Source organism: Spartinivicinus marinus (assembly GCF_026309355.1).
GTDB classification, from domain to species: domain Bacteria; phylum Pseudomonadota; class Gammaproteobacteria; order Pseudomonadales; family Zooshikellaceae; genus Spartinivicinus; species Spartinivicinus marinus.
Genome location: NZ_JAPJZK010000001.1, coordinates 2,692,230 through 2,747,484, shown reverse-complemented (window position 1 = coordinate 2,747,484; position 55,255 = coordinate 2,692,230). Strand labels below are relative to the sequence as shown.

Annotated in this window: 68 protein-coding genes, 3 tRNA genes and 3 rRNA genes (1 of these 74 running past the window's edge); 44 read left to right on the top strand and 30 right to left on the bottom strand. The window is 41.0% G+C overall.

Going from position 1 to position 55,255, the window contains the following annotated elements:
- Window positions 1-31: 31 nt before the first annotated feature.
- Window positions 32-328, bottom strand: a complete 297-nt coding sequence (locus OQE68_RS12415; protein WP_180569036.1) for a hypothetical protein — start codon at window positions 326-328, stop codon at window positions 32-34.
- 193 nt (window positions 329-521) lie between these two features.
- The gene (locus OQE68_RS12410; protein WP_180569035.1) at window positions 522-1,535 is read right to left on the bottom strand and encodes a hypothetical protein; all 1,014 of its coding nucleotides are present in this window, start codon (window positions 1,533-1,535) and stop codon (window positions 522-524) included.
- Window positions 1,536-1,798: 263 nt separating this feature from the next.
- Between OQE68_RS12410 and OQE68_RS12405 the strand changes: the two genes are divergently transcribed.
- Window positions 1,799-2,281, top strand: coding sequence for a MaoC family dehydratase (locus OQE68_RS12405; RefSeq protein WP_180569034.1), 483 nt, complete (start codon window positions 1,799-1,801; stop codon window positions 2,279-2,281).
- A gap of 17 nt (window positions 2,282-2,298) precedes the next feature.
- Here OQE68_RS12405 and phaZ read toward each other — a convergent pair whose 3' ends face one another.
- Window positions 2,299-3,387, bottom strand: coding sequence for a poly(3-hydroxyalkanoate) depolymerase (phaZ, locus tag OQE68_RS12400; protein ID WP_219340061.1), 1,089 nt, complete (start codon window positions 3,385-3,387; stop codon window positions 2,299-2,301).
- A 13-nt stretch (window positions 3,388-3,400) separates the two neighbouring features.
- The gene (locus OQE68_RS12395; RefSeq protein WP_219340060.1) at window positions 3,401-5,200 is read right to left on the bottom strand and encodes an alpha/beta fold hydrolase; all 1,800 of its coding nucleotides are present in this window, start codon (window positions 5,198-5,200) and stop codon (window positions 3,401-3,403) included.
- Between the two features lie 407 nt (window positions 5,201-5,607).
- Between OQE68_RS12395 and OQE68_RS12390 the strand changes: the two genes are divergently transcribed.
- On the top strand, window positions 5,608-6,036 hold the full coding sequence (locus OQE68_RS12390; protein WP_180569033.1) for a phasin family protein: 429 nt from the start codon (window positions 5,608-5,610) through the stop codon (window positions 6,034-6,036).
- Window positions 6,037-6,170: 134 nt separating this feature from the next.
- Here OQE68_RS12390 and OQE68_RS12385 read toward each other — a convergent pair whose 3' ends face one another.
- The 5 genes from OQE68_RS12385 to uvrD all read right to left on the bottom strand — a co-directional run bounded on the left by OQE68_RS12385 (window position 6,171) and on the right by uvrD (window position 11,282).
- Window positions 6,171-6,815 carry a TetR/AcrR family transcriptional regulator gene (locus tag OQE68_RS12385; protein WP_180569032.1) on the bottom strand — a complete coding sequence of 215 codons (645 nt, stop codon included), beginning with the start codon at window positions 6,813-6,815 and terminating at the stop codon, window positions 6,171-6,173.
- 70 nt (window positions 6,816-6,885) lie between these two features.
- Window positions 6,886-7,161 carry a polyhydroxyalkanoic acid system family protein gene (locus OQE68_RS12380; RefSeq protein ID WP_180569031.1) on the bottom strand — a complete coding sequence of 92 codons (276 nt, stop codon included), beginning with the start codon at window positions 7,159-7,161 and terminating at the stop codon, window positions 6,886-6,888.
- A 30-nt stretch (window positions 7,162-7,191) separates the two neighbouring features.
- Window positions 7,192-7,497: a hypothetical protein gene (locus OQE68_RS12375; protein WP_180569030.1), complete on the bottom strand. Its 306-nt coding sequence runs from the start codon at window positions 7,495-7,497 to the stop codon at window positions 7,192-7,194.
- A gap of 122 nt (window positions 7,498-7,619) precedes the next feature.
- On the bottom strand, window positions 7,620-8,738 hold the full coding sequence (locus OQE68_RS12370) for a TRAP transporter substrate-binding protein (protein WP_180569029.1): 1,119 nt from the start codon (window positions 8,736-8,738) through the stop codon (window positions 7,620-7,622).
- 339 nt (window positions 8,739-9,077) lie between these two features.
- Window positions 9,078-11,282, bottom strand: coding sequence for a DNA helicase II (uvrD, locus tag OQE68_RS12365; protein WP_180569028.1), 2,205 nt, complete (start codon window positions 11,280-11,282; stop codon window positions 9,078-9,080).
- Between the two features lie 241 nt (window positions 11,283-11,523).
- On the opposite strand from uvrD, the gene hexR reads away from it, so the two are divergent.
- A complete protein-coding gene (gene hexR / locus OQE68_RS12360; protein WP_180569027.1) occupies window positions 11,524-12,378 on the top strand; it encodes a transcriptional regulator HexR in 855 nt (284 codons plus the stop codon).
- Window positions 12,379-12,774: 396 nt separating this feature from the next.
- Complete coding sequence (locus OQE68_RS12355) at window positions 12,775-12,963, top strand: PA3496 family putative envelope integrity protein (protein WP_180569026.1); 189 nt, start codon at window positions 12,775-12,777, stop codon at window positions 12,961-12,963.
- A gap of 156 nt (window positions 12,964-13,119) precedes the next feature.
- On the opposite strand, the gene OQE68_RS12350 is transcribed toward OQE68_RS12355, so the two are convergent.
- Window positions 13,120-14,007 (bottom strand): DUF4123 domain-containing protein, encoded by an 888-nt coding sequence (locus OQE68_RS12350; RefSeq protein WP_180569025.1) that lies wholly within the window; start codon window positions 14,005-14,007, stop codon window positions 13,120-13,122.
- Window positions 14,008-14,446: 439 nt separating this feature from the next.
- On the opposite strand from OQE68_RS12350, the gene OQE68_RS12345 reads away from it, so the two are divergent.
- Window positions 14,447-16,159, top strand: a complete 1,713-nt coding sequence (locus OQE68_RS12345) for a SufS family cysteine desulfurase (protein ID WP_255490897.1) — start codon at window positions 14,447-14,449, stop codon at window positions 16,157-16,159.
- Here OQE68_RS12345 and tcdA read toward each other — a convergent pair.
- Together tcdA and OQE68_RS12335 are read right to left on the bottom strand one after the other, a co-directional pair.
- Entirely contained in the window at window positions 16,146-16,931 is a 786-nt protein-coding gene (gene tcdA / locus OQE68_RS12340) for a tRNA cyclic N6-threonylcarbamoyladenosine(37) synthase TcdA (RefSeq protein ID WP_180569024.1), read from the bottom strand. The genes OQE68_RS12345 and tcdA overlap by 14 nt on opposite strands.
- Window positions 16,932-17,090: 159 nt before the next feature.
- Window positions 17,091-17,840 (bottom strand): M48 family metallopeptidase, encoded by a 750-nt coding sequence (locus tag OQE68_RS12335; protein WP_255490896.1) that lies wholly within the window; start codon window positions 17,838-17,840, stop codon window positions 17,091-17,093.
- Window positions 17,841-18,681: 841 nt separating this feature from the next.
- Here OQE68_RS12335 and OQE68_RS12330 point away from each other — a divergent pair.
- The 3 genes from OQE68_RS12330 (at window position 18,682) to OQE68_RS12320 (ending at window position 21,311) form a co-directional block, all read left to right on the top strand.
- Window positions 18,682-19,101 (top strand): M67 family metallopeptidase, encoded by a 420-nt coding sequence (locus tag OQE68_RS12330; RefSeq protein WP_180569023.1) that lies wholly within the window; start codon window positions 18,682-18,684, stop codon window positions 19,099-19,101.
- Between the two features lie 154 nt (window positions 19,102-19,255).
- Window positions 19,256-20,425: a helix-turn-helix domain-containing protein gene (locus OQE68_RS12325; RefSeq protein WP_180569022.1), complete on the top strand. Its 1,170-nt coding sequence runs from the start codon at window positions 19,256-19,258 to the stop codon at window positions 20,423-20,425.
- 244 nt (window positions 20,426-20,669) lie between these two features.
- Entirely contained in the window at window positions 20,670-21,311 is a 642-nt protein-coding gene (locus OQE68_RS12320; RefSeq protein WP_180569021.1) for a DUF4360 domain-containing protein, read from the top strand.
- A 64-nt stretch (window positions 21,312-21,375) separates the two neighbouring features.
- Here the strand turns inward: OQE68_RS12320 and OQE68_RS12315 are convergent, their stop codons facing one another.
- On the bottom strand, window positions 21,376-21,729 hold the full coding sequence (locus OQE68_RS12315; protein ID WP_180569020.1) for a VOC family protein: 354 nt from the start codon (window positions 21,727-21,729) through the stop codon (window positions 21,376-21,378).
- Between the two features lie 255 nt (window positions 21,730-21,984).
- Here OQE68_RS12315 and OQE68_RS12310 point away from each other — a divergent pair, with 255 nt between their 5' ends.
- Window positions 21,985-22,686 (top strand): response regulator, encoded by a 702-nt coding sequence (locus OQE68_RS12310; RefSeq protein ID WP_180569019.1) that lies wholly within the window; start codon window positions 21,985-21,987, stop codon window positions 22,684-22,686.
- Window positions 22,687-22,700: 14 nt separating this feature from the next.
- Complete coding sequence (locus OQE68_RS12305; RefSeq protein ID WP_180569018.1) at window positions 22,701-24,026, top strand: sensor histidine kinase; 1,326 nt, start codon at window positions 22,701-22,703, stop codon at window positions 24,024-24,026.
- 40 nt (window positions 24,027-24,066) lie between these two features.
- Here OQE68_RS12305 and OQE68_RS12300 read toward each other — a convergent pair whose 3' ends face one another.
- The 7 genes from OQE68_RS12300 to OQE68_RS12270 all read right to left on the bottom strand — a co-directional run bounded on the left by OQE68_RS12300 (window position 24,067) and on the right by OQE68_RS12270 (window position 30,933).
- A complete protein-coding gene (locus tag OQE68_RS12300; protein WP_180569017.1) occupies window positions 24,067-24,558 on the bottom strand; it encodes a GNAT family N-acetyltransferase in 492 nt (163 codons plus the stop codon).
- Between the two features lie 274 nt (window positions 24,559-24,832).
- Window positions 24,833-24,948 (bottom strand): 5S ribosomal RNA (gene rrf, locus OQE68_RS12295).
- Window positions 24,949-25,117: 169 nt separating this feature from the next.
- A 23S ribosomal RNA gene (locus OQE68_RS12290) occupies window positions 25,118-28,009 on the bottom strand.
- A 223-nt stretch (window positions 28,010-28,232) separates the two neighbouring features.
- Window positions 28,233-28,308 (bottom strand) — tRNA-Ala (locus OQE68_RS12285).
- Between the two features lie 5 nt (window positions 28,309-28,313).
- Window positions 28,314-28,390, bottom strand: a tRNA-Ile gene (locus OQE68_RS12280).
- A gap of 88 nt (window positions 28,391-28,478) precedes the next feature.
- Window positions 28,479-30,019, bottom strand: a 16S ribosomal RNA gene (locus tag OQE68_RS12275).
- Together the 16S, 23S and 5S rRNA genes with 2 tRNA genes alongside form the textbook arrangement of a ribosomal RNA operon.
- A gap of 467 nt (window positions 30,020-30,486) precedes the next feature.
- Window positions 30,487-30,933, bottom strand: coding sequence for a c-type cytochrome (locus OQE68_RS12270; RefSeq protein ID WP_266195666.1), 447 nt, complete (start codon window positions 30,931-30,933; stop codon window positions 30,487-30,489).
- Between the two features lie 221 nt (window positions 30,934-31,154).
- On the opposite strand from OQE68_RS12270, the gene OQE68_RS12265 reads away from it, so the two are divergent.
- Window positions 31,155-31,231 (top strand) — tRNA-Arg (locus OQE68_RS12265).
- A 7-nt stretch (window positions 31,232-31,238) separates the two neighbouring features.
- On the opposite strand, the gene OQE68_RS12260 is transcribed toward OQE68_RS12265, so the two are convergent.
- The 10 genes from OQE68_RS12260 to OQE68_RS12215 all read right to left on the bottom strand — a co-directional run bounded on the left by OQE68_RS12260 (window position 31,239) and on the right by OQE68_RS12215 (window position 36,546).
- Entirely contained in the window at window positions 31,239-32,138 is a 900-nt protein-coding gene (locus OQE68_RS12260) for a tyrosine-type recombinase/integrase (protein WP_180571780.1), read from the bottom strand.
- 56 nt (window positions 32,139-32,194) lie between these two features.
- Window positions 32,195-32,599: a hypothetical protein gene (locus OQE68_RS12255; RefSeq protein ID WP_180571781.1), complete on the bottom strand. Its 405-nt coding sequence runs from the start codon at window positions 32,597-32,599 to the stop codon at window positions 32,195-32,197.
- 17 nt (window positions 32,600-32,616) lie between these two features.
- Window positions 32,617-32,940 carry a carbon storage regulator gene (locus OQE68_RS12250; RefSeq protein ID WP_180571782.1) on the bottom strand — a complete coding sequence of 108 codons (324 nt, stop codon included), beginning with the start codon at window positions 32,938-32,940 and terminating at the stop codon, window positions 32,617-32,619.
- On the bottom strand, window positions 32,940-33,326 hold the full coding sequence (locus OQE68_RS12245; protein WP_266195665.1) for a hypothetical protein: 387 nt from the start codon (window positions 33,324-33,326) through the stop codon (window positions 32,940-32,942). The genes OQE68_RS12250 and OQE68_RS12245 overlap by 1 nt, the downstream gene beginning before the upstream one ends.
- A 17-nt stretch (window positions 33,327-33,343) precedes the next feature.
- The gene (locus OQE68_RS12240; protein WP_266195664.1) at window positions 33,344-33,577 is read right to left on the bottom strand and encodes a hypothetical protein; all 234 of its coding nucleotides are present in this window, start codon (window positions 33,575-33,577) and stop codon (window positions 33,344-33,346) included.
- A gap of 31 nt (window positions 33,578-33,608) precedes the next feature.
- Window positions 33,609-34,394, bottom strand: a complete 786-nt coding sequence (locus OQE68_RS12235; RefSeq protein ID WP_180572071.1) for a hypothetical protein — start codon at window positions 34,392-34,394, stop codon at window positions 33,609-33,611.
- Between the two features lie 72 nt (window positions 34,395-34,466).
- Entirely contained in the window at window positions 34,467-34,676 is a 210-nt protein-coding gene (locus OQE68_RS12230; protein WP_266195663.1) for a hypothetical protein, read from the bottom strand.
- On the bottom strand, window positions 34,673-35,569 hold the full coding sequence (locus OQE68_RS12225; RefSeq protein WP_180571892.1) for a recombination-associated protein RdgC: 897 nt from the start codon (window positions 35,567-35,569) through the stop codon (window positions 34,673-34,675). Before OQE68_RS12225 ends, OQE68_RS12230 begins: the two co-directional genes overlap by 4 nt.
- The gene (locus tag OQE68_RS12220) at window positions 35,539-35,982 is read right to left on the bottom strand and encodes a helix-turn-helix transcriptional regulator (RefSeq protein WP_266195662.1); all 444 of its coding nucleotides are present in this window, start codon (window positions 35,980-35,982) and stop codon (window positions 35,539-35,541) included. The genes OQE68_RS12225 and OQE68_RS12220 overlap by 31 nt, the downstream gene beginning before the upstream one ends.
- 156 nt (window positions 35,983-36,138) lie before the next feature.
- Window positions 36,139-36,546 carry a helix-turn-helix domain-containing protein gene (locus OQE68_RS12215; RefSeq protein WP_180572132.1) on the bottom strand — a complete coding sequence of 136 codons (408 nt, stop codon included), beginning with the start codon at window positions 36,544-36,546 and terminating at the stop codon, window positions 36,139-36,141.
- A 571-nt stretch (window positions 36,547-37,117) separates the two neighbouring features.
- On the opposite strand from OQE68_RS12215, the gene OQE68_RS12210 reads away from it, so the two are divergent.
- The 33 genes from OQE68_RS12210 to OQE68_RS12050 all read left to right on the top strand — a co-directional run.
- Window positions 37,118-38,107 carry a replication protein gene (locus tag OQE68_RS12210; protein WP_266195661.1) on the top strand — a complete coding sequence of 330 codons (990 nt, stop codon included), beginning with the start codon at window positions 37,118-37,120 and terminating at the stop codon, window positions 38,105-38,107.
- A 1-nt stretch (window position 38,108) separates the two neighbouring features.
- Window positions 38,109-38,840 (top strand): replication protein P, encoded by a 732-nt coding sequence (locus OQE68_RS12205; protein WP_266195660.1) that lies wholly within the window; start codon window positions 38,109-38,111, stop codon window positions 38,838-38,840.
- Window positions 38,841-38,854: 14 nt separating this feature from the next.
- Window positions 38,855-39,463 carry a hypothetical protein gene (locus OQE68_RS12200; protein WP_180571820.1) on the top strand — a complete coding sequence of 203 codons (609 nt, stop codon included), beginning with the start codon at window positions 38,855-38,857 and terminating at the stop codon, window positions 39,461-39,463.
- Between the two features lie 34 nt (window positions 39,464-39,497).
- Window positions 39,498-40,112, top strand: coding sequence for a DUF1643 domain-containing protein (locus tag OQE68_RS12195; RefSeq protein ID WP_219340267.1), 615 nt, complete (start codon window positions 39,498-39,500; stop codon window positions 40,110-40,112).
- A 27-nt stretch (window positions 40,113-40,139) separates the two neighbouring features.
- On the top strand, window positions 40,140-40,355 hold the full coding sequence (locus OQE68_RS12190; RefSeq protein WP_180571819.1) for a hypothetical protein: 216 nt from the start codon (window positions 40,140-40,142) through the stop codon (window positions 40,353-40,355).
- Window positions 40,348-40,740 carry a hypothetical protein gene (locus OQE68_RS12185; protein ID WP_180571818.1) on the top strand — a complete coding sequence of 131 codons (393 nt, stop codon included), beginning with the start codon at window positions 40,348-40,350 and terminating at the stop codon, window positions 40,738-40,740. Before OQE68_RS12190 ends, OQE68_RS12185 begins: the two co-directional genes overlap by 8 nt.
- Window positions 40,741-41,100 (top strand): Ref family recombination enhancement nuclease, encoded by a 360-nt coding sequence (locus tag OQE68_RS12180; protein WP_180571817.1) that lies wholly within the window; start codon window positions 40,741-40,743, stop codon window positions 41,098-41,100.
- Complete coding sequence (locus OQE68_RS12175) at window positions 41,097-41,360, top strand: hypothetical protein (protein WP_266195659.1); 264 nt, start codon at window positions 41,097-41,099, stop codon at window positions 41,358-41,360. Before OQE68_RS12180 ends, OQE68_RS12175 begins: the two co-directional genes overlap by 4 nt.
- A 2-nt stretch (window positions 41,361-41,362) precedes the next feature.
- Entirely contained in the window at window positions 41,363-42,196 is an 834-nt protein-coding gene (locus OQE68_RS12170; RefSeq protein WP_266195658.1) for a deoxynucleotide monophosphate kinase family protein, read from the top strand.
- Complete coding sequence (locus OQE68_RS12165; protein ID WP_180571969.1) at window positions 42,189-42,578, top strand: plasmid protein; 390 nt, start codon at window positions 42,189-42,191, stop codon at window positions 42,576-42,578. Before OQE68_RS12170 ends, OQE68_RS12165 begins: the two co-directional genes overlap by 8 nt.
- Complete coding sequence (locus OQE68_RS12160; RefSeq protein WP_180571968.1) at window positions 42,575-42,895, top strand: hypothetical protein; 321 nt, start codon at window positions 42,575-42,577, stop codon at window positions 42,893-42,895. Before OQE68_RS12165 ends, OQE68_RS12160 begins: the two co-directional genes overlap by 4 nt.
- Window positions 42,896-43,136: 241 nt before the next feature.
- Window positions 43,137-43,454: a putative endonuclease domain-containing protein gene (locus OQE68_RS12155; RefSeq protein WP_266195657.1), complete on the top strand. Its 318-nt coding sequence runs from the start codon at window positions 43,137-43,139 to the stop codon at window positions 43,452-43,454.
- Window positions 43,455-43,660: 206 nt separating this feature from the next.
- The gene (locus tag OQE68_RS12150) at window positions 43,661-43,828 is read left to right on the top strand and encodes a hypothetical protein (protein ID WP_180572122.1); all 168 of its coding nucleotides are present in this window, start codon (window positions 43,661-43,663) and stop codon (window positions 43,826-43,828) included.
- 17 nt (window positions 43,829-43,845) lie between these two features.
- Window positions 43,846-44,022, top strand: coding sequence for a hypothetical protein (locus tag OQE68_RS12145; protein ID WP_180572123.1), 177 nt, complete (start codon window positions 43,846-43,848; stop codon window positions 44,020-44,022).
- A 91-nt stretch (window positions 44,023-44,113) separates the two neighbouring features.
- Window positions 44,114-44,686: a hypothetical protein gene (locus tag OQE68_RS12140; RefSeq protein ID WP_180572170.1), complete on the top strand. Its 573-nt coding sequence runs from the start codon at window positions 44,114-44,116 to the stop codon at window positions 44,684-44,686.
- Between the two features lie 45 nt (window positions 44,687-44,731).
- Window positions 44,732-45,013, top strand: a complete 282-nt coding sequence (locus OQE68_RS30830; protein WP_266195656.1) for a YodC family protein — start codon at window positions 44,732-44,734, stop codon at window positions 45,011-45,013.
- 2 nt (window positions 45,014-45,015) lie between these two features.
- Entirely contained in the window at window positions 45,016-45,438 is a 423-nt protein-coding gene (locus OQE68_RS12130; protein WP_266195655.1) for an N-acetylmuramoyl-L-alanine amidase, read from the top strand.
- Window positions 45,422-45,589 (top strand): hypothetical protein, encoded by a 168-nt coding sequence (locus OQE68_RS12125; protein ID WP_180572199.1) that lies wholly within the window; start codon window positions 45,422-45,424, stop codon window positions 45,587-45,589. The genes OQE68_RS12130 and OQE68_RS12125 overlap by 17 nt, the downstream gene beginning before the upstream one ends.
- Window positions 45,582-45,890, top strand: a complete 309-nt coding sequence (locus tag OQE68_RS12120; protein ID WP_180572200.1) for an Acb2/Tad1 domain-containing protein — start codon at window positions 45,582-45,584, stop codon at window positions 45,888-45,890. The genes OQE68_RS12125 and OQE68_RS12120 overlap by 8 nt, the downstream gene beginning before the upstream one ends.
- A gap of 6 nt (window positions 45,891-45,896) precedes the next feature.
- The gene (locus OQE68_RS12115; protein WP_266195654.1) at window positions 45,897-46,289 is read left to right on the top strand and encodes a hypothetical protein; all 393 of its coding nucleotides are present in this window, start codon (window positions 45,897-45,899) and stop codon (window positions 46,287-46,289) included.
- A 20-nt stretch (window positions 46,290-46,309) separates the two neighbouring features.
- A complete protein-coding gene (locus OQE68_RS12110; RefSeq protein WP_180572024.1) occupies window positions 46,310-46,528 on the top strand; it encodes an HP1 family phage holin in 219 nt (72 codons plus the stop codon).
- A 62-nt stretch (window positions 46,529-46,590) separates the two neighbouring features.
- Entirely contained in the window at window positions 46,591-47,325 is a 735-nt protein-coding gene (locus OQE68_RS12105) for a BRO family protein (protein WP_266195653.1), read from the top strand.
- A gap of 175 nt (window positions 47,326-47,500) precedes the next feature.
- Window positions 47,501-48,100 (top strand): ankyrin repeat domain-containing protein, encoded by a 600-nt coding sequence (locus tag OQE68_RS12100; protein WP_266195652.1) that lies wholly within the window; start codon window positions 47,501-47,503, stop codon window positions 48,098-48,100.
- A gap of 151 nt (window positions 48,101-48,251) precedes the next feature.
- Window positions 48,252-48,617, top strand: a complete 366-nt coding sequence (locus OQE68_RS12095; RefSeq protein ID WP_266195651.1) for an HNH endonuclease — start codon at window positions 48,252-48,254, stop codon at window positions 48,615-48,617.
- A 161-nt stretch (window positions 48,618-48,778) separates the two neighbouring features.
- Window positions 48,779-49,231, top strand: a complete 453-nt coding sequence (locus OQE68_RS12090; RefSeq protein WP_266195468.1) for a phage terminase small subunit P27 family — start codon at window positions 48,779-48,781, stop codon at window positions 49,229-49,231.
- Window positions 49,228-50,925, top strand: a complete 1,698-nt coding sequence (locus OQE68_RS12085) for a terminase large subunit (protein WP_180571515.1) — start codon at window positions 49,228-49,230, stop codon at window positions 50,923-50,925. Before OQE68_RS12090 ends, OQE68_RS12085 begins: the two co-directional genes overlap by 4 nt.
- The gene (locus tag OQE68_RS12080) at window positions 50,922-52,130 is read left to right on the top strand and encodes a phage portal protein (RefSeq protein WP_266195467.1); all 1,209 of its coding nucleotides are present in this window, start codon (window positions 50,922-50,924) and stop codon (window positions 52,128-52,130) included. Before OQE68_RS12085 ends, OQE68_RS12080 begins: the two co-directional genes overlap by 4 nt.
- Entirely contained in the window at window positions 52,117-52,767 is a 651-nt protein-coding gene (locus tag OQE68_RS12075; RefSeq protein ID WP_180571513.1) for an HK97 family phage prohead protease, read from the top strand. The genes OQE68_RS12080 and OQE68_RS12075 overlap by 14 nt, the downstream gene beginning before the upstream one ends.
- A gap of 4 nt (window positions 52,768-52,771) precedes the next feature.
- Complete coding sequence (locus tag OQE68_RS12070; protein WP_266195650.1) at window positions 52,772-53,983, top strand: phage major capsid protein; 1,212 nt, start codon at window positions 52,772-52,774, stop codon at window positions 53,981-53,983.
- A gap of 32 nt (window positions 53,984-54,015) precedes the next feature.
- Window positions 54,016-54,324 (top strand): head-tail connector protein, encoded by a 309-nt coding sequence (locus OQE68_RS12065; RefSeq protein ID WP_266195465.1) that lies wholly within the window; start codon window positions 54,016-54,018, stop codon window positions 54,322-54,324.
- Window positions 54,321-54,641, top strand: a complete 321-nt coding sequence (locus OQE68_RS12060) for a phage head closure protein (RefSeq protein WP_180571509.1) — start codon at window positions 54,321-54,323, stop codon at window positions 54,639-54,641. Before OQE68_RS12065 ends, OQE68_RS12060 begins: the two co-directional genes overlap by 4 nt.
- Window positions 54,631-55,041: an HK97-gp10 family putative phage morphogenesis protein gene (locus OQE68_RS12055; protein ID WP_180571508.1), complete on the top strand. Its 411-nt coding sequence runs from the start codon at window positions 54,631-54,633 to the stop codon at window positions 55,039-55,041. The genes OQE68_RS12060 and OQE68_RS12055 overlap by 11 nt, the downstream gene beginning before the upstream one ends.
- Window positions 55,034-55,255 carry the beginning of a hypothetical protein gene (locus OQE68_RS12050; RefSeq protein WP_266195649.1) on the top strand. The gene runs 642 nt beyond the window's last position, so only the first 222 of its 864 coding nucleotides appear in the window; its start codon is at window positions 55,034-55,036; its stop codon lies beyond the right edge, outside the window. Before OQE68_RS12055 ends, OQE68_RS12050 begins: the two co-directional genes overlap by 8 nt.

Here is a 55,255-nt window from a genome sequence, read left to right as displayed (position 1 = left end):
CCAGTAGATTATTAACTACTGGGTATTCATTTTAAACGATCATTTCTGTCTTACTAAACATACTCAGCGAAGACCTATCCATTGACTTCAGGCTTAACAATAGAACCTCCTCAAAATGTTCTGCCGGAAGGTTATAGAAAGTCAATAAACGAATAGCTGACCTCACTGCAAAAGATGCCCAATTGAAGTAATCAACCTGCTCATTTAAAGCATATAGTGGATAGCTTTCTTTCAGTAAAGGCTCATATTGTACGATATATTGCAGCGTTTTATCAGTTTCGTTACTACAACACTCCTTTATACAAAGGCAAAAATCATTACTATTCACTCAGCAACTCCTTAAACTACTACTGATGCCATATTGAATTTATATAAGCAAAGATTCAGCCATAACTGATCACCACATTATCAGCTAGCCCCCCTACCAACTAATTAATTTAATTAGTGCCATTTTCACTAGTATTTGTATATTTATTAGACACGACATAAATAGCATATTAAAATTTTTTAATAGTTATACTTCATTTAGCTGAACTATATTTGTCAAACAATGCTAGTTCAGTTATAACCGAGTTTATCCAGATTGCTATTTCAGTGGTTTGATCCAGCATAAAGTAATCTGCTTCTGTTTCATGCCAACAGCCTGCGTTACTTTGGTTTTCAATAATGTAATCTAAAATTGATAGTGCAAACTCTGAATAAACAAGATCTCCCGTTAAACGGGTAGCTTTTGCTGCTGCCCAAGCCACTTTATGGCTAAATAAACTTTCTTGAATACCATGACAACCACAGGCAAAGCCTAATAAATCAAGTGCAAAATCAAGATAATGTTCTTCAGCAGTTGCTTGATAAATATCCAACAAAAACGCAGCTGGATAACCTAGTAAAAAATACAGTTGTTTTTTTTCTGCTTTATTAACGCAATAAAAAGATGACTCATCTTCGTTAAAGCTACTAATTAAATGACCATCAGTATCCATTTTAAATAACAAGCGGTCAGAATATGGCTGCATTTTTAAACCATGAACAATACAGTCTGCCGCTTTAATTGCCATGTCAATACCACCAATACACAAACTAACACGACCTAAGTGAGCGGTAGTAAATAGGTCTACTTGTAGGCTTCCCTTGGTTTTTTTGCAACCGTTACTATAGCCTCCTAGTTTAGGGTTTAAAAAGTTATGCAAAAATTCATAGGCATGAATACTGATATCAAATCGTTCTAGTTTGTGGGCAGCTATAGCTAACCAACCATTCATATAAGGTTGATAGCTATCTAAGATTGTGTTTACAGACTTCAGCTCTGGATAAGTAAGAAAGTCTCCATCTTCTTTAAAGTAATACTGCTTAATTGCTTCAATAAAATGCTCGCACTGTGGCTGCTTTCCTGCCAATAGAAGTAACGTGGGGTACTTATAAATAGATGATAAATCTACTTCTCCTGCATGAATCATCTCAGGAGAAAGCCGGTTAGTTAAATAGTCATAAGACTTTTTAATGGCCGCTTGGTATTGATCAATTCTGGTTGTTAGCACGGTGGCCTCCATGCCGCCCTCAACATAAGGTTAAAATAAACTGCATATTGTATATGTAACAAATGACTTTTAGTTGCTGTATATGTAAGATATATTTCTCTCAATATAACCTGTTGTACTTAGCAATCTAGTTGTACCAAGTATTCTAAAAGTCAAAGCAGTATAGTAAAAATAAGTAAAACAACACAATGGAAGTTACCAGCAGTATAGCCAACAGTTTTTATATTAACATGTGTTTTATTCAAAACTAAGGACTCACTTATATGGCTAGCAATGCCGAACTCGCGTTAGAAATATTTAAAGCAAATGAAGGAATAGAAGATGGTGTTGGCGATTGGTTATTAATCGACCAAGAACGTATTAATAAGTTTGCTGATGCCACTTTAGACCACCAGTTTATTCATGTAGATACTGAAAAGTCGGCGAAACACTCTCCTTTTAAAAAGACCATTGCTCACGGTTTCCTTACCCTATCATTAGTCACTCACTTATCTCAAACCGTAAAAAGCAAGATACCTGAAGCATTTAATAACCTTGCTTTAATGGTTAATTATGGGCTGGATAAAGTACGTTTCACTGCCCCAGTATTAGTTGATTCAAAAGTCAGAGCTAATCGACAGTTGATCTCTGCCGAGTTAAAAGACCCTAAAACAATTCAATTAAAGCAAAAGATTACAGTTGAAGTAGAAGGCCAAGATAAGCCAGCCTGTGTTGCAGAAGTTGTATTCAGGCTTATTTATTTATAAAAGTCTATTCTGTTAAACTAGTCAGGAGGCTTATTTTCTGCTGCTGTACCTCCTGGTTCGACTTTTTGCACTTTAGTCATTTGCTCTTTGATAGGGCTAGGGCTATCAGTATTCGCACCATTTACATCATTTTTATTGACTACCTCTGCCTGTTTAGAATCTTTAATTGAGCTTTCTTTCAGCTCAGTTATGTTAGTATTTTCGATAGACATTTCAGGTGCAGTAATGGTAGTCGCTACTTTAGTTCGCTCTGGATTAGTCAGGCGATTCTTATTATCATTTAAAAAGTCAATTACTATTGGTGCAATTTCTTTTGTTCTTGTTAATAAAAACAAATGGCCACATCTTATTACCCTAAGCTCTGAGTTTGAAATTAAGCGAGCCATTAATTTTGCATTAGCTAATGGAATAATTGGGTCATCATCTCCGGCAAGAATTAAGGTAGGCTGCTTAATTTGGTGTAACCAATGAAAACTGGTCCAGCCAGCACCCGCCAGAATCTGATAATAATAACCTATACCACTGGGCGAACGTATCTTTAAGGAATGGTTTGTTATTAGTCGTGAGTTGCGACGAAATGCCCCGCCATAAATGCTAGCCGCTATTTTTTCCATATAACTAGACTGCACATAACGGCGGGGACTGGCCATTTTAAGTAAAACGGTTAATTTCGCTGGAATGGCTACACTTCCCATCGATGTAGCGGCTAACACTAATCGATTACAACGATAAGGGTGATCATAAGCAAATTGCTGAGCAAGTGCTCCTCCCCAGGATACTCCCAATATATTCACCTGGCCGTAATTTAATTCATCCAGCATTTTGCTGACCAACCTAACTAGCCCAGGAAATCGATAAGGCAACTTTGGAGTAGAAGAGCCACCAGTACCTGGTGCATCAAATGCTATCACTTCAATCCCTTCCAACTCATCTGCAAAGGGTTTGATTAACTCCAGGTTTGCTCCAATACCATTAAATACTAATAATGGTAAAATATCCGAGCTACCAGGACGAATAGCAACCCGTAAAATCTGCCCATCAATATCCAGGGTTTTAAAGCGAACCCGCATGGGTTCGCGAATATTAGTTGAGAATGTAGTTTCCAACGATTACCCCTACTTAGTCATGGACATAAAGCCCTGGTGCAGCCTCCATTGGCGGATGCTGTTTACTACCAAGTTCTTTTGCAGCTGGTTTTTGCTCACCAGAGCGACTGCATAACCATTTTTGCCAATGAGACCACCAGCTACCTTTATTAAAGGTCGCTCCTTTTTTCCACAGCTGGGGATCAGCTGATAATTCACTATTAGTATAAAAATTTGCCTTTAGATTAGATGGTGGGTTCAAAATACTTTGAATATGGCCACTATTACTTAAAATAAACTCTCGTTTCCCCCCCATTAATTGACTTGAGCGATAACATGCCTCCCAAAGGGTGATATGGTCATTAATGCCTGCTACCGCATAGCTATCACACACCACTTGTTTTAAATTGATCGCTTGTCCACCAATTTTTAACACACCAGGCAAAGTCAATGGGTTTTGCTTATAGAGGTCAATAAAGTCACTGTGCAGCTTTGCAGGTAAACGCGTAGTATCATTATTCCAGTAAAGCACATCAAAAGCGGGTGGCTCTTTACCTAGTAGATAATTATTAACCCAATAATTCCAAATTAAATCATTTGGCCTTAGCCAAGCAAACGCTTTGGCCATATCTTTACCTTCTAAAACACCTTGCTTTTCTGATATTTTTCTTACTAATTCCAGTGCTTTATCCGTAGCAAATAAAGTAATGTCTGAATCGATATTGGTATCTAATACACTCACCAACTGGGTAATAGTATTAACAGGGCTATCGCCTTTAGCTGCTAGATAGCCTGCCAACGTAGCCGAAGTGATACCACCAGAACAAGTACCAACCAGATTAATTTTGTCGCTTGCTGTTATCTCCTGCACAGCATTTACAGCTTCGTTAGTGGCCAGTATATATTGCTCTAACCCCCAATGGCGATGCTCTGGCAAAGGGTTACGCCAACTGATGATAAACGTTTGCAAGCCTGATTTAACACAAAACTGTACAAAGCTTTTATCTGGTGTCAAATCAAACACAAAAAACTTATTGATTTGCGGTGGAATGATTAGTACAGGCGTCGTTAATGCTTTTTCTGTTGCTGGTTTGTATTGAATCAGCTCTAAAATTTCATTACGAAAAACTACCGAACCTTCAGACAAACCTAAGTTATCACCTACTTTAAATACCCCTTGTTTTACTTGTGAGGGCATCCCTCCATTGGTTTTTATATCTTCCAGCAAGTGCACTAGGCCTTTTTCTAAACTCGTGCCACCAGTTTCAAATACTCGTTTAATCACTTCAGGGTTAAGTAGAGTATTAGAAGGTGATAACGCATCTGTAAGCAGGGAAATAATAAACTTTGCTCGCCGACTATCTTCCTTGCTCATATCTGTTTCATCAACCCAGTCTTGCAAGCGTTGCTGCCATATGTAATATGCTTGCAAATAACGCCGATAAAGTGGATTTTCTTTCCAAGTAGGATCTTTAAAGCGGCGGTCACCTTTAGTATTGGGCTCTTCAAACTTTCCTAATACCACTTGAGAGATATCTTTACTAAAGCCAACGGCCTGTTTCAAACTCGCAGCGGGATTCACTACCGCGTGCTTAACGATAGTTCCAGCTGTAGACCATAAATCTTTTCGATTAAAGCCCATGGCAGGATTTGCTACTGATGATGTTTCGGCCCCCGATTTTTCTCCTTTTTCTCGATTAGTAACCTCTAAGCCCTGTGATAAGATATGCCGTAATTGCTCTGCAACAGCTTGATCACTGTTATCCAACTTCTTGATTGTTTCACTGAGCTTGGCGATCCGCTCATTAATATCTTTTATTATGGCTTCACTCATTGACGCAAAATTCCTTATATACTGTAAATACACACCAACCTTGGTTACATCTCAATTCTTACCAGCCTATTCATCTTCAATGAATAGTTTGCTAAGAGTTTTGAGTTTGTGCTAAAGCAAATAGTCATTACTACAAAATCTGGCTAATAACAAAATGCTTCAACAAAAATTGCTTTTCGCAATAAAAATGTTGTAGGTGGGTTATATAAGCCTGCATTAATTAGAATATTTTTTACTTAAAAATAAACACCACCTCAAGGTCATTTTAAACAGCAAAGTTAGTATGTTCATTCTAATTTTCACTGCTAGGCTTGAATCATGTTAACGGGCGTGTTGGGAACAGGTATGTTCCAAAGGGGAGTTGTCTCGCTCGCTTCCTGTAATGCCATACTAAGAGGAATAGCAATATGTCAGATGTAAAAACGGTTGATAAATCTGAAGAGAAGGAAAAAAGCTTATTATCTAACATCCGGGGATCTGCTCATAAAATCTGGCTCGCGGGCTTGGGAGCTTATGCTCAGTATGAAAAGCTTGGGCAGGAAGGAATTAGATTTTTTGAAACGCTTGTAAAAGATGGTGAAGAGGTACAAGCGCGCACCCAGCATCGCATGGACGAGATGAAAGATAAACTAAAGTCTAAAACAACCGATAGGCTGGAAAACCGAATAAACCAACTGAGAGATATTTTTCCAACCACCACTAAAGACGAGTTGAAAGAATTATCTCATCAGATTGAAGAGCTTAGTGAAGCAGTAAAAGCACTGGCATCCGACAAAAAGCCGGCTACCAGTGCTAGCCGCAGTAGTAGTACCACTAAGAAGGCTGTTTCAGCCTAGTTACACACCTATCCTGGTAAACGCACATCATTTTGCAGGGGTTTATCCCCTGCCTTTTTTATTTTTAATAGCGGCTATAAACAAGATACTGCAACAAGGTGTCTATTTAATGACAATGTTTTATAAGTTGCTTTTTAATCTCGTAAAAGATACCCTTTATCTTTATACATTCTACAGATAGTCTGCACATGCACTTTTTGCTCAGCAACTAGATAGGGAGCAATTAATGTTATCACTTGATAGATACCTTGACTTATATAACTACTGTCGTATGCATTTTTATGGCGCATAACCTGATAATTTAACCAAAAGGTTGCAATCACCACCGCATTATCTGCCAGAGCTTCTATTTCCTCCTCAGTTGCCATTAAAAAATCTGCTTTTTTTAATTTTTGGCATATATCAATAAACATTTGTTTTTTACGACTTATCAGTCGATTAAACCTAGCTTGAATTTTTTTATACTTAGCCAGTAAATTTGACAGATCTCTATAAAGAAAACGATAGTTTTGGATGGTTTCGAAAATAATATGTAAATACAACCAGTAGTCATCTACGGCCAGCTCATTTCGTGAAGGAGACTCTAATAACTCTATCAGGTCATGTTCAAAGCGCAGATAAAGCTCAAGAATAATGGCATCCTTACCCTGGAAGTGATAGTAAAGATTACCAGGACTGATTTCCATTTCATTAGAAATGTCTATCGTGGTGATATTTGGCTCACCAAAATCATTAAATAATTGCAGACTCGTTGAGAGAATCCTTTCTCGTGTTTTCATATAACAATTTTATGCTACCTAACACCCTCTCCCTCTGGGAGAGGGCTGGGGTGAGGGTGTAAATACCGACCTAACCGATTAATTTATCCAATCGTTGACTAATCTGTTGCTCAATGGTGCCTTTTAATGGCTTCATCAACAAGCCTAATTCAATACTAATATCGACTTTTTGGTCATCGACTACAATTTTGCCTTTAGCACCTGTTTGCTTGAATAACAGCGTATCCTGTTGCCATTCATAAGTAGCACCCATGCTTTGCTGTAACTCTTCAGCAATTTTTTGCACGGCATCTTTCGCCTTGTCTTTTGAAGTACCGTGATCTCTTTGAATATTAATCTTCGACATATTACCTATCAAAACTCATCTCAAAATTTTTTACGATTGCTGCTTTAACACTTGAAGTGCAGATAACACTTCTTTGATACCCGCCAAAGTAACAGCTTGCATAGTAGCAAACCCTTCCGCATTTTGTTGCTGGACTTGCTGAGTTAACAGTACCCGCTGCCTGGCTTCCGCTTCTTTTTGTTCCTGGGTTTGATAGTAGCGGACGTGGCCAATGGTTGAACTAAGCAAATGAATGAGTTGAATCAACTCTTGCTGAGAGCTCGCAGCCAACGTTTCCTCTAATAATTGATGGTAACGCTGAAGATCTTCCAGGCTTCTATCATTCTGGTCAGTCAAAAGGGATTCCCTCATTGATAAAGTCAAATTAGCAGAATGTATACCAGGAGTTCACTATAAAAGGCAAACCTGTAGCTTCCGCTACAGGTTTTAATATAGAAGACAGTTTGATAGGAAAGTTTTTATAAAGTGCGAGTTTCGTAGAAGGCTTGCTCAGAAATCATATGATAAGCCCGAGACTGTTCAGCAAATTTAGTGAAAGAGTCATACACTTTTTTAGTCATTTCACTGGTATTGGCCACTTCCTGAACAACCTCATTCGAGACTGCATGTAACTGTTTCAATACATCTTCAGGTAGCTTCAAGAGCTCAACTTTATGTTCATTAACCAAGGTATTAAGCGCCTGATTATTACGTGCCGTGTACTCGTCCAGCATATCTTGGTTAGATGCTCTTATTGCTTGCTCGACAATAGCTTGTAAATCTTCCGGCAGCTCTTGAAGTGCTTTTTTATTAATAATCACTTCAAGAGTTGTACCTGGCTCGTGCCAACCTGGATAATAGTAATATTTTGCTGCTTTATAGAGCCCAAATGCCAGGTCATTGTATGGTCCTACCCATTCAGTAGCATCAATCGTACCTGTTTGTAGGGCTGTAAATAATTCTCCTCCTGGAATATTTACTGGAACACCGCCCAGCTTTTTCAGGACTTCTCCACCTAAACCTGGGATACGCATTTTTAACCCTTTTAAATCTTCCAAAGAGTTAATCTTTTTACGGAACCAACCTGCCATTTGCACCCCGGTGTTACCCCCAGCAAAAGGCTTCAGGTTAAATTGCTCATAGGCTTCATCCCATAGTTGCTGGCCACCCCCATAGTGAATCCAACTATTCATTTCCTGGGCATTTAGACCAAAGGGAACAGCAGCAAAAAACTGTGCAGCAGGTTCTTTGCCTTTCCAATAATAAGCAGCACCATGGCCTATTTGTGCTGTGCCAGCTGATACCGCACTAAATGCTTCCAAGGCAGGAACCAGCTCACCCGCACCATGTACTTTTATTTGCAGCCGCCCATTACTCATTTTCGCGACATTTTTAGCAAAGCGCTCTGGGGCTGTACCTAGTCCAGGAAAGTTTTTTGGCCATGTAGTTACCATTTTCCAATGGATAACATCTTTGCTGGCTGCCTGCTCGCCTATGCCTTGTTGGGCGCAATCTTCAGATTCTTTTTTACCACAGGCAGATAGTGCAGCAGCACCAGCCCCAATACCTAATGCAGTTACAAAGTCGCGTCGTTTCATATGAATGACTCCCTATCTATTCGTGAAACCTTTAACTAAACAATATTTGTTATTTTTCTCTAAATATACCGTGCGCGAATGCTTTTTTATTGGTTGTTAGTACCAGCCTACATATATGTGTTGACCTGCCCTATACCTCATCCGCTTTGGTTATATTTTTTGAACCGTCAAAGGTTATAAGGCACTTGCTCACCCGCTTTCGCCTATAAACGTCTAAAGTTTAACAACTCTTCAGCTGTTTAGTTTTAGAGCTTTTTACTTTAGGCCATTAAGGGTAAGTATTGTGCCTTTGTTGTTCTATTTTATGTTGTTTATTTTGTTAGCAGTTATTTTTATCGATTAATCAATAACTTCTAGCTTAGCATAAGCGACTACCAGCCACTTAGCGCCTTCATTGGCAAAATTCACTTGAACTCTAGCCTGAGCGCCCTGCCCTTCGTAATTTATAATAGTGCCTTCGCCAAAGATACTATGCAACACTCGCTGACCAACCTGCAAGTCTGTTTCGGGTATTGGGCTTTTGTCCGCTATTACCTGCACTGCACGAGGGGCTATACGGGTATACGTTGGCCTGGTAATAGACGCATTTATTCGTATTTCATTAACTAACTCAGTAGGGATTTCTTTTATAAATCGCGAGGGTCTATTTATATTTTCCTGGCCATGTAACCGTCTGGATTCAGCATAGGTTAAGTACAACTGCTGCATTGCACGGGTAATGCCTACATAACATAAGCGTCGCTCTTCTTCTAAGCCATCAGGGTCTTCCAGGGATATTTTGTGAGGAAAGAGACCTTGCTCCATACCCGTTAAAAATACCAAAGGAAACTCAAGCCCCTTGGCGGAGTGCAACGTCATTAGCTGTACACAATCTTCAAATTGATCAGCTTGAGTGTCACCTGCTTCCAGTGCTGCATGGTCTAAGAAGGCAGCTAATGGGCTGGGCTGTTGTTCTGCTCCTTCAATAAAGTAGTCATCCGGGTCAAATGTTTTACAAGCAGACACTAATTCTTCTAAGTTTTCTACCCGAGCACGACCTTTTTCTCCTTTTTCTTTTTGATGAAACTCAATCAAGCCACTCATGGTAATTACTTGATCAGCTAATGCTGCCAAGTCCATTTCATCAGTGGCTGAATCTATATTATTAATGAGCTGTAAAAATCCTGACAACGCGTTTGCTGCTCGTGCTGATATCTGCCGTTGATTAATCACTTGTTCAGCTGCCTGCCATAAGCTAGCGTCATTGGTTTTCGCCGTATTTCGAACAAACTCCAGGGTTTTGTTACCAATACCGCGTGTTGGTAAATTCACTACCCGCTCAAAAGCACCATCATCATTGCGATTTACCAAAAGCCGCAAGTAAGCTAATGCATTTTTTATTTCAGCACGTTCAAAAAATCGTAAGCCACCATATATGCGATAAGGAATACTGCCTCTTAATAAGGCTTCTTCCAAAATACGCGACTGAGCATTTGAGCGATACAATAAAGCAATATCACTATATTTACCCTTGTGGCTTTCTAAATAATTGGAAATACGTTGAGCTATAAAGCGGGCCTCATCAACTTCATTAAACCCAGCATACAGCTGAATTTCATTGCCTTTATCACCTTCTGTCCATAATTCTTTACCCAGTCGACTGGGGTTATGGGCAATTAAAGCATTAGCTGCCTGCAAGATAGTTTTGGTCGATCGATAGTTTTGCTCCAAACGAATAGTCTGGCTATCAGAAAAATCTTTACCAAACTGTCGGATATTTTCGATTTTTGCACCGCGCCAGCCGTATATAGACTGATCATCATCACCCACCACCATCACGGGAATTTGATTCCCAGACAACACCCTTAACCAGGCGTATTGAATAGTATTAGTGTCTTGAAACTCATCTACCAATAAATAGCGGAATCGCTGCTGGTAGTGCTTTAAAATTTCTGGTTTATGCAGCCATATCTCATGGGCTCTCAGTAGCAACTCAGCAAAATCCACCATCCCAGATAAACGACAAGCCTCTTCATAGGCTTGATAAACCTTTAGCATTGTCACTTCAAACGGGTCACCATATGGCTCTATATTTTGTGGCCGGCGTCCTTCATCTTTTTGGTTATTAATGTACCACTGAGCTTGTTTGGGTGGCCACTTGGCTTCATCTAAGTTTAAGCCCTTCATAAGGCGCTTAATTAAACGCAGTTGGTCATCAGCATCTAATATTTGAAAGTTCGCTGGCAGCCCAGCATCTCGCCAGTGCAGCCTCAATAAACGGTGAGCCAAACCATGAAAAGTGCCCACCCACATTCCGCGGGTACTCACCCCCAATAGGGATTCAATTCGACTACGCATTTCTGCTGCCGCTTTATTGGTAAAGGTCACGGCCATAATAGCATGTGGCGAAATACCTTCAGTTTGGATCAGCCAAGCAATACGGTGTACTAATACTCGTGTTTTACCACTACCTGCACCAGCCAACACCAGGCAATTTCCAATAGGTGAAGCAACTACCTCACGCTGAGCAGTATTTAATGAGTCTAAAGTTTGGGATACATCCATAGTGATTTGTAGCCAGGAGTAGTGTGGGCAGAAATTAAACAGCAGCTATCTTGTTTAAGATCATCTAGTTTAGCGGCGAGCAGCCTTAGCTTGCAATGCTGAGCCAGATATTTCAATCAGCCACAGTGTTTTGGGTAGCCATAAAATATTCAGGTTAGACCTACTTAACCTTATTTCCATATAGTTTGTATGCATTTTTTGTAGTATAACTACAAACAGGCCCAGCAAAGATTCACCTCACATGGTTTCTATTCAGCTGTTACAACAAATCCAGCAATGCTACAGTCAACTTCGCCGATCTGAGCAGAAAGTGGCAGATTTTGTACTTCATAACCCTACTCGTGTTATGCATATCAGCATTGCAGACCTAGCAACAGAAGCCGAGATAAGTGAACCTACGGTACTCAGGTTTTGTCGTGCAGTCGGCTGTAGTGGCTTTCAGGATTTCAAATTACAACTGGCACAATGCTTAGCTTCTGGCAGTAGCTTTGGCCAATTTGCCATTAGTCCCGATGACTCTCCTGCTGACTACAAGTCAAAAATAATCGACTCCACCATCAGCACGCTATCAAGTGTTCGCGATAGTTTAGATAACTTAGTTTTAGAACAAGCAATCAATGCTTTATCTGTAGCCAAGCGGGTAGAATTCTATGGGTTTGGCGCCTCTGGTGCTGTAGCCATTGATGCACAACACAAGTTCTTTCGCCTACAGCTATCTGCCGCTGCCTATTCTGATCCCCATATGCAGTCGATGTCTGCTGCAACATTAACCCCTGAAGACTGCGTTATTGCTATATCTCAAACAGGGCGTACTCGGGAGCTAATTCATACAATCCAGCTAGTTAAAAAGCAACAGGCTAAAGTAATTGCCATATGTCCCAAAGAAAGCCCGCTAGCATCACTATGTGACTTTGCATTACACATAGAAGCAATAGAAGATACGGATGTTTACACCCCATTAACCTCAAGAATTGCTCATTTGGTAGTAATTGATATTTTGGCAATGGGTGTTGCTATGTCTCGTGGGCCAGAATTAGCTGCACATTTAAAAACAGTTAAGAATAACTTACGCACACTACGCATCTCCTCAACATAAGCTTGGTATATACAGCCTACCCCGTAGCACACAATAAATAATAACTAGTAAAATATTTTCATTTTAACTGAGTTGGTAATTTGAAAATGTTATTAAAAAGTTGTTAACGGCGGGCTGCTCTGCTGTTACATTGGCCTTAGGAAAAGTTGCTGGATAACAATCCGCATTTTGTGAATAACGGCTCTTTTCTGGGTAGGCGGCAAGTTGCTAAGTTTAAGCGCTTTAAGCTCAAGTCGCTTTTAAACTGTTACACATAAATTTGAAGGCAGTTGGAGTTTAAACTACACCGTTCGATATTTAAATCACGCTAACAATACAAATATAAAAACTTAATAATATTGTCATAAAGCTATTGCATCTTAACCAATTACTAACACCAGAAAGGGATGCGGCACTATGCAAGTACAAGTACCCAACCAAACTAACCAGCCCATTTTCATCTCTTCTACAAACAGCTCAACCAGTAGCAGCAACCGAGAAAAGCCTTCTCAGCGCTCTCTGGAAGCAAGACGCGCCATTGAGGATTACTTTGAGAATAAACGCTTAAACCATTTAATTGGCGATGATTACTGGGAGGATGACTAGTCGACTAAACCAGGGATATATTAGCCTAGCATGAATAATAAAATAAAAGGAGCAACAACCTTCCTCATACAACTTATAGCTACATTGCCCTAAAGCTATGCCACTGGATGGGGAAGGCTATTTTTCTTGAAGAACTCATTAAACACGTTACCTAACTCAGGCACAGATTTTTTGAGCCCGGTAGTGTTGTAACAAATTGGTCATTTCCCCTGCTGATATATAGGTTGCCATTTGCGCTTTATCCAGTGCTGACTCAATGATCGAATATTCTTGAGTAACAGGAGACAATAACCTACATAAGTTGCCCAATACAGGCTGCTTTTCCTTAGCTACAATACCTGACAACTCTTTATGCTGTTTCAGATTTTGTTTTGCAAATAATAAAAGTTCTGCATACACATCTGATGTTATCAACTCTGCATGCTGAAGCCGTAAATAATCCACCACAGCAAAAGGCATACTCAGTTCTACCAACCGTTCCAACTGACATGCTGTTAATGTAAACGTTAACTTTTTATTTTCATAGTGATAACAGCTAGATTGCTCGTTTTCGATGTGACACACTTGTCGACTGCACAAGTCAACGTAAATACAGCCACTAGCAGGCCCCAATAAGCTTGCAAATGCTTGCTTATTGCAAACAGCATTTAGCCCTGCAATCACTCTAGGATCATACAATTTAAAATGCGCCCAGTGGTGATTTGGTAAATTTATTTCTAACGCTGCTTTAAAGTGGCTATAGAGTTGTACATGCTCACAATGACTAATAATAAAGATACCTATAGGTAACTCTGCAGACTGCTGTAACAACCAGTCAAAAAGCCGAGTATTGATGCTCACTTTTATCAAGTACGGCGCCACATCACATAGTTCTTCTTCTGGTGTCCCCCTGAATAACGAATCACATTGAGGGTTGTCTTCTAGCTCCCAAATTCGCTCCGGTAATTCTGGCAAACTGGCTGAGTCTATTATGAAATACAGCCCTGCATGGTTGTGCTTTTCGAGTGCAACCTTGATTTGCTGTCTATACTCGTCAAGCAACATACTCCCTCCTTTGATAGCAGCCTAAGTTCTAATTCACTTAAACCACTTTATCGCCCCGATTATTGTAAAAAGCCATTGCTAGTGGCTAAGTCATAACCTGTTATTGCTCTAGTTATCAAACGCGTTCGTTGACATAAAGTACTCAAGTTCTTGCGACTTGCTACTGATTTAAGTCTTCACAAAATAGATTACAAGAATAATACTACCAGATCATTATCATTAATATTTATAGTATGATCTAAATTTATCCACTTCACAGCTTCAAACAGCAACATCCTAAAAGCCATATAGCTGCTCTAACCCTATATAACAAAAAGTTATTAGTTTTTTTCCAGTACACCTATTTACTTAAAAATGAAGACGACACTAAATGACAATATCAAAACCACTATGACTAAAATAGTTTTTCAGTCATGATATTAAGCAATATTTTTTATGAATGCCGGTCAAATCCGTTGATAACAAAGCTGTAATGACAACTACATTTAACGTAAAAGCAGTACGCAAACTGTTTCCTATTTTACAAACACCAGCCAATTGTCAGCCTTTGGTATACCTTGATAATGCCGCTACTACTCAAAAGCCACTATCTGTCATTCAAGCCATTAGCGATTACTACCAAAACTGTAACGCTAATGTTCATAGGGCATCTCACCACCTCAGTACCAAAGCTACCCTAGGTTTTGAGAAAGCTCGTCAAACAGTCCAACAGTTTATTAATGCATCAACCTCTGACGAAATTATCTGGACTCGTGGAGCTACAGAAGCTATTAATCTAGTTGCTTATAGCTATGGTTATCATTTTATTAAGGCGGGTGATGAAATATTAGTCACTATTCTAGAGCATCACGCTAATATAGTTCCTTGGCAACAATTAGCTAAGGCTACTGGTGCTAAGTTAAAGGTGGTGTCAATTAATACTGCTGGCGAACTAGATCAACAGGACTTTCACAATAAACTGAATAAAAAAACTAAACTGGTTTGTCTTAGCCACATATCCAACGCTATTGGGACAATTAATCCTATTCGCCAGCTTATTAAAGAAGCGCATGATGTGGGTGCATTAGTATTAATTGATGCCGCACAATCAGCTGCTCATACCAAACTTGATGTACAAGCTCTAGACTGTGATTTCTTAGTATTTTCAGGCCATAAACTATACGGCCCGACAGGTATTGGTGTGTTATATGCCAAAAGGGCTTTATTAGACATGATGCCACCCTGGCAAATGGGTGGTGAAATGATTGAGCTGGTTACATTAGAAGACACTCGCTTTAATCGTGTACCCTTCAAATTTGAAGCAGGCACTCCCAATATTGCTGGTGCATTTGGTCTTGCTAGCGCAATAGAGTTTATTAATCAGTTCGACTTACACCAAGTAACACAGCATGAAATCGCATTGGCAAGTTATGCTGAATCACTAATTCAGCACTTACCTGGCATTCGCTTTTATAGCAAGGCAAGCAATAGAATAGGTATTGTTTCCTTTCTTATCGAAGGTCATCATCCCCAGGATATTGGCTTATTACTTGACCAACAGGGTATTGCAGTGAGAGTTGGCCACCACTGCACCATGCCATTAATGCAGCATTTCAATATTAACGGCACTATTCGTGCTTCATTTGCTTTATACAACACGACTCAAGAAGTAGAGTTATTTGCCAGCGCATTAGCTGATATTTGTCAGCCAGCAACGATGGTTCCCAGGCATGTAGAACTAGCAGACAATGAACATAAAAATGTTGAAAACAAGCTGACTAAAAAACTTCTGAGTTTTAACAACTGGGATCAACGCTATCGCCATTTAATGCAGTTGGGTAAACAGCTGCCACCATGGACAGACCAACAGAAAACTGATGACAAGCTGATACCTGGATGTGAAAGCCGAGTTTGGCTGAAGATAACTTACCAAGCTGAGACCAACCAGTTCAACATTACTGCTGACAGTGATGCACGAGTAATGAAGGGCTTGTTAGCTCTATTAATCAATTTTTATGATGGACAGTCCCCCGATTTTATTGAAAGCTATGATATCACCACTGAGTTTTCTCGTATTGGTTTGGATAAGCACCTAAGCCCTTCCCGCAGTAATGGCTTAATCGCAATTATTAATCGAATTAAGCAAGAGGCTAGAGTCATTAATTCGCCTTAATAATCTTACGTAATGCACAGGCTGTTGCAGCAAAACCAAACGAAGCGGTAACCATGGTTGCCGCACCAAACCCGCCACTACAATCTAACCGTACTCCACCTTCCATTACAGATTTTTGTTGGCATACAGAACCATCCGGCTTTGGATAAGTAAGCTGCTCTGTAGAGTAAACACACTCCACACTAAAACGCCGTTTAGGATTTGTCGAAAATCGATACTCTCTGCGTAACAAATTACGCACTTTAGCTAACAGTGGATCATTATAAGTTCTACTCAAATCACCTGTTGTGATTAAGGTTGGGTCAATTTGACCACCTGCCCCTCCAGTCACCACAATGGGTATTTTATGGCGCTTACAATAAGCAATCATGGCTGTTTTAGAACGAACGCTATCTATTGCATCAATAACACAGTCGATATCATCCGTCAGGTAGTCTGCTAAGGTATCTGTGGTAATAAAGTCATCAATAATATTTACCTTACTATGTGGATTGATAGCCTTAATCCGCTCAGCCATCACCTCAACTTTGGGCAAACCAACCGTATTTTGTAAAGCATGTATTTGACGATTGGTATTAGTGATACAAATATCATCCAAGTCAATCAGGGTGATGGTACCTATAGCAGATCTGGCAAGTGCTTCTGCAGCCCAAGACCCCACACCGCCGATACCAACAACAGCAACATGGCTTTTCTTAAAAGCCTCAATTGCATCGCTACCGTATAGCCGGCGCAAACCACCAAAACGCTGCTCAAACTCAGCTTCAGCCATAACAACCTACACTCTACTCACATCTAGATTAGAGCCGCATTATAGAGCTAAACAACTATAAGTGTAGTGGGTGGAATTAGAGAGAATAGTATCTGGGAGGAAGAATAAGGTTGGGGCTACAAATGACTATAAGCAGCCCCATTCAGGATATAAGCTTAACTATTTAGCGATTTCTGCTTTGATTTTATTAATTCGCTCAGAAGTGGCAGGGTGAGAAGAAAGTAAACCACCACCTTCACCAGAGTAGCGTTTCAGCTTCTGGAATGCACTCACAGCTGCATTTGGGTTCAAGCCCCGCTGTTTCATAAAGGCGACGCCATAAACATCAGCTTCTAGCTCATCTGACTGAGAAAACTGAGCATTCACAAACTGCAGCGCAATCTCACCTAGCTGTGATTGTGCTAAATCAGCCACTGTACCACCCGCAGCAGTTATTCCTTCTCTTGCAGAGGCTGCCAGCAATGTTTGCTTGTACTGGTTAAAGGAGTGCTTCAACTTTACATGACCAATTTCGTGACCAATAACTGAAAGTAATTCCTGATCACTCAGAATATCCATCAATCCAGAATAAACCCTCACCGTGCCATCAGGCATTGCAAATGCGTTCATTTCTTTCGACAGATAAACTTTATAGTTTAATTTCAAACCATCGACTTGTTGATACTTACTTACTAAACGATCAAGGCGTTTCGTATACAAACTATTAGCAGGAGCTACTTTAGACTTTTTGTCCATTTCTTGAGCGGAGAGTTTGGCGCTGTTTATGACTTCATTTTCAGAGACTGTTGCAGCGGTCAATACCCCGCCCAGCGCACTCATTCCTGCTTCATTTTCTAATAAATCTGATTTACAGCCAACTAAAGCCAGTGCAATAGCAACAGAAGCTGTCATTGATTTCAGCTTATTCATGCCTCTAACCTCCATCTCAAATCCATATACTGCAAATTTTCCAGTTATAATTTTGTCAAACTATGCTGTTTTCGGTAATGCCCAACATGTCTTATTTGATAAAAATAAAGCAAAACTGCACCCTAATTAAACAGTTTGCTCCAGAAGTCAAATCAGTTTGATACAGTCAACTACCAACAGTATAAGTTTTCCAGTAAATAATAAAGCCGCGAAGTATAGCATAAAGTCTTATATTACTTTAGTGAATTTCTGTGATATGGTTTTATAATCCTCTAATGTATAACTCTTAGACGGCTTAAAATAGGCCACTGCAGCGAACTTATAGTCATTCGCAAATGCTAACAAGTGCTACCGTAGCATTATATTCTTCATAAAAAATCATCAAATAGTGAGCCTTTTGTTTCATCGCATTTAACTAAGTCACTATAAGAATGTGTAACCTTTAAGACAGCTAACTGACTATTAGGTAAGGTTAGTCGATTATAGGCTATTAGCTAAATTACATTACTACTGACATTTCATTCTGGCTTTAATAATATTAATAAGCGTTTGTCAAGATGGTCATTTTTTATAATTTTGCAAGGGATTTAGTATAAAAAATTGACTTGGAATAGTGTTAAATATTGGCTTATATATAATGGGTAACTGAAAGCTTTTTCATACATCTATAAGCGGGAAGTATCGTAGCTAGTTATTGTTTATTAGCGGGAGAATATCTTTACCAACACAGATCATGCTTAATATATTACTGGTGACAGCCTGAATCAGCATGAGCTTAACCAATAAGCTTTGTATTAACTTATAACTTTTTCAATTAATTGTCAGTTTAGGGAAAGCAACCATGAGTATTAAACTGACCCGTCAAATTATGTCGGCTATTTTAACCCAAGCAGAACGCACCTATCCAGCCAAATGCTTTGGGTTCATAGTTGGAAAAAAAGAAGGAGGGATTGCTACAGGAAGCTACTACATTGCATGTGATGAGATGGATTATATAAAAAAATATCCAGTGTCACTAACTGACTCTCATACCTATAATTCAATTAAAAACAAAGCAGGGGCAGAAGGGCTAACCATTGTGAGTATGGTTCATACACACCCAGATTTTACTGATGAGCCCTCACAACTAGACTGTTTATATGATTGCCCAGGAATAACTCATATTATTATTTCACTGTCTCATGGTAAAACTGTTAGCTGTCATGCCTGGCAATTAACAACTGATAAACAAAATTTCATACAAGAACAAATTGTTCAATAGTTAAGCCAAACTATCTACTTATAGTTGCTCAGAAGTTATTTTCTTAGTCTTTAGCGAATATCTAAAAGCTTTTTTAAACTGTCAATAACTCAGAAACACTCAAGAAATACCTGTAACATTTTTGAGTGTTACTTATATTTAGGTTTATATAAAAATGACTTCTGTCAATCATATTAATGGCAACAACTTACGAAGCGCAAGACTGATCAATCAGCTTAATTTATATGAGCTATCAGAGCTATTAGGCATTTCAGTATCTACTTTGGTTAAAATGGAAGCAGGTATTAGCCAACCCAACAACATACTAATTAAACAGTTGTGTTGTCGACTAGGTATTTTGCCTCCATTTTTAACCGGTTCCAGTCGCTATACTATCCATGAAGATGCTATATTTTATGTCCCTATCACTACACCAAAAAGTCAGGCTACATCAAATAACTCAACCTTGTTTCAAGCAACTGCCTACTTGAGTTTATATTATGAACTTATTCGAGTTTTAAAAACCCAATTCAGGTTTCCTAATAACTTCCCTAAAATATATGACGCTGATATAGCTTCAGATACAAATATTGAACAATTAGCAGATTCTTGCCGATTCCATTGGGGGCTGGGCTTTTCTCCTATTGAAAATATAACTACTCTCATCGAAAGATCAGGAGGTATCGTCACTTCCTTTCCTAATCTTTACTCCAGCATTGACTCCATGTCTATTACCTATCCTCACCCGATCATTATCATCAACCATAAAAAAACGGCTTATCAAGTTCGATTTGATATTGCAATGCATTGCGGTGCAATTGTTAGCAACTTTTTTTTCACCAGCAAAAATATATCTGCGACTAAGCAAGATTTAGAAAATTTCGCACTTGCTTTACTTATGCCTGCGTGTAGTTTTCGTAATGAATTTGTACGTAGTAAACCAATTATTTACTGGCCTGAAATTGAATCATTGCAACAACGCTGGGGAGTGAGTAAGGAAGCCGTTATCTATAGAGCATTTCAACTTAAATTAATTAGCATTAAACAACTTAAGTTCAGTTTAGCTAAATTGAGAACCAATGCATCTATTCATTTTAATAATTGCAAAACAAAAAAAGAGCAGCCCCATTTTATTTCTAATCAAATCCAACAGTTGAACAAAACCCAAGCTCTTAGCACTGAAGTTATTGCTCAGCACCTGGCCGTTAAAAAGTTGTTACTTACAAATCTTTTTATTGAGTTTAAAAACGCCCTCAATAAATCAGCAGCTTCCTCGCCTAAAAAACATAATGTATTTTCTATTAATTACACACGCAAAAGCACTGACCTACCCTCCCGATTATAAGTTAAAGGTTTTACAGATAAACAATCATACAATATCTCTGATAACAACATAAAATATATACCGTACCTATTGATTTATCTATCAATTTGCTTTCTTATAGTCTTGTTTTTATAGCAAAACTATCATAGCACCAATACGCAACTGGCCAGCTCAATACGTCCCTTATTGCTAACATAGCTTTATCTTAAAACATGTTTGGGTAGAACCAGGGACATATTAACAAAATACATGGAGAGTTCTAATTGTGACTAATTTCTTACAGCGTCGTTTATTACTGTATCAACTAACATTGCTTATAGCACCAGCGGCTTATACTGCAAGTTCTGATACTGTCATTTATCCTGGAGAAGCCTATATTCAATCTGCCAACTACAGTGGTACTGGTTGTCCAGTCGGTTCAACTAATTTTATTTTTCATGAGGAAGCAAACGAATTTAGTGTAAATTTTAAGCACTTCAAGGTAAGTAGTGATGCTAATTATAATACCAGTTATTGTCAGTTAAAACTTACCATTGTCGCACCTCCTGGAGTTGCTTATCGGCTGAACTCATTAACATATAAAGGTCGTGCTAGATTAGACCAGTCCGGCATGGCAACTATAGCTAACAACAGTCGTTTACAAGGCATAACTCCTGCCAATAAATCCACCCAATATGTATATGGCTCTGTAAATAAAACAGCTGAGCAATATTTCCAGCAAACTGCACTAGCAGGCCAACCTCAAAACTGGTCAACATGCAGCAGACATACTCCTTTAGAAATTAAAACTGAAGTAAACCTTAGTAGTAAAGACCTGCAAAGCGCAATTACCATAAGCTCAATCAACGTGAAAATTTTATTTTCTCGTAAAAAATGCACTAATAGACTAAGCGCTAAGAGTATATAAGAACTTGCTACACTGCCCCCTATTTGCCTTAGGTGTAAAAAAACAGATGAGCGAAGGGTAATATTCACTTACAAATAAACTTTATTATATGTTGGTCTAAGTCTTCTACAAAGGCACCATAATAAGTTTGCTCATATATCAGTCGCTTTCCAGGCTCAGCCTGAGAAAAACCTCCATTAGCCATCGCAAGTTGATAACACTGATCAACCAGTTGCCTGTTGTTAAGTTGAAATGCCAACTGAACGGCAGGTATTGTTTTTGCTCCTCCCATTAACCACAGTCTGGGTTTATTATCTCCAATGGCCACCCACCCTTGTACCTCTGCAACCACCTTATATCCAAGAGGGGCTAAAATAGTTTTATAGAACTCTTTACTGGCCATGTAGTCCGTTACATAAATACCAATATGATCAAGCATGTTTGTAGTCTATAGTGATAAATATTGTTTTCATCTTGTCATTTAATTATGTCAAGTATTTTTAACCTATCCAAGAAGTCTTGGTAAGACTAAATAGAAGTAGCTTGATTTGAACTTTTATCATTAAAGAATTTACATTTCATCTAATGTCAAAGCTTATGGATACACTAGACCTATGTAAATAAAACGTAAAGATCGCTAACCACTGTTTAGGCTATGGTAAAATGACAACAGAATGACTATAGAGAAATATTCATGTCATATCGTTTGTTACTTGTTGAAGACGATCAAGAGCTTGCAGAACTGCTTATTGACTACCTTGAACTGGAGTCTTTTACCATTACTTGGGAGACTCGAGGTGATAAAGGCCTTAATGTCGCACTCACTGAAAACTTTGATGTTATTATTCTTGATATCATGTTACCAGGCATTAATGGCGTTGAGTTTTTAAAAGAATTTCGTCAACAACGTCTTACTCCTGTAATAATGCTTACAGCCCGAGGAGAAGAGTTAGATCGAATCCTCGGCTTTGAGCTAGGTGCAGATGACTATCTTCCCAAACCCTGCAGTCCAAGAGAGTTAGTAGCCAGAATTAAAGCGGTTATTCGACGTGTAGTGATGGATCAACAAACCACAAAGTCTATTCGCTCTAGCAATGTGGTAATGGTTGGACCACTATATCTTAACCTTTCTAGTCATGAGGCTACTGTATCAGGTCAACCGCTGAACTTAACAGGTACAGAGTTTGAGGTTCTCTCACTACTAATGCAACATACTGGCGAAGTAGTGAGTAAAGAAACATTATCCCTACAGGCGCTGGGTAAACAGCTCTCGCTATATGACCGTAGCATTGATATGCATGTCAGCAATCTCCGTAAGAAAATCGCTGATGTATATGACAATCCAAGCTTAATTAAAACAATCAGGGGAAAAGGCTACCTGCTTAAACAGTTTTAGTTTAGCCTTAGTGTATGTTTAAGCAAATTTTCTGGAAAGTTCTACTTGTTTTTTGGGCTGCTTTAATAATTATTGCAGTATTGTCTTCATGGATTACAAGAGAAATTGTTGAAAGTGAACTAGGACTACACGAAAAATATATACAAGATAAAAAGAACTCAGCAGAAGCCGTTACTGTTTTCGAAGCCCACGGAAGAAAAGCTTTAGCTAATTGGGTAAAACAACTCAATGAAGAAACAGGACTCAGAGCCTTTTTAATCACACCATCAGGTACATCGGCTACAACAACGCCTCTACCAAGATCTATAAAGCGCTTTCTACATAAACGATATTATTTACCTCCATGGGCAGAACCAACAGAGGTGTCTACTAAACAAGGAGATTATTTATATTTCAGTCTTGGGCCAAGCTTTCCTCCCCCTCCTAAACATCGACAGGATATTCTTTGGTGGAGCAGAGCCATTACCAGTTTATTTGTCTTATTTATTGTTTCCATATTCTTTTCCAAACACCTGGTAAACCCACTTAAAGAATTAACTAATATTTCTCAAAGCCTAGCAAAAGGTGATCTTGCCAAAAGAGTTAATCCTAAAATAGAACATAGGCTTGATGAAATAGGTATCTTGGCTCGGGAGTTCAATCATATGGCTGAAAAAATTCAGCAAAATCATGACAACCTACAACAGCTATTTCATAGTATTTCCCATGAGTTGAAAACTCCTTTAGCTAGGCAGCGGGTTGCTATTGAGTTAATAGCCAAAAAAGGTGCTGAACCCAGGTTGCTTGAAAAAATGAATCGACAAATCAAGTTATTAGATAGCTTAATTGATGAACTAATAACAATTACTAAATTACAAGAACCAACTGTAGAGCTATTAAAAGAAGAAATAAAACTACCCGCAATTATTCAAGAAGTAATCGAAGACAATACTTTAGAAGCAGACTTGAAGAGTATCAAGTTAAACCTGGCAAATGACATTAATAATAGCACTAAAGGTGATAGAAGACTGCTGTATCGATCTATTGATAATATCGTACGCAATGCTATTAAATATTCTCCTGAAAACACTACAGTTTGTATTAGTTGTAACGAAAAAGATAACTACTACAATATTAACATTATTGATCAAGGCCCAGGAGTACCTGACATGACACTAAGCAAACTGGTTGACCCATTTTACCGAGTAGATAGCGCCCGAGCTAGAAACACTGGTGGACATGGCCTGGGTCTCGCTATTGCCAACAGCATTATTCAAGCACATCAAGGTGAGCTACAATTTCAAAATATTACTAACGGCGGCTTAAAAGCTTCTATCAAGCTGCCATTGACTCACCCTTAAGTGAAAGTATTCCTATTTGTTTTCCTAGCTATAATTACAACTACGTTTTTATTCTTGCCATATAATAAACATCCACATATTCGCCATTACGAAAAGCAAAGGCCTTAGCGACGCCTTCTTTTGCAAAACCATATTTTTCATATAAAGCAACTGCAGCTTTATTATCAGTGTAAACTGTTAACTCAAGGCGCTTTAGTGCTAGCCAGTTCTCGGCTAAATCGATTGCAGCGCCAAGCAGTTTGGAACCAACACCTTTACTTTGATAACTTTCATCAACGGCCATTCCCAAACTCGCTACGTGCTTTCTTCGAATATTATCAGCAATCGCTAAGTGCATGTGTGCAACCACTTTTTCTTCAACAGCAGCTACGAGACAATACACATTATCAGGTGTTTGTGATAATCGTTTAAGCCAACGATCAAGTGATGGGTAGGGTAACTGTAAGGTACCTGAGTAATTTGACAGCTGCTCCATAAAAGCTTTAATAGCCGGAATATCACTACTTTCTCTATGTCTTATTAAAATATCCATTACTTTATTTCTATATTTATTAGAATGATATTAACAATCTCCAATCTACCGTCAATTGATGAGTTTTTATAGTACGCACTTTCACCTACCCTTTATACTAATAAGGTGTCAACAGTTTTCTAAAGCCATGGGCCAAAATAATCATCATGAAAACAACATTTCTTAACATGCTTTATAAAAAGGGTATCTTTATTTGCTTTTAAAGATAAATCCGGAATTTTTCCAAACACAAAAAACCCCCAACACATTGTGCTGAGGGTTTTTAAAATAAGGCGCTTGACGATGACCTACTCTCACATGGGGAGACCCCACACTACCATCGGCGCGGAGCGGTTTCACTACTGAGTTCGGGATGGATTCAGGTGGTTCACACTCGCTATAGTCGTCAAGCAAAACTGGAATTTGGAACTGTTTTGCGTTGGTTTTCGTAATTTGAATTCTGCGTTGTACTTTTTTGGTGATACTCTTTAGCTTATTTTTAAGCTTTGCGTTCGATGTATTATTTCGTTGTGCTTGTCTATTTCGCTTTGGATTTGTACTCAAATCACTTTGGCGTTATATGGTCAAGCCTCACGAGCAATTAGTACGGGTTAGCTCAATGCCTCACAGCACTTACACACCCCGCCTATCAACGTCTTAGTCTTAAACGGCTCTTTAGAAGGCTCAAGGCCTAAGGGAAGTCTCATCTTGAAGGGGGCTTCCCGCTTAGATGCTTTCAGCGGTTATCCCGTCCGAACTTAGCTACCGGGCAATGCGTCTGGCGACACAACCCGAACACCAGTGGTTCGTCCACTCCGGTCCTCTCGTACTAGGAGCAGCTCTCCTCAAACTTCCAACGTCCACGGCAGATAGGGACCGAACTGTCTCACGACGTTCTAAACCCAGCTCGCGTACCACTTTAAATGGCGAACAGCCATACCCTTGGGACCGGCTTCAGCCCCAGGATGTGATGAGCCGACATCGAGGTGCCAAACACCGCCGTCGATGTGAACTCTTGGGCGGTATCAGCCTGTTATCCCCGGAGTACCTTTTATCCGTTGAGCGATGGCCCTTCCATACAGAACCACCGGATCACTAAGACCTACTTTCGTACCTGCTCGACATGTACGTCTCGCAGTCAAGCGCGCTTATACCTTTACACTAACCGCATGATGTCCGACCATGCTTAGCGCACCTTCGTGCTCCTCCGTTACTCTTTGGGAGGAGACCGCCCCAGTCAAACTACCCACCACACACTGTCCTCGATCCCGATCAGGGACCAGAGTTAGAACCTCAAACATACCAGGCTGGTATTTCAAGATTGGCTCCACGATAACTAGCGTTACCGCTTCAAAGCCTCCCAGCTATCCTACACAAGTAGGCTCAAAGTCCAGTGTGAAGCTGTAGTAAAGGTTCACGGGGTCTTTCCGTCTAGCCGCGGATACACTGCATCTTCACAGCGATTTCAATTTCACTGAGTCTCGGGTGGAGACAGCGTGGCCATCGTTACGCCATTCGTGCAGGTCGGAACTTACCCGACAAGGAATTTCGCTACCTTAGGACCGTTATAGTTACGGCCGCCGTTTACCGGGGCTTCGATCAAGAGCTTCGCCGAAGCTAACCCCATCAATTAACCTTCCGGCACCGGGCAGGCGTCACACCCTATACGTCCACTTACGTGTTTGCAGAGTGCTGTGTTTTTAATAAACAGTCGCAGCCACCTGGTATCTTCGACCGGCTCCAGCTCCATTCGCAAGGAATTTCACCAGCTCCGGCGCACCTTCTCCCGAAGTTACGGTGCCATTTTGCCTAGTTCCTTCACCCGAGTTCTCTCAAGCGCCTTGGTATTCTCTACCTGACCACCTGTGTCGGTTTGGGGTACGGTTAATAATGACCTGAAGCTTAGAAGCTTTTCCTGGAAGCATGGCATCAATTACTTCCTCATCCGAAGATGAGTTCGATATCGGCTCTCAGTATTAGCACCCCGGATTTGCCTAAGATGCCTACCTACAACCTTAAACCTGGACAACCATCGCCAGGCCAACCTAGCCTTCTCCGTCCCTTCATCGCAGTCATTATTAGTACAGGAATATTAACCTGTTTCCCATCGACTACCACTTTCGTGCTCGCCTTAGGGGCCGACTCACCCTGCGCCGATTAGCGTTGCGCAGGAAACCTTGGTCTTCCGGCGAGGGAGCTTCTCACTCCCTTTATCGTTACTCATGTCAGCATTCGCACTTCTGATACCTCCAGCAGACCTCCCGATCTACCTTCGCAGGCGTACAGAACGCTCCTCTACCACCCTAACCTAAGTTAGGATCCGTAGCTTCGGTGTCTAGTTTGAGCCCCGTTACATCTTCCGCGCGAGCCGACTCGACCAGTGAGCTATTACGCTTTCTTTAAAGGGTGGCTGCTTCTAAGCCAACCTCCTGGCTGTCTGGGCCTTCTCACATCGTTTCCCACTTAACTAGAACTTTGGGACCTTAGCTGACGGTCTGGGTTGTTTCCCTTTCCACGACGGACGTTAGCACCCGCCGTGTGTCTCCCGTGATTGCACTCATGGGTATTCGGAGTTTGCATCGGGTTGGTAAGTCGGGATGACCCCCTAGCCGAAACAGTGCTCTACCCCCCATGGTGAGACACGAGGCGCTACCTAAATAGCTTTCGAGGAGAACCAGCTATCTCCGGGCTTGATTAGCCTTTCACTCCGATCCACAAGTCATCCCCTGGCTTTTCAACGACAGTGGGTTCGGGCCTCCAGTCAGTGTTACCTAACCTTCACCCTGCTCATGGATAGATCGCCCGGTTTCGGGTCTATTCCCAGCGACTGTTCGCCCTATTAAGACTCGGTTTCCCTACGCCTCCCCTATTCGGTTAAGCTTGCCACTGAAAATAAGTCGCTGACCCATTATACAAAAGGTACGCAGTCACATGCCGAAGCATGCTCCCACTGCTTGTACGCATACGGTTTCAGGTTCTATTTCACTCCCCTCAACGGGGTTCTTTTCGCCTTTCCCTCACGGTACTGGTTCACTATCGGTCAGCTGGGAGTATTTAGCCTTGGAGGATGGTCCCCCCATTTTCAGTCAAGATATCACGTGTCCCGACCTACTCGATTTCACTTAAAATGGCCTTTCGTGTACGGGGCTATCACCCTGTATCGCGGAACTTTCCAGATCCTTCCACTAAACCATAACAAGCTTAAGGGCTAGTCCGCTTTCGATCGCCTCTACTCACGGAATCTCGGTTGATTTCTTTTCCTCCGGGTACTTAGATGTTTCAGTTCCCCGGGTTCGCCTCATACACCTATGAATTCAGTGCATGATAACCACCTAAGTGGTTGGGTTTCCCCATTCGGACATCGACGGATCACAGTTCGTTTGCCAACTCCCCGTCGCTTTTCGCAGGCTCCTACGTCCTTCATCGCCTCCAGCTGCCAAGGCATCCACCGTATGCGCTTAATCACTTGACCATATAACCCAAAATAATCTGAGTCACACTTACAAACAATTACAACGATATTTTACGCCGAACGCTTGAGTATCACATTTCTGTATACTCAGCAGTTATTTTCAAATTACTACAGTTCCAAATTGTTAAAGAGCAAGTGGCTTAAAAAAAGCCATGGATAAAAAGTAACTTCCTAACCTTTTATCGATGACTTCTTGTTCCCTATCGTATTCCCAGTCGCTTGTTGGTGGAGCCATGCGGGATCGAACCGCAGACCTCCTGCGTGCAAAGCAGGCGCTCTCCCAGCTGAGCTATGGCCCCATACTTGGTGGGTCTGGCTGGACTTGAACCAGCGACCTCACCCTTATCAGGGGTGCGCTCTAACCAGCTGAGCTACAGACCCAAATCTTCCGGGTCAGCGACCCAATAGGGTTTTAACCTTTCAATCAGACAATTCATGTGGACTCTTAACTGCAATGACGAGCTTCGTTTAAGGAGGTGATCCAACCCCAGGTTCCCCTAGGGTTACCTTGTTACGACTTCACCCCAGTCATGAATCACACCGTGGTAACCGTCCTCCCGAAGGTTAGACTAGCTACTTCTGGTGCAACCCACTCCCATGGTGTGACGGGCGGTGTGTACAAGGCCCGGGAACGTATTCACCGTGACATTCTGATTCACGATTACTAGCGATTCCGACTTCATGGAGTCGAGTTGCAGACTCCAATCCGGACTACGAGACGTTTTATGAGATTAGCTCCACCTCGCGGCTTGGCAACCCTCTGTACGCCCCATTGTAGCACGTGTGTAGCCCTGGCCGTAAGGGCCATGATGACTTGACGTCGTCCCCACCTTCCTCCGGTTTGTCACCGGCAGTCTCCTTAGAGTGCCCACCATCACGTGCTGGTAACTAAGGACAAGGGTTGCGCTCGTTACGGGACTTAACCCAACATCTCACGACACGAGCTGACGACAGCCATGCAGCACCTGTCTCTGCGTTCCCGAAGGCACCAATCTATCTCTAGAAAGTTCGCAGGATGTCAAGGCCAGGTAAGGTTCTTCGCGTTGCTTCGAATTAAACCACATGCTCCACCGCTTGTGCGGGCCCCCGTCAATTCATTTGAGTTTTAACCTTGCGGCCGTACTCCCCAGGCGGAACACTTATCGCGTTAGCTTCGCCACCAAGCGATCAAGTCGCCCAACGGCTAGTGTTCATCGTTTACGGCGTGGACTACCAGGGTATCTAATCCTGTTTGCTCCCCACGCTTTCGTGCCTCAGTGTCAGTATCAGTCCAGGCAGTCGCCTTCGCCACTGGTGTTCCTTCCTATATCTACGCATTTCACCGCTACACAGGAAATTCCACTACCCTCTACCGTACTCTAGCCTAACAGTTCCAGATGCAATTCCCAGGTTGAGCCCGGGGCTTTCACATCTGGCTTATCAAGCCACCTACGCACGCTTTACGCCCAGTAATTCCGATTAACGCTCGCACCCTCCGTATTACCGCGGCTGCTGGCACGGAGTTAGCCGGTGCTTCTTCTGCGAGTAACGTCACAGATGCAAGGTATTAACTTACACCCTTTCCTCCTCGCTGAAAGTGCTTTACAACCCTAGAGCCTTCTTCACACACGCGGCATGGCTGCATCAGGCTTGCGCCCATTGTGCAATATTCCCCACTGCTGCCTCCCGTAGGAGTCTGGGCCGTGTCTCAGTCCCAGTGTGGCTGATCATCCTCTCAGACCAGCTACGGATCGTCGCCTTGGTAAGCCTTTACCTTACCAACTAGCTAATCCGACGCAGGCTCATCTGATAGCAAGAGCTTATAAATAGAGGCCCTCTTTCCCCCTTAAGGCGTATGCGGTATTAATCCGGATTTCTCCGGGCTATCCCCCACTACCAGGTAGATTCCTACGCGTTACGCACCCGTCCGCCGCTCGACAGCGGGAGCAAGCTCCCCTGTTTCCGCTCGACTTGCATGTGTTAGGCCTGCCGCCAGCGTTCAATCTGAGCCATGATCAAACTCTTCAGTTTAAATCAGGTTGTCTTGCTTAAAGTGCAAAACGAAACTTGGCTCATCGCGTTATCTAAATCTCAAATATATTGACTTTTAGCGCAATGATAATTTTTGTCTCATCATTACAGCTAAAGCCCACATGAATTGTCTGATTAATTTGTTAAAGAACTTGTTAGCTGCGCTTGGCTCGCTAACTGAGGGCGCTCATTCTATCGTTTAACCTTTTAAAGTCAAGCGATTTTTTTCGCCCTTCCTGAAGATGTTTTTGAAAAGTTTTTTCAGCGTTACCTCGGTTCGAAAACCTCCGGCAGCTGCTGTCTTTTCTGCTCATCTCCAGTCAGTGGCGGCGCATTCTACGCACTTTAAATTTTAAGTCAATACTTTTTCGAAACAAAACAAATATCGACTATTTTATAAACAAAAAGCCGTTTATCTAATATAAATAAACGGCTTTTGATTGCTAATTTGTATACTTCTTACCCTATCAAGGTTTTAGACCACTCATGTGTTCTATTGCCAAACTGATTTCTTCATCAGAACAATCCGCACAATTACCTTTAGGCGGCATACTACCTTTTCCATTAATAGCACTCTTTACTAGCTCTTCAAATGAACCGAGACCATCCAATCTTGCCTGCCATGTACCCGTATCACCTACTTTAGGCGCATCCAATAACCCCGTACCATGACAAGTATTACAGAACAACCCTACGACATCTTCACCTGAGCGAGGACCAGAGCTTGAGCTTGCCACAGCACCAGCATTTTTCGCACACTCTTCACCTTCTATACATACCTTGCCAATTGGCTTGATTCGTTCTGCAATTTGTTCATCTTTGGTCGCAGCATGGGATGATGTAATCGCCAGCAGGCTCATTAAAACAGTAGAGTATATTGCTTTGGCAGTTCTTTTATTGCGTTGGTGAGCCACTTAGTTGTCCTCATAATTCAGCCATCACACAGCCCGGCTAGTACTGTTTTTTAGGTCCGGGGTCAAATGCTGGACGATTATAGACCAAAACCCACTAAGCCTAAACAGTCGTGTCTTGATTTCACTGATATAGATCAGCAGCAAGATAGTTACAAACCTGAGATTCGGGCTAGACTAAGCTATCAATGGCAGGTAATATAGCCGCCGCATTTCAAAGTAACGCGCCCTTAGCTCAGCTGGATAGAGCGTTGCCCTCCGGAGGCAAAGGCCAGAGGTTCGAATCCTCTAGGGCGCGCCATTAAAAATCAAGTACTTATCCCTTTATACAGCTTCATGAAATTATCGAGTGTCACGCTAGTGTCACGCAATTTCTCAAAGTACCTATCAATAGCAGTGACACAAGCCGTTAAATAATTGGGGTCATAAGGCGCATACACTTCAGTTGTCGAGTACTGTTCCATTCTATGTCCAAGCTGAGCTGCAACTTCCCATGGCGGTACAGACTGAGACCGTAACCAACGGCTCATTGTATGCCTAAACGAGTAACCAGTAACCTTCCCTTCTAAACCCGAATGTTTAACTGCCGTAGTAAATGATGATTTTAAGCTCTTAAACTGCTCTTTTTTGCCTGTAACAACATTGCATTGTTTCATGTGCCTTGTAGCTTCATGAATAAACTCGGGCATTTTTACTGTTGGCCGATACTTAGTTGTCTGCTGTCTTCCTTTTGGATTTAATTGAATTAGCCTGTAATCATGATCAATCTGAGAACTATGAAGCTCTAGAACTGCTGCAGGTCTTGCAAGCGTTCCCATTAATAGCATGCAGTACCTGATAAGGTAATCTACATCCATCACATCAAATAACTGGGCAACTTCTGCAATACTTAAAGGCCGCCCCATTTCAACATTACTGTGAATAGGAACAGATATTGTCAGCATATTAACAGGATGCTCGATATACTCATTTTTATAACAAAAATTAACTGCAGCCCGCAGGGTATTAAAAATACGTTTAATGTAACCTATCGAACATCCTTGCTCTTCTAAAAAATCTTTAAATTTTCTTTGTTCCCTAATACTCATATCTGACAACACAGAGTCTTTCCAGTAGCTTAATATTTTCTCACAATGAGTCTTGGCTGCCTTATGACTAGCAACCTTTTTCCCATGCTCTGTGTAGTACAGTGTTAATGCCTTAGCCAATGTAATGGATTCTTTTGGTACTTTTACAGGAGTTTGCTCTTGAACAAAAAACTCCGCTAATCGTCGCTTTGCTTCTTGAAGATCGCTAGTGCGGAGTGATACTCGTTCTGTCTGATGTGTTCTTTTGTTATACCCGCATCGGTACCATGTATTCCACCCTTCTCGTTGCGCAAGAAACCACTTTCCAACTTGGTATCTTTTCCTTGGTTCTCTCCAGGGCATACTGTTTGCCTCACTAAAAATTCACAAAGTTGCCATCCCCAGAAACGATGCCTACCTCTTTCTGAGATTTTGACATAACCTATTTGACCAGTGTTTTTTAACGCTTCAAGCGTATTTCGAGGAATATTTAATTTTTTAATAACTTGCGGTGCAGAGTAATGTCCAAACAGTTCAATACCCAAAGCTTTTGCAATACTTTCATAGTTATTAGCGTCTTTAAAATTTGGGTCGTTCTCCATAAAAACACCTTCATTTATTAAGTCATGACTCCAATATATGATTGATTTCTATGAAACCTTGTTTCAACCTCATCACGCTCGATTTTCATGTGTTTAGGGGCGCTTATACTAAGCTTTGCCTGGCCCATAGATTTAGATAAACTCTCCCTATTACTAGGGTATGAATAAACAGTTATTTCATGATCAAGTTTAAGGGGGTGTCCAAACTCAACCTCTTTGATACTAATATGCCTACGGTGAATAGTGGTGAGCGTAACACCACCCACCGTCCTTGCTCGCAGTATCAGTCGATAATCACCAATCTTTAGCGACTCACCGACTCGGCGCATTAACGTCAACATTACCTTACCTCTATATGAATTAAATACGGTACACCTTTAAACTGGCCGGGCAGGGATTGATTACTAGCATTAAATCCAGCTTTTAAGCATTGGTATTGCTTCTCGCTTATCCTTATATAAGCGGGTGGCTCACCCTTGCCAGTTTCAAAATAATCAATAAATTTATATATTTGTTTAACTAGCTTCTGAGTCTTTGAATTTAGTAGCTCAATATTGAATCCATCATCTACCATCATATTAATAATTATTTGGTTGGCTATACCTGCCGATTGATCGAGTACAAACTCAGCAATTGCTATATCAATTTCATCGGCATCTTTAGGGTGATGTTTGAATACCCTGGCTCTTGGCTTCCATGGTTGCAAATCTTGCCGATCATTTATCATGTGAATATCCATATTATTTATTTTTCAGCTTTTAACCTTGCTAATCGATGCTGCAAAATCACTTCAATAACAGCAGCCACCTCGCTTGCTTCGCCACTATCAACCTGTATAGAGCCGTAGTTCGTTTGAATGGAAAACCCTTGTTTCATATCAGGTACTTGATTTGCTAAAGAATATCCAACTCTATTTACTTCACTTTTCTTATCGGCTTTCTGCTTAGCTTTCATTGCTAGTTGTTGAATAATGCTCATAAATAAATCCTTTATTTATTGTCTAAATCTATTAGGCGGCTTTACTTTGATTCTCTTCCAGCCATTTGGTTGCAGCCCACTGGGCACAAGATGTAACCCATGAAACACGCCTGGCTGCAATCAAAAATCCTCCATCAAACCACTCAGGGTCTATGGCATCCCAGTTCGTATCACGAATAATTTGGTAAAGTTCATGCTCATCTGGCGTATAATCGTGATCTCTTAAATGATCAATCATGTTATAGATAATTTCTAAGTTTTCTTCGCTAATTTCTATTTGATTTAACCACTCGGGATACTCTTCGTTTTCAATGTATTCATCAGGCAAGTAAAGTTTTTCTACGACATCTAACCATAGAAATTCGATAGCTAGCTGTAGCTTTTCTGGTTTGCTTTCATCAATTTCTGAAGGAGGTATAAGCTCTTCAGGAAAATCTTTGCTATTAATTTTTTCTAGCTCTAATAGGTCGTAAATCAGATTATACATATGCTCTGCTAATGCGTAATTATTTACCTCTTTTTGGTTTCTATATGCATCATCTAGTTTTTCAAACCCATAGTTCGAACAACCGTAACCCGCTAAGAAGTTTAGCCCTCGACCAACTGTATACAAAACTTCTCCAATATCGCCACTAACAGTAATGCAGGTTGGAGCTAATATAATGTCAAAGCCGTTGATCCATGTGTTAGGTTGTTGGCATCGGTAAATCTGGGCATGCTCAGTATTAACAAGTTTAGTAACTTGATGCTTCGAAAAATCACGCTTTATCTGCTTTTCAATTTCATTAGTGCGCACTGCAGGTGGTTGAAGCCTCATAATATCCCCTTTTTTAAACAATAAGATGCCGTGGCTCAAAATTGAGCATTAGAAAAATATTTATTAATTAGCTTAAAAAGTTGCTGGTTCTACAAATAACTTATGCAAGGTTTTATCAAGCAAGTACCTCATACGACAACGTAAACTATCATGGACTGCTAATTTAGCTTGATACTCCTCTGTTATTTTATCCCACATCAAATCGGCTTCTGTTTTTCTTCTCCTTAGTTGCTGACTATGAATTATTTCATTCTGAGATAATCGGGTAACCATAGATTTCATGCTGCCACCTTTGAATTGTTTTCGATCCCGCCACATGCTGTTATTGCATGATTAACTATTTCACTGATTGTTTGTCGAATAATATAAGTGTCAACAATTATCTGATGTGTTTGGTCATTGATTTCAGCAGGTGTATGCTCTGTAATAAACTGATCCTTATGTTGAATCTTCTTTACTCTCAACTGATTATCCAGCACAAAGCTATAGTTTTCGTTATACAGAGATATTTCCTTTACAACTCTATCTTCACTGAGCTTGATAATATCGGCGTCATACAAATCTTGTTTACGACAAGTAATCGAGCCAAACTCATCTTTTAATACACAGTAGTTACACGTTTCATAAGAGGTATCTGTGCTATGACCTTCAAATAACCAAGTTTTCATTACATCACTTAATGGGTGTTTAACAGTAATCAGCGATGAACTAAGGCCAATAACCTCTCTTAAAAGCCCAATAATTGATTCACAATGTGACGGCTTAACACTATCAATAACCAGCCAATTATTTTCAGCATCAACATATACGTCAGTGTAGGTAGTTGTCGAAAATGCCTGTGGCATTAATTCCGATCTAATCCGCTCTTTAATCTGGAAAATCTCTTTTTTGGAAGGCGTCTTGTCTTGTTGTGCTTCAAATTCTTCTTTAGCTTCATATACCAGTTGACTAATCGTTGAAGCCGGTATTTTCTTTTCATCATGTCGAACACGAAATAAAGCAAAGCGATCACCAGGAATAACTAAACTATCCCCATCAATAGCCACAAACCCTAAACTAAACTCTTGCAGTTTACCGCAAGGTTTAAACTCAGCATCACGCAAACCACCAATTAACTGCTCTACAATATAATCAGCATTAGTTTTTAGGCGATATACAGTTGCGTTTTTAAACATAGCTCGTCTCCTTTTATATTATTGTCTAACGGCAAATACTCTGGTCGTCTTCCAGTCCGTTGTACTATGCGGACTTGTCTGGGTTTATCAGGGTTATCATTCACTACCAAAGGCACGCTATTCACAACAAATACAGCCATTAACATCATCACCATGGGTGAAACATTAAGTGTGATGATTTTTAGCCGTATTAACTCGGCTACCAGGTGCGCTCGATTAGCAGTTTTAAGCTTGTAATGTACGTTTTTTATTCTGTTGCTAACGGTGCCAGGCTCTACACCTTGTTCGCGGGCTATAACTTTGTCCGTCTTGCCAGACAATAAGCCTAAGCAATATTTGGTTTCACGCGGTGCAAGGTGCGGATTGTCTAAATACGCTTGCCAGTGTCCATCTGTAGTTATTGTGCTGTCCATAGCCTTTCCTCATTCTTTACACTATTAGTATCAAACTAACAAAGATTAGTGTCAAGCGAAAAACTAACAAAGTTAAATTTAAGTTTGGAGACAGTTTCTTTAGACTTAAAATAGGGGTCGGTTTGTGGAGGTGGACTAGATGGGTAAGGTTAGTTATCAGCGTAATTGAGCGTTACGTACTAATGCTTCAAGGATTTGAATATCCTCTTTGGTAAGTTTCCCCATTAGAGATAAGTTATTTAATTCTAATATGACTTGTACACTTCGCTCTTCAGCATCAGCCTCTTTTTTTGATACTTGATACTCATCCTCTTCTATATCAGAGATTACTTTACTAACACTTGAAAGTTCAACACTCTCGTCATGGAACCAGTTTATAGGTACTTCAAGTATCTCAGCTAATCTGGCAAGTTTGTCCCGTCTTGGAGCGGCTCTGTTCTCTGGCTTTTTTGCTTCCCATTGGGCAACAGATCCTTTACTAACACTACAGAAGTCAGCAACTTGCTGTTGAGTAATATCCAGCTCTCTTCTTCGTGATCTTAGCTTTTGCCAAAGTTCAGCCATAATTTAACAATTCCCACTTGATACTGTTAAAGTTTAGATATAGGATTGCTTTAATAACAAAAAAGCCGGACACCCTTTCGGATACCCGGCTAATCATAATAAACCCTTATCAACACTAACACTAGTGCTTGAGAGGCACCCTTACGCCTAAAGTACGGGTTTGAGTGTTAAAGGAGACGGAAACACCCAGCTCTCTAAGTAATAGCGCTCATGTTGTGTAAAAACTATACCGAGTTTCTGTTTAGCTGTCATTGAAACTAACTGAACTGGCTACTTATACAGTATCCAAAAGGAGAGCTGATATGGAAGTAGTGAAAATGAATCCACAGTGTATCTATCCAAAATCTCAATCTGGGTAATTTAGCCGTAATTAATTAACTGGGCTTAGGCTCAATAAAATTTATTAAATCCTAATTTAGTAGCTAGCAATTAATTGGTTTTTGCTGGCAGGGTATTTTTACGTGCTGAATTTTCTAGCAGTAGTTTAGCAAAGGTTTATTTCGGGCATAAAAAAACTGCTTTACCGGTCAAAGCGAAGCAGTTTTTTTAACAACCAAAGGATGTAGATATTATGCATGTAAATGCCGAAGAAAGCAAAATTATTACCTTTCCAGGCACAAAAGACACTGAAAAATTAGAGTCTCAACAGTCAGAGCCACCAAAAAAAGTAAAAGGATTTATTTCAATAGACAACTCGTTGTACGAGCAGCTTTATACAGTGGACATTACACGACGCCAGAATAGAGTTTTGCTTGTGATTATTCGTAAAACGATAGGCTTTCACAAGGAGCTAGACTGGGTTGCTGCTGAGCAAATTAAAGAAGCCATACAATACAAAGGCAGTATTACTCATATTCACAGCGATATCCGTGAGCTAAAAGAACGCAAAATAATTGTCCAACAAGGTAAACAAATTGGCCCTAATTTATCTCTTCATGAATGGGTATCCAGAAAGCCGAAAGTGACCGAAAACGGTTCCAAAACAAACCGAAAACGGTCACTACCAGAAGAGGAAAACAAACCAAAAATGGTCACAAAAGAAACCGAAAACGGTTTGTCTAGTGACCGAAAACGGTTTCAAAACAAACCGAAAACGGTCACCACAAAAGACACTAATACAAAAAACAATATAACTACTACGAGTAGTAGCTCGGAGTCGTGCAAAATGAATTCATCATCCGATCATCCAGTGTTTAATCAAAAACCACCGGCAACAAGAAAAAATACTGGCACTCCAATGACACCCGATTGGGAACCGGACTGGAAAATAATAACCGGCATGCTCATTCGAGCAGGGATTCCACCAGAGTTTGCAAAGCAAAGCCTTGATGAATTCAGACTGTACTGGATTGACTCCGGTGAACATCATCCATCCTGGCAAGCCAAGTTTTTTCAGAGTGTTAAATCACAGTGGCCCATTTATCAAACCAAACAGCGTAGGCGACAAGAATTAAATCAGGCTTTGGATCAAAAAACCGAGCAGCAAGTAAAACAAATCCAGAAGCAGTGCGAAAACATGCAGCCAAGCGAAGGCTGGTCAGGTGATTTAGGGGATTTTTAGCATGGAACAAGCAACTCAAATCGTATCAAAATTAAGTTTTAATCCAGGTCAGCAAGATATTCACAATAACCAAAATCAAGCACTCAACCAACAACAAACTGAGAAAATTATTAACCGAGTGTTTGAACAACTGCAAGCGATCAGACCTGCTTGGAAACTATCGTTACCAGACGGGCGAGCAGAAGCCATGGCCAAAAAAGAATGGACCAAGGCATTCATCAAAAACGGTATTTTAAGTTTTGAACAGCTACGCCTGGGTTTTGATAAAGCCAGATCAATTGATGATAAATATTTTCCTGACCCTGGCACATTCATCAAGTGGTGTACACCTCAGCCCGAAGACTTGGGCCTACCTGAGCCTGCAACCGCGTATCACGAAGCTTGCAAACACGCTCATGAATTAACCCCAAGCAAAGCCAAATGGTCACACCAAGCCGTATACGAAGCAGCAAAGCAAACCGGTTTCTTTGAGTTAAAGTCAATGGCAGAAAAACACATACTGCCGGTATTCACCAGAAACTACGACATTATCACTAAAAAAATACTGAAGGGTGAGCCCATCAGCGATATACCCAAAGCCCTACCTGGCCAAGTACAACAAACCATCGCTGAACGTAACAAGGCTTACCACGATGAACAGCAGAAAAAGCAGTTACAAGAAAAAGGGTTGGACCAATTAAATAACCCAAAGGCTGCAATGAACGAAATATATCGGATGTTAGGCAGACAATAATCGGAGGGATTCTCATGGATGCAAAATCATTATTTACTGAGACAGGTGAAAAGGTATCTGTTAGTTATTGTGGAAAATGCAAAAAAATATGGTATTCGGAAGCAGGTGCAGAACAGTGTTGTCAGCCCTCTTATTGTAAATGTGGCAATGAGCTGAAGGGTTATCGTCATGACTGTAGAAGCTGTCAAGATAAAGCTTCACTGCTTAAAGAAAAACAAAGGGTGATGAAAGCCCAGCGAGTTACTCAACCGTCCAATAATGATGATTATGTCTATTGTGATGGTTTTGGTAACGAAGGTTATCTCCACTGGGGTGATATTGAAGACGAATGCGACAGTGAAGATAAAGAAATACCTGTATTTGTCTACGACTGCAAGGAAAGTAAATGGAAAGGCCTTAGTGCTGGTGATATCGATGACCTAATTAGAAACCACTTTGAAGATTCTGATTGGTTTGATGGCGCCATAGACCAAGTTCAAGCAATAGATGAGCTCGAAGCGTTTGTAAATGAATGGAATAAAAAACAAACCTTAATCGGTTTTTGGCCTGATTACGAAAAAATTATTGTACTCAACGAACAACGTTTTAATGACTGGCTAAAAGAAGAACCCAGCGTAATGTAAAAAAGCACTGCTTCGTCAACGCTGTTTAGGGGTAGTGAGTAAAACGAAGCAATGCACACGGGGGCTACCGTGTAATCAATATGACCCTAGCCAATTAAATAAGTTCACCGCTAACGACGTCTTTACAAATAAATCATTAAGCGTACAGGGAGATAAGCTAATGGGAGCATTAATCAGTGATTGTCAGCAATATCGATACTGGCTAACAAGAACATGCGACACAGTTCATCCAGAAAAGTCATCTGTTTTATTTGTCATGCTTAACCCATCCACTGCAGATGCTGAGGTTGACGACCCAACAATAAGAAGATGTAAAGGTTTTGCAAAGAAATGGAATTTTAAAGGCTTAACCGTTGCAAACCTATATGCGCTTCGCTCCACAAGCCCTAAGCACTTGTGGCAACACACTGACCCTGTGGGCAGTGACAATGATTATTGGCTTAAAAAATTAGCTGTTGAACACACTGAAGTAGTTTGTGCCTGGGGTGCAAATGCTAAACCGGAGCGTGTTAATCAATTTATAAAAATGATGACCAACGCAGATATCAGGCTCTGGTGTTTAGGTGCTACCAAAACAGGAGCACCACGTCACCCGTTATATGTAAAAGCTGATCAGCCATTAGTTGAGTTTAATGAAGTTCACCTCTAACGACATACAACAAAAGCTGAGAACTGTATGAAACTGCAATATAAACCTATTTCAAATGCTAAAGCGGGAGATCAGGTTTTATATAAGATTGGTCATCGCTTTAAAGAAGACAATATGGCGCCTTGCACCTTAGTCAACTCAAATAAAAAGAAAACCACAGTTTATTTTTATGGTGACCCAAAGTGCGATATGGCAGCTAAAACCACACACTTTTTTACCAAGGTAGGTGAATTGCATGAATAACAACACAATAGAATCACCAAAAGAAGACAAATGCATTAACTGCGGTATGAGAAAAATACACAATGAAATTGCCAGTGTTCATACAGGCGTTATGGCAATTACCTATGCATGCGGTACCAAGGTAGTAGGTCAACTGTTAGAAACCTCAGAAGTATGTGACGAAATTACCTTGTTAAAAGAACAAATATCAAGCTGGAATAAATTAGCTGATACCAGTTTTTCAAAAGCTGTCTATGAACTAAAAAAATCACTTAGTTTTTTAGCCAAGCTAAGCGAGAAAAACCATAAAAGAGTAAAAGGTGGTCACGAAGCATTAAACGCCATTATTCAACACGAAGGCCGCCTAAGACACCACGCTGACGTAAATAACAGGCAGGTATTTTAAATGCTAGGCCGTAGCGTAACCAAACCACAAAAACAATTTCATGATGCCCTGGCGGAACACGTCGGCTGCATTGCTTGTAGAAAAGCAGGCAGCCACAACAACTGGGTATCAATCCACCACATAGACGGCAGAACAAAAAGCCATGCCCATTGGTACGTATTACCCCTATGCGCTGGCCACCACCAGGATGGAACTGGAAACAAGCAATTAAAAGGCTGGGCAATCCACCCATACAAGGCACGATTTGAAAAACGCTACGGCACCCAACACCAGCTGTACATCGAATGCTTACACCTACTTGCTAGACATAACTATCGCTTACCAGAAGAACTTAAAACTTGGATAAGGGAAACAAAATGATAGAAATCAACAAACAACTCATCAAGCAAGTATTCCCCGGCTCAATGTTCAAACAGTTAGCCAGACCCACCGTCAGCCAAACTGCAATAAACGTAAAGCCTGGCCAATGGGTATGGGAAGACGGACAAGGTAATACGTACAGCCTAGATGGCATAGTCGAATGGCACGCTAATGACAGCCCATTCAACTATGAATACCGCGATGACGTGATGTACCAAGTGTATTTAAGACTAAGCCAATTACACGGATATGAGGTGTAGAGATGCTAATAGGAATAACCGGCAAAGCCCGAGCAGGCAAAGACACCTTTGCTAACTACCTGCAAGAACAACTGCCCGAGTACAACAAATACGCTATAGCTGATCCAATAAAACAGTTTATTAATGATTTATTCTGGAAAGGGTTAAATACCGAGCCATTAAAAGAGCTGGAAATACTAAGCCTGCCTATTCATTTTCTGGTGCTAGAAGATTTTTTAGAACCAATTCTTAAAGCACTCAATATAGATATGAAGCTTAGGGATATGGTTTTACACTTCATCAATGCATTCGGTGCCTACGAAGTAGATGAACAAGAAAGGAGAAGCATCAAAGAGGGATTGCATTACGACTCTGTTATTTACCAAGTTTCTCCAAGAAAAGCCTACCAACTATTCGGCACTGAAGTCTGTCGCCACTTCGACCAAGACTTCTGGTTAAAACCATTAAACCAAACGCAAAACACCATAATCACCGACGTAAGACTAAACCGCGAAGCTGAATACATTAAAAACCGTGGGGGTGTAATCATAGAAGTAGTCAGAAACAACACCCCAAAAGTCGAAAACCACATAACCGAACAAGGCATATCAAAAAACCTCATTGATTTAAACGTGTCAAACACATCACTAGAAGCCTTACAGGATCAAGCCAAAGAAATTGCTTTCATGTTGTCAGCCCGTGAATGGCGCCATGACTGTGGATATCTAAACGGCTTAGATCAAAAAGGCTTGTGCAAAAAGAGCTGTAAAAAAAGACAAAGACTACCCAAGCGAAGAATAAGCATGCAGCCAAAACTAGACAAACTAAAGCGCGCGGGGGTGAAGATCGATGGATAAAGATAAAGCGTTTGAAAAGGTTCTGCAGTTAAACAAAGGGCGAGGCATGATTAATCTTTCTGACCACCCCAAGAAAGGCCAGTTTGTTTTGACTGGTGCCATTCAGGGAAAAGAGAGAAATTTTGAAAACAACATTGGCTATTGCGTTCAGGTAAGACTGAATCGTGGTGATTTTGGGGGTGATGTAGTTTTTCTAAGACACTGTGATGGAAAGCTAGTACCCCATGACAACCAAATATTTTATGCATTATCAGAAAAGCAAATAGAAATAGCTAAGCCCTTCTTTAAACCCAGTATGAAAACTGAGCCTGAAGACGAGCTCTATATGCTGTATGAAGGCAAAGAACCTGAAGCAGGCTTTTTAATTGAGGACAAATCATGACAACAACTAACACAGAAGCATTAGAAAAGACTATCTCAAAGCTAATGCTTCAACTTAATACCATTAATCAAGTAGCAGGTTACCTAGCTGATGCTTTATTCGGGCAGCTTGATTGTAATGCAACTGAGCTAGGACTTGATATTAATGAATATCGAAAGCAGCTATCACCTGGCTGTGAAAGTGGCTTTGGTATGCAGGTTTTAGATGTTTATAAAAAATACGTCGAAACTGCTCCTTGCGCAAAGCCTGCTGTATACGTTTTTGACTCAGATAACTGGCAGTCACCCAATGCTAAAGATGCTGGGGGTGGGACTTGAGCTGGAAAAAATCACTTTGCCGCTGTGGACTAGGTGAGCAGCACTACAGGTATGACAGGGTTGATTGCGCATCAGTAACGTACAGCCATAACGATGATAACAAAATATTTACTAAAAGCTGGGTTGGTTATGGGCCTTACGGTAGTGAGCCAATAAAGAGATACAGAACAGCAGAATCACTTATGAATAAGATTGATGCACTTTATCCACTTGAATCAACACAAGACGTTAGGTGTACAGCATGAGCAAGCTTGAAACCACTTTAGAATTTTACTTAGAAGCCTACAAGCTACCCAAGCCAGTAACCGAATATAAATTCCATCCCAAAAGAAGGTGGCGCTTTGACTTCGCCTGGCCAGATAAAAAGTTAGCAGTAGAGGTAGAAGGCGGCGGATGGGTAAACGGAAGGCACAACCGAGGCCAGGGCTTTGCCAACGACATGGAGAAATACCACGAAGCCATGGACCTGGGCTGGAATATATACCGTTGCAACAGTGAGCTAATCCATAGTGGCCGAGCGGTAGAGCTTATACAAAAGCTGTTGTCTGCTAGTTGCTAGTAGGCGTGCTAGACAGCCTGAGACCGATTAGGAGGACATACACACGACAAATAGAGGACACGACAGGACACAGAAAAAGGCCGCTAATACTTGAGTTAGAGCAGCTAAGACTGAATTTAAAGACAAGAAATACGACAAGCTCAATATACTCATTTGCCGCTAGTAGGCGTGCTAGAGGGGGTGAGACCAGATTTAAAGGAGACAGTATGGTAAAGATAATTCCCTTTAACAAACCCAAGCAGCAACCAAGACAAAAATGTCAGAGCCGTGATAGCAACATATACATCACTAAAGACGGCTCACCCTTCACCAACCCGAAATATAAGGAGGCAGTAAAAAGCATATTAGAAGACGCAAAAAAACTGGGCTGGTAATAACTCACGAGGATGGCATGGCAAAAATAATCCCTTTCAATAACCCCAGAAAACTACAACCCAGACAACAGCAAGAAGACAATAGCTTTATTCCATCAGAGCCAATTAATAAGAATGGTTCACTACTTGAAGACCCGAAGTATCAAGAAGCATTTAAAGCATTATTAGAAAAAGCCAAAAAGCTAGATTGGTAACCAAATACAACAATAAAAGCCTCCTACTTATCGTGCTAGAGAGGCTAAGACCATATTAGTAAGAATGAATAAACCCTTGGAGGAGTGAAGTATGGTAAATGCAAACGTAATGGCATTATTAGCCCATGGCAGTATCAACTACGAAGGTGTACCTGGCGGTACTCCCCAATTAACCGCTGAAGATGTTGCTGGTGCATTGGGTATGGGCAACCTACCACGGGAGGCGTACTTATTAGGACTACTAAAGTATGCAGGTGATAAGACTGTATTGCATGAATTGGATAGATTAGTGCAAGAGTATGTAATTCGTGTGGGGGTGAGGGAAGGTTGGCGCGAACCATGGCCAAAGGAGAAAAAGAAATCGTTATTCTTCTTCCTTCAGTTTTCCAGACAAATGATTAACGAGGTGCTTAACGAAAATATATGTAAGACATGTAATGGCACAGGTATTTATCAGCACAAGTCAGTTACTAGAAAATGTAACTGTAACAATGGCAAAAAAGAGTTAAATAAAAGTGGGCTTGCAAAAAACTGCTGCATTGCTTATAAAAATTGGCACAACACCTGGCATTCCCGTTATTTAGAATGCTTGAAACAATTACATAAGTGGGATCAAGAAATTAATTATCAACTTTTACGCTATTTATTTTCAAAAAGCAGTTGACTATCGTTATAACTCAGTTATATACTTTTTCCAGAATGTATTTTTGTGTCTAACGGAAATCATTCAAGTATAGAAAGTTTTGGGAAAAAGCCTCATCATCTGATGGGGCTTTTTTTATGCCTGCAGAAAACCATTTCCCTACTAAATATCACTATGGACAATACTAACTTATATACTGGCTCGCTTGTCAGATTAAAATCTGGTGGGCCGGTGATGACCGTTATTAATGTAAACGCTTTAACTGTCGAATGCCGTTGGTTTGATGGTGCTACTCCACATAAAGCTGTATTCCCTAAATCTGCTTTAGAGCAAGTTAATTCTTTTTAACCATGAAAATCACTAAACTCGTTGTGCATTGTTCTGATACACCGGACGATAGGGATATATCAGCTGAGGATATCCATCACTGGCATAAAGAACGGGGGTGGGATGGCATCGGTTATCACAAAGTCATTAAGCGTGATGGCACGGTTGAAAATGGACGCCCTGACTATTGGCCTGGCGCTCATGTTAAAAACTACAATCAGTACAGTTTAGGTGTTTGCTTAATTGGCCGTGATTGCATTACTTCCGCTCAGTTAGTTAGCTTAGGAAAAGTAATTGACGACTGGCTATTGAAATATCCTGATGCTGAAGTGGTAGGGCATTGTGATTTGGACTCGGGTAAAACCTGCCCTAACTTTGATGTGCCTGAGTGGTGGATTTCGGTTAAGGATATTAGGAAATATAGCCAGAATGGAATTAACGATTAGCTTTTTCATTATTCTTGCAGCCACCTTTATTGGAACTGCATTACCTGCCCTCGGTTTATTGATTTACTGTAATCATCAGCGTAGTAAGTATTCCCAAGATTATTTAAAGAGAAAAGGTAAGCTATACAGCTATGAGGAGTCACATGAATAAAGCACATTTTATTGATACCAACGGCAATCCTGCTGGTGGCACTACTTCAGGAGTTGGCTTTGCTATTGGCTGGCAGAATGGACCGCTGAATAAAGGTGATGAAAAAATGCCACGTAATGGCGCTTTTGTAGAAGATATCATAAGCGCAGCCAAAGATCGCTTAGAGTTTTATCAAGAATCTAAGTTTTGTTGTGACTATAATGCTGAAGCAATAAAGCACTTAGAGTCAGCTATTAACGTATTAAACTCACGTACTGCGAACCGAGAAAAGCGCGGTGTTGAAGGAACTCACGAAGTTTAACTAACAATGATAGCCACTATCGTCACAGCCGTTAGTAGTTTATTCCAATCCTATTTAACCAACAAACAACACAAAGCCGAACTCAAGCAAGCCGTTCACCAAAAGCAATTAGACGAAATTCAGCAAGGTAATATCAGTGCCTCAGAGCTTGATTCGATAAGTATTCAGTCGAGAGGCTGGAAAGATGACTTTTTGCTGATTATTACTGTTTTGCCCTTAGTCATTTGCTTTGTTCCTGGTATGAGCATTTATATTCAGGATGGCTTTGACGCCTTAAAAGCCAGTGTGCCGGAATGGTACTTATACGCCTTAGCCCTTGTTTTTATTGATACCTTTGGATTTAGACGAATACTGCGTAGTGTGTTAGTTCAGTATTTAACGAACAAATTTGGTAAATAACTGACAACACGGTTAGCCTGATGGTAACTGAAAAAATCATATCAAACGCCCCTTATGTCGCCAGTGTAGTCACTGTGATTGCTGGTCTAACACTCAAAGACTGGGGTGTCATTATCGGTATTATTCTTACCACGATTACTGTTGTTGTGAATTGGGTGTACAAGCATCGACAGGATAAGCGGGAGACGGTTTTATTTTATCAGCAGGTGAACCAACCATCCGAAGCAGAAGATAATTAACCCCCAACCTTTGCCCACACCCTGTGGGCTTTTTTTAAAACAATAAAGAAGATAGGTACATTATGAATATTATCTCATTTGAGTTTAAGAACTCTTCAGTCCGAGTTGTTGATAAGAATGGTGAACCTTGGTTTATTGCTAAGGATGTTGCCGATGTATTAGGTTATTCACTTCCAAGCGCAATGACTCGGCATTTAGATAGTGATGAAAAGGGTATGTCAATTGTGCATACCCTTGGTGGAGCCCAAGAGTTACAGGCTATTAACGAATCTGGCCTATTCTCAGCTATCCTAAGAAGTCGCCGCCCTGAAGCAAAAGCTTTCAAAAAATGGGTTACCAGTGAGGTGCTACCCAGCATTCGTAAAAATGGTGGTTATATTACAGGCCAGGAAAATAGTGACGACCCAACTGTGATAATGGCTAGAGCAATTCAAGTAGCGCAGTCAGTTATTGATTCGCATAAAGTTCGTTTAGATGTAGCAAGAGAAATTATTGAAGAAGATAAACCTAAAGTTGAATTTCATGATCAAGTAGCCAAAGCTCCAGATGCAATTTCAGTAGGAGACGCAGCTCAAATTATTGGTACTGGCCGCAATCGCTTATTTGAATATATGCGACAGATAGGCTGGGTAACACGATATAATCAGCCTTATCAACAAAAAATAGAGCAAGGGCTATTAAATGTTAAGCTGAGTCAATTCGAACATCCTGAGGAAGGGCTAAAACAAAAAATAACAACCCTAGTAACAGGTAAAGGCTTAACCAAACTACAGAGTATGTGGCAGCAGCTCCATTAGTGGAATTTATAATACTGAAGCCAATTATAACAATAATTGATAAGTAGTCAGTCACAATCGCTACTGTTATAATGGCTGGCTTTTACACAGTCTCGGTAGGATTGTTTTGACACAAGTAAATATGAAAACCACTATCAATTCTTTATTAGTATACCTATGTATAAGTTTATCTCCTATGACTTATGCAGCCTCGTCTGACTCAGACTTAATTCAGTCAACGAAAGATAAAGATGCTGAAGCTGTATCAAAACACTTAAACGAAGGAGAAAGTACAGCTAATAAAGAAGCAGCATTGCTTCTAGCAACAATGCTTGGCTTTGATACTGGTGTAGCGTTACTTCTAGAATTTGGAACAGATGAAAACATAATAGATAAAGAAGGGAATACTCTTTTAGCAGTTGCCTCATTTTATAACCATGCAGGAATTGCAAAAATGTTGATAAATAAGGGGGCAGATATTAATGCAAAGCCATTTGAGGGTATATCTCCTCTTATGCTAGCTTCATCTAAAAATAATATTGAAGTTATTAAGGTTCTTGTAGATAAAGGTGTAAACATTAATTTTAATTCTAACTCCGATAAAGCAACTGCACTCATGGTTGCAGCTCAAAACGGCCATTTTGAAACAGTAAAATTTCTTGTCGAGTCAGGTGCAAAAACCGAGATGAAAGATAGCAAAGGAAGTACAGCATTAGACTTTGCACTCTGGCAGGATCACTTAGAAATTGCCACATATTTAGATGAAATAAGACGCAAGTTAAAAAATAAAAAATGAATTTGTATCTACACTAATAATAAAGGCCCACTTCGGTGGGCTTTTTTTATGGAGAAAATTATGAGATTAATTTTATTGGTAGTGGTTATGGTTTCAATATTTAATTATTCACTGGCTACTACTGACGTAGACTCCAGCACTCAAGAGCATCATGCCTAAACGCACACCACGCCCCTGTCGTTCATTAGGCTGTAGTGGATTAACTCGTGAAAGACACGGCTATTGTGAGCAACATAAACAACAGGCTTCAGGCTGGACACAGTGGCAAAAGAACAAAGGCAACCGCCATCAACGTGGTTACGGTAAGCAATGGGAAAGACTACGCAAGCTGGTCTTAGAACGTGATACTTACTTGTGCCAAGTGTGTTTATTAATGAATAAATACACACCTGCGAATATTGTTGATCACATTAAACCTAAGAGCCAAGGTGGTAATGATGCGCTTGAAAATCTACAGGCTATCTGTCGTCCTTGTCACCAGAAAAAAACAGATCAAGAAAAAAATCATCAGCGCTGAGACTGCCTGAGAAGCCTTCTAAGCAATCCTACCCACCAATAATGGCAAGGTATTAATAATAATGCTATAGGGGGGCGGGGTTAATCTCTGGGGCTTGTAGCTAGGTATCGAGCGCTTCAAGAATTTTTTTATTCCCGCGAAATTAAAAATTACAACATGCGATGGCTAGAGGTCGAAAACCAAAGCCCACCCAGCAGAAGTTACTCGCAGGGAATCCCGGTAAACGGGCTTTAAATCAAGATGAGCCGAGTTACGGTGCACTTACCAATGTTGACCCACCCAACTGGTTGGATGCCACTGCAACCGAACTATGGAGCTACTTAGCCCCCAAGTTAATCAAGAGTGGTGTACTGACTGAGGTTGACTTCCATAACCTGGAAATCTTTTGTACGGCTTACGCGCGCTGGCGGGCCGCTGAAGACGCGATCGAGCAACACGGCATTATGGTCATGGATAACAAGGGTAACTTAAAGAAAAACCCAGCGTGTACGGTGGCGAACGAATCCATTAAGCAAGTGGATAGCTACGGTGCCAAGTTGGGCCTTGATCCTGCCAGTCGTGCTCGGTTAGCGGTTGGCCAGCCAGCGGAAGAAACCAACGAATTTAATCTATGACGAATTACGAGCGCGCTGAACATTATGCGAAAGCGGTGGTCTCTGGTGACATACCGGCTTGCCAATACGTTATTCAAGCGTGTCAGCGCCATTTAACTGATTTAACCAAAGTCGATGATCCTGATTACCCTTATTATTTTGACGAAGAAAAAGCCGAGCGAATTTGTAAATTTGTTCAGCTACTGCCGCATACCAAAGGCAAGTGGGCTTCTAAAAAGCAAAATATTCAGTTAGAGCCCTGGCAGTGTTTTGCGTTTGGTGTGCCATTTGGTTGGTGCAGAAAAAAAGACCACACCCGCCGTTATCGTGAGGTGTATTACGAAGTCCCCCGTAAAAATGGCAAGTCCATTTTAGCAGCAGGTGTTGGTTTATATTGCTTTGCGATGGACGATGAATTTGGTGCAGAAGTTTACTCGGGGGCAACCACTGAAAAACAAGCTTGGGAGGTGTTTCGACCGGCCAAGATCATGGTGGAGAAAAGGCCAAAGTTACAGAAACATGCAGGCATTCAAGTCAATGCCAAAAACATGCATATTGTGTTAGATCATGCTCGCTTTGAGCCGTTGATTGGTAACCCAGGTGATGGTTCTTCTCCTAGCTGCGCGTTAATTGATGAGTATCACGAGCATCAAACCAGTGACTTATATGACACCATGCGTTCAGGCATGGGAGCCAGAGAACAACCGTTATTATTTGTGATTACCACGGCAGGCTTTAACATTGCTGGGCCTTGTTATGACAAACGACAAGAGGTGATTAATATCCTTAACGGTTCCGTGCCGAATGATGAACTGTGGGGACTCATTTATACCATTGATGAAGACGACGACTGGACCCAACCGGAAGCATTAATTAAAGCGAATCCGAATTACAATGTGTCGGTATTGGAGGATTTTTTATTATCCCAGCAAGCCAGTGCCGTCGCCAATGCTAGCCGCCAAAATCCATTTAAAACGAAGCACCTGAATGTTTGGGTCAATGCCCGAGAAGCCTGGATTAATTTAGTCGATTGGCATCGCTGTTGTGACAAAGGGTTATCCATTGACGATTTTAAAGGCGATGAGGCTGTATTTGCGATTGACCTTTCATCACACATTGATATTTGTTCTTTTGTGCAGGTATTTACCCGTCAAGTCGCGGATAAACAGCATTATTATGCCTTTTCTCGTCACTATTTACCGGAAGACACAATCTATGACGAGAATAATAAAAACCACTCCGCGTATCAGCAGTGGTTAAATGAAGGGTATTTAACGAAAACTGATGGGGCTGAAATTGATTACAGCCAAGTCAGGCAAGAGATATTAGAGCTTTCCGAGCAACATCAAGTAAGAGAAATTCCCCATGACCCTTGGGGAGCGGTACAACTGGCACAAGAACTGGATCAGTACAATTTAAGTCCGGTTAAATTTCCCCAAACCACGTCCAACTTTTCACCCGCGATGAAAGAGTTAGAGGCAGCCATAAAAGCCCAACGCTTTCACCATGATGGTAATCCGATATTAACTTGGATGATGTCAAACGTAACGGTAAAAGAAGACGCTAATGAGAACATCTTTCCGCGCAAAGAAAAGCCCCATAACAAAATTGATGGTGCTGTTGCATTAATTATGGGAATTGGCCGTTCCATGCTCGACGACGACAGCCCCTCATTAAATAAAGCCTACGAAAACCACGGCATTCGTTTTCTATGAGTTTTTTTAAAAAATTGTTTACCAAGAGTCAGGCAGCCCCGTTTGATTCCCATGGACTATTGCAAGCACTGGGAGTTGGCTATGAAACCGATACTAATATCACCGTTACGCCTGAGAGCGCCATGCGTTGCTGTACCGTGTTTTCCTGTATTCGGGTATTGGCTGAATCAGTTGGCCAGTTACCGCTGAATTACTTTGTGCAGCAAGGTGAAAAACGGGTAAAAGCCACTGGGAATCGTCTTTATCACCTACTTAAACTGTCGCCAAACAGTTATATGACGTCCCAAGAGTTATGGGAATTGTGCATTACTCATTTATGTTTGCGCGGTAATTTTTACGCCTATAAAAATACAGTCAAAGGTGAGCTACGGGAATTATTACCCTTAAACCCGGATAATGTAGAACCCAAATTATTGGATGATTACACCCTGGTTTATGATGTCACCTTTGCCAATGGTAGCCGTGACATTCTTACTGCTGACCAAGTCTTCCATGTAAAGGGTTTTTCCGTTGATGGCATCAAAGGCGTGTCACCCATTAGTTATGCCCGCAATGCCATTGGCTTGGGGTTAGCCACTGAAAAACACGGCGCTAAATTGTTCAGTAATGGGGCTCGTCCAGGGGGCATTTTAAGTACGGACCAAACCTTAAATGATGATGTGGTTAAGCGGGTCAAACAAAGCTGGGACGATCAATATCAAGGGTTAGATAATGCCCATAAAGTTGCGATTTTAGAGGCTGGCTTAAAATGGGTGAGCGTGGGCATGACGTCAGATGATGCCCAGTTTTTAGAAACCCGCAAATACCAACGTTCGGAAATCTGTGGATTATTTCGAGTGCCACCCCACATGGTGGGTGATTTAGAAAAAGCCACGTTTTCCAATATTGAGCATCAAGCACAAGAATTTGTGGTTAATGCACTGGTGCCGTATTTAACCCGGATTGAGCAGCGCATTCAGGTGAGTTTAATTCCTGAAGCCAAGCGTGCCAGCCACTTTGCCAAGTTTAATGTAAATAGCCTGTTGCGTGGGGACATGAAATCCCGAGCTGAGTTTTACACCAAGCTGCAGCAAACCGGCTCACTATCTCCCAATGAAATTCGGGCGCTGGAAGATTTAGACCCAAGGGACGGTGGCGATATTTATTTAACCCCTATGAATATGCTGATTAATGGTAAAGAGCCAGAGAAAAATGAAACTAACTAAGATTGCGAAACCGTTTGAAATTAAATCGGTAGACGAGTCAGGGGTATTTGCAGGCTATGGCTCAGTGTTTGAAGTAGAAGACAGTTATGGTGACGTGGTTGAAAAAGGGGCTTTTTTACAATCACTGAATCAGTGGCAACAGAAAAATAAATTACCGGCTTTATTGTGGCAGCATCGTTATGACGAGCCTATCGGCGTCTATACCAAAATGGTGGAAGATAACCACGGCCTGTATGTTGAGGGGAAATTATTAATTGACGATGACCCCTTAGCAAAGCGGGCTTATGCCCATTTAAAAGCCGGTTCCGTCACTGGGTTATCAATTGGCTTTACTCTTCCCAAGGGTGGTGGTGAATGGGATGAAGACACCGACACCTATCGTCTAAAGCAAGTGAAATTATGGGAAGTGTCCTTGGTGACATTTCCTGCCAATGAATCGGCCACGGTTGATGGCGTTAAATCGGCCATTGACGGTGGTCCAAAAACGTTTGAGCGATTCCTGCGCGAGGCCGGTTTATCGCGAGCCCAAGCCAAAGGCTTAATGGCTGATGGTTATCACGCCTTGAATCAGCGAGACGCTGAGTTATCAAGTACCGTGAATCAATTGCAATCCCTTATTCAAACCTTAAAAGGATAAATCAATGGCTTACGCTGAAGATATTAATAAGACAATTGAGGAATTAGGTGGTGCCTTTAATGAGTTTAAAAAAACCAATGATGATCGCTTAACTACCTTGGAAAAAGGTGACGCGCAGGATGGATTGGTTGAAGGTAAATTGAAGGCGATCAATGACAAACTCTCGGAGCTGGAAAAGTTAAAAGGCCAGTTTGAAGAGCTGGAAACCAAGGCGAATCGACCTGGCAGCACGTTTGGTGGTAAACAACAAAACGCCGAATATGAAAAAGCCTTTGATCAATTTGTCAGAAAAGGCAAAACCGACCAGATTGATGAATTAAAAACGAAAGCCATGCAAACCGGCAATGATGAAGATGGCGGTTATGCAGTACCGGAACAATTAGACCGGCAAATTATCGATTTTGGCCGTGATCAAGTGGTGATGCGTTCGGTTTGCTCCAGCCAAACCTTATCAACGCCTGAGTTTAAAAAACTACGCAAAGAAGGCCGAGCGACATCGGGCTGGGTAGGGGAAACGGACCCAAGGCCACAAACGGATACCCCTAAACTCAAAACGATTACACCCACCTGGGGAGAGATTTACGCCAACCCTGAAGCCACGCAAACCATGCTGGATGATGCATTTTTTAATGTACAACAGTTTTTAGTGGGGGAAGTTGGTGAAGAATTTAGCGAGCAAGAAGAAATTGCCTTTACCCGTGGTGATGGTAATGATAAACCAAAGGGATTGTTTGCTTATCCTCGCACCCTGGAAACCGACGATAAAAGAGCCTTTGGCAAATTGCAGTATTTGGATACCGCCACCGCTAAACTCGAAGCCGATGATCTGTTAAAGCTGCTATACGCTTTGAAACGTAAATACCGCACCGGTGCCCGCTGGATGATGAACAGCACCAGTGTTGGGCAAGTACGACTGATGAAGGATAATGACGGTAATTATTTATGGAGCCCTGGCTTACAAGCCGGTGAGCCTTCGCGGCTGCTAGGTTATTCGCTGACGGAAAATGAACAAGTCGATGACATTGCTGCGAAAAAAGCGCCGATATCCTTTGGTAATTTTAAGCGGGCTTATTTGATCTTAGATCGGATTGGTACCCGGGTATTGCGCGACCCTTACACCAATAAGCCCTTTGTGTCGTTTTATACCACCAAGCGCGTGGGTAATATGTTGCTGGATAGTAATGCTGTTAAGGTATTACAAATCAAAGGGGGCTAATTATGGGCGGGGAAACCCGCCTTTAGTTATTTATGATTGAACTCAACCTAGTAAAAAAACACCTCAATGTTGATGAGGAGTTTACGGAAGATGACGCTTATTTGCAGGTATTAATAGAAGCGGCTGTTGCCCATTTTGAAAGCACCACACAACGCCCGCTCGTGCAAGAAAACCCTACTGATACCGCTGTAGTTATCACTCGTGAAATTGAAATTGGTTTATTAATGCTCATTGGCCACTGGTATAACAACCGGGAGTCTGTAGTGATTGGCGGGGTTGTCAGTGAATTACCGTTATCTACCCAAACTATTTGGAATAAATACCGTTTTAAATCCCTATGAGAGCCGGCCGCTTAAAACATCGTATTACCATTGAAAAACCTGAGTTAATTAAAGATGAATTCGGCCAACCGACTAAAACCTGGGTAACGGTATGTCAAACCCGAGCGGCCATTGACCCCATATCAGGTAAAGAGTTTTTTGCAGCCCAGCAAATTAATAATGCGATTAATTACAAAATAACGATTCGTTATCGGCCTGGGATTAAATCGCAGTTTCGGGTGAAGTATAAAGACCGTACTTTTGAAATTCATGCGCCACTTAACCCAAGAGAAGCCAACCGCGAACTGCTACTCATGTGTGAAGAGCATGAAACTTGATATTAATTTACGGGATGTTGAAGAGTTAACTGAACAACTTCGAGATGTAGAAGAAAAACTGATTAATCGGGCGGTACGGCAAGGCTTATTAGAAATCATTAAGCCGGTTAAAAAGCAGATGAAGCAAAACGCGCCAGTTGATACCGGTGAGCTTAAAAAAGCGATTAATCATAAATCCTTTGCTAAAGACCAATTTGCAGTGGTTTACTCCGGCATTTCACAAAAAAAACACCAGCCATCCGTCGTACAAAAAGCATTAGCCATGGAATATGGCAATGAACGGCAAAAAGCTAAAAAGCCCTTTATTCAACCCGCTGTTGATCAATCCAATTTTTCCAATGCCAAGCAGGAGGTTATCGAGCTGATTGAAAAACGGCTTGATGAATTGCTAAATGATTGAAATTAAAATCCAACAAACATTATCTGCATTAGTCGATGATCGGGCTTATCCCACAATATTACCGGAACAAGCCAAATATCCCGCCATTACTTACCATCGGGTGAATGCAGCCCAAGGCAGTGGTCGTATTAATACCACGGATATTACTGGGCAAAACAGCGTATTTCAGGTGGTAATCTGGAGTAAAAACTACGGCCAGGCTCATTTGCTACAA

Excerpts from the sequence above, each read along its gene's own strand:
- OQE68_RS12245 (WP_266195665.1), bottom strand. The coding sequence starts at position 33,326 with ATGATAAATGATCGGCAAGATTTGCAACCATGGAAGCCAAGAGCCAGG.
- OQE68_RS12095 (WP_266195651.1), top strand. The coding sequence starts at position 48,252 with ATGCCTAAACGCACACCACGCCCCTGTCGTTCATTAGGCTGTAGTGGA.
- OQE68_RS12315 (WP_180569020.1), bottom strand. The coding sequence starts at position 21,729 with ATGCTTGATCATATTGGTATTTATGTAACGGACTACATGGCCAGTAAA.
- OQE68_RS12105 (WP_266195653.1), top strand. The coding sequence starts at position 46,591 with ATGAATATTATCTCATTTGAGTTTAAGAACTCTTCAGTCCGAGTTGTT.
- OQE68_RS12155 (WP_266195657.1), top strand. The coding sequence starts at position 43,137 with ATGAGCAAGCTTGAAACCACTTTAGAATTTTACTTAGAAGCCTACAAG.
- OQE68_RS12305 (WP_180569018.1), top strand. The coding sequence starts at position 22,701 with ATGTTTAAGCAAATTTTCTGGAAAGTTCTACTTGTTTTTTGGGCTGCT.
- OQE68_RS12325 (WP_180569022.1), top strand. The coding sequence starts at position 19,256 with ATGACTTCTGTCAATCATATTAATGGCAACAACTTACGAAGCGCAAGA.
- OQE68_RS12235 (WP_180572071.1), bottom strand. The coding sequence starts at position 34,394 with ATGAGGCTTCAACCACCTGCAGTGCGCACTAATGAAATTGAAAAGCAG.
- OQE68_RS12080 (WP_266195467.1), top strand. The coding sequence starts at position 50,922 with ATGAGTTTTTTTAAAAAATTGTTTACCAAGAGTCAGGCAGCCCCGTTT.
- OQE68_RS12120 (WP_180572200.1), top strand. The coding sequence starts at position 45,582 with ATGAATAAAGCACATTTTATTGATACCAACGGCAATCCTGCTGGTGGC.
- OQE68_RS12250 (WP_180571782.1), bottom strand. The coding sequence starts at position 32,940 with ATGTTGACGTTAATGCGCCGAGTCGGTGAGTCGCTAAAGATTGGTGAT.
- OQE68_RS12160 (WP_180571968.1), top strand. The coding sequence starts at position 42,575 with ATGACAACAACTAACACAGAAGCATTAGAAAAGACTATCTCAAAGCTA.
- OQE68_RS12240 (WP_266195664.1), bottom strand. The coding sequence starts at position 33,577 with ATGAGCATTATTCAACAACTAGCAATGAAAGCTAAGCAGAAAGCCGAT.
- OQE68_RS12335 (WP_255490896.1), bottom strand. The coding sequence starts at position 17,840 with ATGAATAAGCTGAAATCAATGACAGCTTCTGTTGCTATTGCACTGGCT.
- OQE68_RS12165 (WP_180571969.1), top strand. The coding sequence starts at position 42,189 with ATGGATAAAGATAAAGCGTTTGAAAAGGTTCTGCAGTTAAACAAAGGG.
- OQE68_RS12145 (WP_180572123.1), top strand. The coding sequence starts at position 43,846 with ATGGCAAAAATAATCCCTTTCAATAACCCCAGAAAACTACAACCCAGA.
- OQE68_RS12070 (WP_266195650.1), top strand. The coding sequence starts at position 52,772 with ATGGCTTACGCTGAAGATATTAATAAGACAATTGAGGAATTAGGTGGT.
- OQE68_RS12255 (WP_180571781.1), bottom strand. The coding sequence starts at position 32,599 with ATGGAGAACGACCCAAATTTTAAAGACGCTAATAACTATGAAAGTATT.
- OQE68_RS12200 (WP_180571820.1), top strand. The coding sequence starts at position 38,855 with ATGGATGCAAAATCATTATTTACTGAGACAGGTGAAAAGGTATCTGTT.
- hexR (WP_180569027.1), top strand. The coding sequence starts at position 11,524 with ATGGTTTCTATTCAGCTGTTACAACAAATCCAGCAATGCTACAGTCAA.
- OQE68_RS12100 (WP_266195652.1), top strand. The coding sequence starts at position 47,501 with ATGACTTATGCAGCCTCGTCTGACTCAGACTTAATTCAGTCAACGAAA.
- OQE68_RS12110 (WP_180572024.1), top strand. The coding sequence starts at position 46,310 with ATGGTAACTGAAAAAATCATATCAAACGCCCCTTATGTCGCCAGTGTA.
- OQE68_RS12230 (WP_266195663.1), bottom strand. The coding sequence starts at position 34,676 with ATGAAATCTATGGTTACCCGATTATCTCAGAATGAAATAATTCATAGT.
- OQE68_RS12395 (WP_219340060.1), bottom strand. The coding sequence starts at position 5,200 with ATGAGTGAAGCCATAATAAAAGATATTAATGAGCGGATCGCCAAGCTC.
- OQE68_RS12190 (WP_180571819.1), top strand. The coding sequence starts at position 40,140 with ATGAAACTGCAATATAAACCTATTTCAAATGCTAAAGCGGGAGATCAG.
- OQE68_RS12215 (WP_180572132.1), bottom strand. The coding sequence starts at position 36,546 with ATGGCTGAACTTTGGCAAAAGCTAAGATCACGAAGAAGAGAGCTGGAT.
- OQE68_RS12150 (WP_180572122.1), top strand. The coding sequence starts at position 43,661 with ATGGTAAAGATAATTCCCTTTAACAAACCCAAGCAGCAACCAAGACAA.
- tcdA (WP_180569024.1), bottom strand. The coding sequence starts at position 16,931 with ATGGCTGAAGCTGAGTTTGAGCAGCGTTTTGGTGGTTTGCGCCGGCTA.
- OQE68_RS12085 (WP_180571515.1), top strand. The coding sequence starts at position 49,228 with ATGACGAATTACGAGCGCGCTGAACATTATGCGAAAGCGGTGGTCTCT.
- OQE68_RS12330 (WP_180569023.1), top strand. The coding sequence starts at position 18,682 with ATGAGTATTAAACTGACCCGTCAAATTATGTCGGCTATTTTAACCCAA.
- OQE68_RS12180 (WP_180571817.1), top strand. The coding sequence starts at position 40,741 with ATGCTAGGCCGTAGCGTAACCAAACCACAAAAACAATTTCATGATGCC.
- OQE68_RS12185 (WP_180571818.1), top strand. The coding sequence starts at position 40,348 with ATGAATAACAACACAATAGAATCACCAAAAGAAGACAAATGCATTAAC.
- OQE68_RS12130 (WP_266195655.1), top strand. The coding sequence starts at position 45,016 with ATGAAAATCACTAAACTCGTTGTGCATTGTTCTGATACACCGGACGAT.
- OQE68_RS12175 (WP_266195659.1), top strand. The coding sequence starts at position 41,097 with ATGATAGAAATCAACAAACAACTCATCAAGCAAGTATTCCCCGGCTCA.
- OQE68_RS12170 (WP_266195658.1), top strand. The coding sequence starts at position 41,363 with ATGCTAATAGGAATAACCGGCAAAGCCCGAGCAGGCAAAGACACCTTT.
- OQE68_RS12090 (WP_266195468.1), top strand. The coding sequence starts at position 48,779 with ATGGCTAGAGGTCGAAAACCAAAGCCCACCCAGCAGAAGTTACTCGCA.
- OQE68_RS12055 (WP_180571508.1), top strand. The coding sequence starts at position 54,631 with ATGAAACTTGATATTAATTTACGGGATGTTGAAGAGTTAACTGAACAA.
- OQE68_RS12350 (WP_180569025.1), bottom strand. The coding sequence starts at position 14,007 with ATGTTGCTTGACGAGTATAGACAGCAAATCAAGGTTGCACTCGAAAAG.
- OQE68_RS12115 (WP_266195654.1), top strand. The coding sequence starts at position 45,897 with ATGATAGCCACTATCGTCACAGCCGTTAGTAGTTTATTCCAATCCTAT.
- OQE68_RS12220 (WP_266195662.1), bottom strand. The coding sequence starts at position 35,982 with ATGGACAGCACAATAACTACAGATGGACACTGGCAAGCGTATTTAGAC.
- OQE68_RS12300 (WP_180569017.1), bottom strand. The coding sequence starts at position 24,558 with ATGGATATTTTAATAAGACATAGAGAAAGTAGTGATATTCCGGCTATT.
- uvrD (WP_180569028.1), bottom strand. The coding sequence starts at position 11,282 with ATGGATGTATCCCAAACTTTAGACTCATTAAATACTGCTCAGCGTGAG.
- OQE68_RS12225 (WP_180571892.1), bottom strand. The coding sequence starts at position 35,569 with ATGTTTAAAAACGCAACTGTATATCGCCTAAAAACTAATGCTGATTAT.
- OQE68_RS12345 (WP_255490897.1), top strand. The coding sequence starts at position 14,447 with ATGCCGGTCAAATCCGTTGATAACAAAGCTGTAATGACAACTACATTT.
- OQE68_RS12310 (WP_180569019.1), top strand. The coding sequence starts at position 21,985 with ATGTCATATCGTTTGTTACTTGTTGAAGACGATCAAGAGCTTGCAGAA.
- OQE68_RS12140 (WP_180572170.1), top strand. The coding sequence starts at position 44,114 with ATGGTAAATGCAAACGTAATGGCATTATTAGCCCATGGCAGTATCAAC.
- OQE68_RS12210 (WP_266195661.1), top strand. The coding sequence starts at position 37,118 with ATGCATGTAAATGCCGAAGAAAGCAAAATTATTACCTTTCCAGGCACA.
- OQE68_RS12380 (WP_180569031.1), bottom strand. The coding sequence starts at position 7,161 with ATGTCGAAGATTAATATTCAAAGAGATCACGGTACTTCAAAAGACAAG.
- OQE68_RS12075 (WP_180571513.1), top strand. The coding sequence starts at position 52,117 with ATGAAACTAACTAAGATTGCGAAACCGTTTGAAATTAAATCGGTAGAC.
- OQE68_RS12370 (WP_180569029.1), bottom strand. The coding sequence starts at position 8,738 with ATGAAACGACGCGACTTTGTAACTGCATTAGGTATTGGGGCTGGTGCT.
- OQE68_RS12390 (WP_180569033.1), top strand. The coding sequence starts at position 5,608 with ATGTCAGATGTAAAAACGGTTGATAAATCTGAAGAGAAGGAAAAAAGC.
- OQE68_RS12205 (WP_266195660.1), top strand. The coding sequence starts at position 38,109 with ATGGAACAAGCAACTCAAATCGTATCAAAATTAAGTTTTAATCCAGGT.
- OQE68_RS12405 (WP_180569034.1), top strand. The coding sequence starts at position 1,799 with ATGGCTAGCAATGCCGAACTCGCGTTAGAAATATTTAAAGCAAATGAA.
- OQE68_RS12385 (WP_180569032.1), bottom strand. The coding sequence starts at position 6,815 with ATGAAAACACGAGAAAGGATTCTCTCAACGAGTCTGCAATTATTTAAT.
- OQE68_RS12125 (WP_180572199.1), top strand. The coding sequence starts at position 45,422 with ATGGAATTAACGATTAGCTTTTTCATTATTCTTGCAGCCACCTTTATT.
- OQE68_RS12065 (WP_266195465.1), top strand. The coding sequence starts at position 54,016 with ATGATTGAACTCAACCTAGTAAAAAAACACCTCAATGTTGATGAGGAG.
- OQE68_RS12355 (WP_180569026.1), top strand. The coding sequence starts at position 12,775 with ATGCAAGTACAAGTACCCAACCAAACTAACCAGCCCATTTTCATCTCT.
- OQE68_RS12060 (WP_180571509.1), top strand. The coding sequence starts at position 54,321 with ATGAGAGCCGGCCGCTTAAAACATCGTATTACCATTGAAAAACCTGAG.